We start from the raw sequence: 57,147 nt of genomic DNA on the forward strand, positions 1-57,147 counted from the left end.
GGCAAAGCCCACAATTTAACTATTGATAAGTAAACTGTTAACTTTTTTGTAACTTAATTACGGCGTGAATGTAAATATTCACTAAATGGGCAAAAATAAGTGGTCGGATGAGTAGTAAAATTACAAACAAAGCGATATTATTTTAGCCAGGTCACAGATTTTGAATTTTCCGGATGACGTTTCCGGCCAACTATAGGGGAGAAAATATGGATCTTTATAAAGAGTATCCGGCTCATATCGTGTTCTTGCGCCGCGCTTTCGCCGTAGTGGCTGGCGTGCTGGCTCTGCCGGTGATGCTGTTCTGGAAAGATCGTGCACGTTTTTACAGCTATCTGCATCGCGTCTGGGCGAAAACCAGCGAGAAGCCGGTGTGGATGGATCAGGCCGAGAAAGCGACCTGCGATTTCTACTGATACTAAGACTACACATAGCAATAAAAAAAACCGCCACATTACTGTTGGCGGTTTTTTTTGTCCCTCGGGATTCGCGGTCCGTTGGGTGATCTTGCAGCCCCTACCCGGGGTTTTAATCATACCTTCCTGTAAGCAGATGGCAATCCCTCGAAGCCTTTATAAATTCCTAATTTTATTCGAGTATCTTACCTTCGCAGCGGATGTTAATTATGATGCTGCGTCCCTTTCCGCCATCTCGCAAATGGGCATCGGTCCTGGGAAAGGTGTACTTACAGCCGTAAAGCAGCCCGCCTACCCGGGCTTGTGTCCACCGACTTATCACCGGTGGTGAACGGTGGAGCGGTTAGCAGCAGGGACCGCATAATGAAACGCTATTTTTGCATCGCGTTCATTGTCGCCAGCGTACTCGTTGTAAAGAGCGATGAACCTAATGGGTTTGTCGCGTTAACCACGATAGCGCAGGACAAGTAGCGCTAAGGCCGCTTCGGGCGGCCTTTTTTATTTCATCCCGTCTACACTTCATGGCAAAGTAGTTCAATGCATGCTTTTTCCTTTTACGGCATGCCCTTACGGACATAATGGATAATTGCCTGGAGTTTTATGCCCACCCATCTGGTTTGGTTTCGCGCGGACCTGCGCGTACATGACAACATCGCCCTTGCGGCAGCCTGCCGCGCCAAAGACGCTAACGTACTGGCCCTGTTTATGGCCACGCCCGAGCAGTGGCGGCAGCACGATATGGCCCCCCGGCAGGCGGCCTTGCTCCGGGCGTATCTGAACGATCTGCAGCACTCGCTCGCTGGAAAAGGCATACCGCTTCTCTATAAAGAGGTGAGTGATTTTGCCGCACAGCTTCAGACGGTGCAGGAGATATGTAAGCAGCACAACGTCACGCATCTTTTTTACAACTATCAGTACGAATTCAACGAGCAGCAGCGCGACCGTCAGCTGGAGAAGATGCTGGAAGGGGTGGTCTGCGAAGGGTTTGATGACAGCGTGATGCTGGCACCGGGCAGCGTGATGACCGGCAACCACGAGATGTATAAAGTTTTTACGCCGTTTAAAAATGCCTTTATCAAACGTCTGAAAGAGGCGCTGCCGGAGTGCGTTGCCGCGCCTGCCGTGCGAGGCGAAGCCATAAAGGATCTGCCTGAGCTGACGTTTGATTACCCTCAGCAGCCGTTTGATGAAACGCTGTTCCCCGCCGATGAGAAAGCGGCAATCGCTCAACAGCGCCAGTTCTGCAAGCAGGACGCGGGATATTACGACGCGCGTCGGGATTTTCCCGCCATCGAGGGCACCAGCCGCCTGTCGGCCTGTCTGGCGCTTGGCGCGATCTCACCGCGCCAGTGTTTGCATCGTCTGCTGGCGGAGCAGCCGCAGGCGCTGGAGGGGGGCGCAGGGGCCGTCTGGCTGAATGAACTTATCTGGCGCGAGTTTTATCGCCATCTGATGACCTTTCATCCGGGTTTGTGTAAGCATCGGCCCTTCATTGGCTGGACCGATAATGTAAAGTGGCAATCGAATGATAAGCAGCTTAAAGCCTGGCAAAGCGGGCAGACGGGTTACCCGATAGTCGATGCCGCCATGCGTCAGCTTAACGAGACGGGGTGGATGCATAACCGCCTGCGGATGATTACCGCCAGCTTTCTGGTGAAGGATCTGCTTATCGACTGGCGTATCGGAGAGCGCTATTTTATCTCTCAGCTGATCGATGGCGATCTCGCCGCGAATAACGGCGGCTGGCAGTGGGCAGCCTCTACCGGCACCGATGCCGCGCCCTATTTCCGGATTTTTAATCCGACCACGCAGGGGCAAAAATTTGATGCGGACGGCGAGTTTATCCGCCGCTGGGTTCCTGAACTTAACGGTATACCTGCTAAAGCGATCCACGAACCGTGGGCATGGGCGGATAAACAGCGTGTAAAGCTGAATTACCCTCGTCCGATTGTCGACCATAAACAGGCGCGTGTCGCCACGCTGGCGGCGTACGAAGCTGCCCGCAAAGCATAAGAGAGTGATGATGAAAAACAGCGAACTGGAAAGCCTGATTAACGAAAAACTGAACAGTACCTCTTTCAGCGATTACGGCCCGAACGGGCTCCAGGTTGAAGGTCGTGAGACGGTGCAAAAAATTATCACCGGCGTGACGGCAAGCCAGGCGCTGCTGGACGAGGCCGTTCGTCAGAACGCCGACGCGGTGATTGTTCATCACGGTTACTTCTGGAAAAACGAATCGCCGATTATTCGCGGGATGAAGCGCAATCGTCTGAAAACGCTGCTGGCTAATGACATCAACCTGTACGGCTATCATCTGCCGCTGGATGCGCACCCGGAGCTCGGCAACAACGTCCAGCTGGCGCAGCTACTGGGGATTACCGTGATGGGGGAAATTGAACCGCTGGTGCCGTGGGGCGAGCTGGCGATGCCGGTTCCGGGGCTGGAGCTGGCATCGTGGATTGAAGCGCGCCTGGGCCGTCGTCCGCTGTGGAGCGGTGATACCGGTCCGGATACGGTGAAGCGTGTCGCATGGTGTACCGGTGGCGGTCAGGGCTTTATCGACAGCGCCGCGCGTTTCGGCGTCGATGCTTTTATCACCGGCGAGGTTTCCGAGCAGACCATTCATTCGGCGCGTGAACAGGGGCTGCATTTTTATGCGGCTGGCCATCATGCCACCGAGCGCGGCGGCATTCGCGCCCTCAGCGAGTGGCTGACGGAAAATACCGGTCTGGATGTGACCTTTATTGATATCCCTAACCCAGCCTGACGAGAGGTAGTTAAGTGCAGCGAGCGCGTTGTTATCTTCTGGGTGAAACCGCCGTGGTTCTGGAGCTTGAACCACCGGTGACGCTTGCCACGCAAAAGCGTATCTGGCGGCTGACCCAGCGTCTGGCCGAACTACCGGAGGTGGTTGAAGCCATTCCGGGGATGAATAACATCACAGTGGTGCTGCGTAGCCCGCATACCCTGGCGCTGGATGCCATTGAGCGTTTGCAGCGCTGGTGGGAAGAGAGCGAGGCGCTGGAGCCGGAATCGCGCGCCATTGAGATCCCGGTCGTTTATGGCGGTACGGGTGGGCCGGATCTTGGCGTGGTGGCAGATCACTGCGGATTAACCAAAAAGCAGGTTGTTGAGCTGCACAGCTCGGTTGACTACGTGGTCTGGTTCCTGGGATTTCAGCCCGGGTTCCCGTATCTGGGCGGATTATCTCCCCGGCTGCATACGCCACGCCGTGCCGAGCCGCGCGTGAGCGTGCCGGCGGGAACGGTGGCTATCGGCGGCGAGCAGACCGGCGTTTATCCCCTGACATCGCCCGGCGGCTGGCAGCTTATTGGGCATACCGCTACACCGTTATTTGAACCCGGGCTGGAGACGCCAATACTCCTGCGTCCCGGCGATACCCTTCGCTTTATCCCGCAGAAGGAGGGGGTATGTTAACGCTTATTCGCGCCGGGCTTTACACCTCCGTACAGGATGCCGGGCGCTTTGGTCTTCGCCAGTCGGGCGTGAGCTACTGCGGTGCGCTTGACCGTCCTTCGCTGGAGATTGCCAACCTGCTTGTGGGCAACCCAGGCAGCACGGCGGCGCTAGAAATTACGCTGGGTCAGTGTGTGATTGAGTTTGGTCAGGAGACCTGGTTTGCCTTAACCGGCGCAGGGTGTGATGCGACGCTGGATGGCAAAGCGGTGTGGACCGGCTGGCGGCTGCGGGCGAAAGCCGGGCAGCGCCTGACGCTCAAACGTCCGCTGCACGGCGTGCGTAGCTATCTCGCGGTGGCTGGCGGCATCGACGTGCCGGAGATATTGGGTTCATCCAGTACCGATCAAAAAGCCGGGATCGGCGGTCACGAAGGACGTTTGTTGCGCGACGGCGATCGGCTGGCAATCAAAGCCTCCGCGCGCCATTTCTCGACCACGCAGGGCGTAAAACAGCTGCTGTGGGGAAACCAGATCCGCGCCTTACCGGGGCCGGAATATCATGAGTTCGACGAGGCTTCTAAAGAGTCCTTCTGGCGCGCGCCGTGGAAGATCAGCCCGCAGAGTAACCGCATGGGCTACCGCCTGCAGGGTCAGCCGCTGACCCGCACGACGGACCGGGAACTGCTCTCCCACGGTTTATTGCCGGGGGTTATTCAGGTGCCGGGGAACGGTCAGCCCATCGTGTTAATGAACGATGCGCAAACTACCGGCGGTTATCCGCGCATTGCCTGCATCATTGAAGCGGATCGCTACCATCTGGCGCAAATTCCCCTCGGTCAGCCGATTCACTTCGTGAAGTGTTCGCTGGAGGAGGCGCTAAAAGCGCGGCAGGATCAGCAGCGTTATCTCGAACAGCTGGCGTGGAGGCTTGATGGTAAAGATTGATTTGAACGCCGATCTGGGGGAGGGAAGCCGCGCTGATGCGGAACTGATGACCCTGGTCACCTCGGTCAATATCGCCTGCGGCTTTCACGCGGGCGATGCGCAAACCATGCTGGAGAGCGTGCGTAATGCCATTAAAAACGGCGTCGCGATAGGGGCTCACCCCAGCTTTCCCGATCGGGAAAACTTTGGCCGTACGGCGATGGATCTGCCCCCTGCGACGGTCTATGCGCAGGTGCTCTACCAGATCGGCGCGCTGGAGGCGATGGTGCGCGCCCAGAACGGCGTGATGCGCCACGTGAAGCCGCACGGCATGCTTTACAACCAGGCGGCGAAAGATGCGGATCTGGCGGAGGCGATTGCCCGCGCGGTGCGGGACTGTAATCCGCAGCTGATTCTGGTAGGCCTTGCGGGAAGCGAGCTGATTCGCGCCGGACAACGGCTGGGGCTGACCACGCGTCAGGAAGTGTTTGCCGATCGTGGATACCTGCCGGACGGCAGCCTGGTTCCGCGGACGCAGGCCGGGGCGCTGATTACCGATGAAGGCAAAGCGTTGGCGCAGACGCTGGAGATGGTGCGCGCCGGGCGAGTGATCGCCGTGGATGGAACACCGGCAAACGTTCAGGCCGATACGGTATGTTTACACGGCGACGGCGAGCATGCGCTCCAGTTCGCGCGCCGCTTGCGGGCAGCGTTCTCTGAAGAGGGCATCCTCGTCAGCGCCGAATAATGACGATAAGGACACAAAATGCCAGAAGGTCCGGAGATCCGCCGCGCGGCGGATAGCCTGGAGGCGGCGATAAAGGGCAAACCCCTGACGGATGTCTGGTTTGCTTTTCCTCAACTGAAACCGTTTGAATCACAGCTGGTGGGCCAGACGGTGACCCATATTGAAACGCGCGGCAAGGCCTTGCTCACGCACTTTTCCCATAACCTGACGTTATATAGCCATAACCAGCTTTACGGCGTCTGGCGGGTTGTGGAGGCGGACGAGCAGCCGCAAACCACCCGCGTGCTGCGCGTCAGGCTGCAAACGGCGGATAAGGCGATCCTGCTCTATAGCGCGTCGGATATCGAAATGTTAACGCCGGAGCAGCTGCTGACGCACCCGTTCCTGCAGCGGGTCGGGCCGGACGTGCTGGACATGCGCCTGACGGCAAGCGACGTGAAGGCCCGGCTGTTATCACCTAAATTCCGTAACCGACAGTTTTCCGGTCTGTTCCTCGACCAGGCCTTTCTGGCCGGGCTGGGTAACTACCTGCGGGTAGAGATCCTCTGGGAAGTCGGGCTGGCGCCGCAGCATAAAGCGTCTCAGCTGAGCGATGAACAGCTGGAGGCGTTATCCCACGCGCTGCTGGATATTCCGCGGCTGTCGTACAACACGCGCGGCGTGGTGGATGAGAACACGCATCATGGGGCGCTGTTCCGGTTCAAGGTGTTTCATCGGGCGGGGAAAAAGTGCGAGCGATGCGGCGGAATTATTGACAGAATTATGCTCTCTTCGAGACCCTTTTACTGGTGCCCGCACTGCCAGAAATAAAAGTAAAACGGTAACCCATGGGTTACCGTTTTTAAGGTTTTCACCCTCTCCCTGTGGGAGAGGGCCGGGGTGAGGGCACCAGGCCGCACCCAACTTCTGTTAGCGCTTAATATCAGACTTAAAATCACGCTGCTCGTAGCCGGTGTACAGCTGACGAGGACGGGCGATTTTCATGCCTTCGCTGTGCATTTCGTTCCAGTGCGCAATCCAGCCTACGGTACGGGCCATGGCGAAGATCACGGTGAACATGGAAGACGGAATGCCCATCGCTTTCAGAATAATGCCAGAGTAGAAATCGACGTTCGGGTAGAGTTTCTTCTCGATGAAGTACGGGTCGTTCAGCGCGATGTGTTCCAGCTCCATCGCCACTTCCAGCAGGTCATCTTTGGTACCCAGCTCTTTCAGCACTTCGTGGCAGGTCTCACGCATGACGGTAGCGCGCGGGTCGTAGTTTTTGTAAACACGGTGACCGAAGCCCATCAGGCGGAAGGAGTCATTCTTGTCTTTCGCACGACGCACGAACTCAGGAATGTGCTCAACGGTGCTGATCTCTTCCAGCATCTTCAGTGCCGCTTCGTTCGCGCCGCCGTGCGCCGGTCCCCACAGGGAGGCGATGCCCGCAGCGATACAGGCGAACGGGTTCGCGCCTGAAGAGCCCGCGGTACGGACGGTAGAGGTAGAGGCGTTCTGTTCGTGGTCAGCGTGCAGGATCAGAATACGGTCCATCGCGCGTTCCAGCACCGGGTTCACTTCGTACTCTTCGCACGGCGTGGAGAACATCATGCGCAGGAAGTTACCCGCGTAGGAGAGGTCGTTGCGCGGATACACAAACGGCTGGCCGATGGAGTATTTGTAGCACATCGCCGCCATGGTAGGCATTTTGGACAGCAGGCGGAACGCCGCGATATCACGGTGACGTGGGTTATTCACGTCAAGGGAGTCGTGGTAGAACGCCGCCAGCGCACCGGTAATCCCGCACATCACCGCCATCGGGTGAGAGTCACGGCGGAACGCATGGAACAGACGGGTAATCTGCTCATGGATCATGGTGTGACGGGTCACGGTGGTTTTGAATTCATCGTACTGCGCCTGCGTCGGTTTTTCGCCGTTCAGCAGGATGTAGCACACTTCCAGATAGTTGGATTCGGTGGCTAACTGATCGATGGGGAAGCCGCGATGGAGCAGGATACCTTCGTCACCGTCAATGTAGGTGATTTTGGATTCGCAAGATGCGGTAGAGGTAAATCCAGGGTCAAAGGTGAACACACCTTTAGAACCCAGCGTACGGATATCAATAACATCCTGACCGAGCGTGCCTTTTAGCACATCCAGTTCAATAGCAGTGTCACCATTTAGGGTGAGCGTTGCCTTTGTATCAGCCATTTACGGTCTCCTTAGCGCCTTATGCTTAAGACTGCGCTTTACCGGATTTGCTTTCAGCTGTTAATCACCGTTACCAGATTGTTATTTGGCTTACCGCTCAGCTCACGAGGACAAACCAGGGTACAGAGCTATGGCGCCTTGCAGGTAAACGAATGAAATATCAGTGAAACAACAGCAAATCAGCGTTTTTGCAGTCCGAATTATTCAAACCTGTATATCACTAATAACTGTCCTGATAACTTCGGTCAATACCATCACACTGTTACATAACTATTTGTCAGGTGAAAGAGAGACCTCATAACTTTTGCGCATTATATGCCTTTTCTGATGATGTTTGTAACAATATTGTTTAACATTTGTCAAATCAGATGATTAAAAATTAAAAAGATGTTGTTATCGTGACCCTGATCACTGTTCCAGAGAAAACCCGACAAACTGTATGTAGGTTAATTGTAATGATTTTGTGAACGGCCTATACTGCCGCCAGGTCTCCGGAACACCCTGCAATCCCGAGCCACCCAGCGTTGTAACGTGTCGTTTAAGCATCTGGAAGCAGTGTTATGCATGACGCGCAGTTATAGAAAAGGAACGCTGCTTGACCCGCATCGCAGTCCGGAGGAAGGAAACAATAAGAACAGCATGTGGGCGTTATTCATGATAAGAAATGTGAAAAAACAAAGACCTGTCAATCTGGATCTCAAAACGATCCGGTTCCCTGTAACAGCAATAGCGTCCATTCTGCACCGTGTTTCTGGTGTGATTACGTTTGTGGCGGTCGGTATTTTGCTGTGGTTACTGGGCACCAGCCTCTCTTCCCCTGAAGGATTCCTCCAGGCCTCCGCCATCATGAACAGCTTCTTCGTGAAATTCATCATGTGGGGCATTCTGACCGCGCTGGCGTACCACGTCGTCGTCGGTGTTCGCCATATGCTGATGGACTTTGGCTACCTGGAAGAGACTTTCGAAGCCGGGAAACGCTCCGCTAACATTTCATTTGTGATTACTGTCGTGCTTTCACTTCTCGCAGGAGTTCTCGTATGGTAAGCAACGCCTCCGCATTAGGACGCAACGGCGTACATGACTTCATTCTGGTCCGTGCTACCGCCATCGTTCTCACTCTTTACATCATCTATATGATCGGTTTCTTCGCGACCAGCGGCACGCTGACGTGGGAAATCTGGAGTGGGTTCTTCGGATCCGCCTTCACCAAAGTGTTCACCCTGCTGGCTCTGTTCTCCATCCTTATTCATGCCTGGATTGGCATGTGGCAGGTGTTGACCGATTACGTTAAACCGCTGGCGATTCGCCTTCCACTGCAGCTGGCCATTGTTGTTGCACTGGTGGTTTACGTTATTTATGGATTCGTTGTGGTGTGGGGTGTGTAATGAAACTGCCAGTCAGAGAATTTGATGCTGTTGTAATTGGTGCCGGTGGCGCAGGTATGCGTGCCGCACTGCAAATTTCCCAGAGCGGCCAGACCTGTGCGCTGCTCTCTAAAGTTTTCCCGACCCGTTCCCACACTGTGTCTGCGCAGGGCGGTATCACCGTTGCGCTGGGCAACTCCCATGAAGATAACTGGGAATGGCACATGTACGACACGGTAAAAGGTTCCGACTACATCGGCGACCAGGATGCCATCGAATATATGTGTAAAACCGGCCCGGAAGCGATTCTGGAGCTGGACCACATGGGTCTGCCGTTCTCCCGTCTGGAAAATGGCACCATCTATCAGCGTCCGTTTGGCGGCCAGTCGAAAAACTTCGGCGGCGAGCAGGCGGCACGTACCGCGGCGGCGGCTGACCGTACCGGTCACGCACTGCTGCACACCCTGTATCAGCAGAACCTGAAAAACCATACCACCATCTTCTCCGAGTGGTACGCGCTGGATCTGGTGAAAAACGCCGATGGCGCAATCGTCGGCTGTACCGCGCTGTGCATCGAAACCGGTGAAGTGGTTTACTTCAAAGCCCGCGCTACCGTGCTGGCTACCGGCGGCGCAGGCCGTATCTATCAGTCCACCACCAACGCCCACATCAATACCGGTGACGGCGTCGGTATGGCTATCCGCGCGGGCGTGCCGGTGCAGGATATGGAGATGTGGCAGTTCCACCCAACCGGTATCGCCGGTGCGGGCGTTCTGGTAACAGAAGGCTGCCGCGGTGAAGGTGGCTACCTGCTGAACAAGCACGGCGAGCGCTTCATGGAGCGTTATGCCCCGAATGCGAAAGACCTGGCGGGTCGTGACGTGGTGGCGCGTTCCATCATGATCGAAATCCGTGAAGGCCGCGGCTGTGACGGCCCATGGGGTCCACACGCGAAGCTGAAGCTCGACCATCTGGGTAAAGAAGTTCTGGAGTCCCGTCTGCCGGGCATCCTGGAACTGTCCCGCACCTTCGCACACGTCGACCCGGTGAAAGAGCCGATTCCGGTTATCCCAACCTGCCACTACATGATGGGCGGTATTCCGACCAAAGTGACCGGTCAGGCGCTGACCGTAAACGAGCAGGGCGAAGACGTGGTCATTCCTGGCCTGTTCGCGGTAGGCGAAATTGCCTGCGTATCCGTACACGGTGCAAACCGTCTGGGCGGCAACTCCCTGCTGGACCTGGTGGTGTTTGGTCGTGCAGTCGGTCTGCATCTGCAGGAATCCATTGCCGAGCAGGGCGCGCTGCGTGACGCGACCGACGACGAAATTGATGCCTCTCTTGAGCGCCTCAACCGCTGGAACGGTAACCGTAACGGCGAAGATCCGGTGGAAATCCGTAAAGCGCTGCAGGAATGCATGCAGCACAACTTCTCGGTATTCCGCGAAGGCGACGCGATGGCCAAAGGTCTTGAGCAGCTGAAAGCGATCCGCGAGCGTCTGAAAAATGCCCGTCTGGACGACACCTCCAGCGAATTCAACACCCAGCGCGTTGAGTGCCTGGAGCTGGATAACCTGATGGAAACCGCGTTCGCGACGGCGATGTCGGCAAACTTCCGTACCGAAAGCCGTGGCGCGCATAGCCGCTTCGACTTCCCGGATCGTGATGACGAAAACTGGCTGTGCCATTCCCTGTATCTGCCAGAGTCGGAATCCATGACGCGTCGTAGCGTCAACATGGAACCGAAACTGCGTCCGGCGTTCCCGCCGAAGATTCGTACTTACTAATGCGGAGACAGGATAATGAAACTCGAATTCTCAGTTTATCGTTATAACCCGGATGTTGATGACGCTCCGCGTATGCAGGACTACACCCTGGAAGCGGAAGAAGGTCGCGACATGATGCTGCTGGATGCGTTAATCCAGCTGAAAGAAAAAGATCCTACGCTGTCGTTCCGCCGCTCCTGCCGTGAAGGGGTTTGTGGCTCTGACGGTGTGAACATGAACGGCAAAAATGGCCTGGCCTGCATCACGCCAATTTCAGCGCTGCAGCGTCCTGGTCAGAAAATTGTTATCCGTCCTCTGCCAGGCCTGCCGGTCGTGCGTGATTTGGTGGTAGACATGGGGCAATTCTATGCACAATATGAGAAGATTAAGCCTTACTTATTGAATAATGGGCAAAATCCACCCGCTCGCGAGCACTTACAGTCTCCTGAGCAGCGTGAAAAACTCGATGGGTTGTACGAGTGTATTCTCTGCGCATGCTGTTCAACGTCCTGCCCGTCGTTCTGGTGGAACCCGGACAAGTTTATCGGCCCGGCCGGTCTGCTGGCTGCCTATCGCTTCCTGATCGATAGCCGCGACACCGAAACCGATAGCCGTCTGGAAGGGCTGAGTGACGCTTTCAGCGTATTCCGCTGCCATAGCATCATGAACTGCGTCAGTGTGTGTCCGAAGGGGCTGAACCCGACGCGCGCCATCGGCCATATTAAGTCGATGCTGCTGCAGCGCAGTGCGTAAGTAGCGAGAGGGGAGCGCTGTTCCCCTCACCCTAACCCTCTCCCTAAGGGAGAGGGGACAGATTGCAGGAAATCTTTAAAAACTGCCGACGGCATTCCCCCTCTCCCTTAGGGAGAGGGTAGGGGTGAGGGTAAAGACCCTTAGACAGTTTCTAAAGGTTCCTTCGCGGGCCACAAAGAGCTCGCAGGTGAACCCCGGCACGTACACGTGGTGTGCGTGGTAGTTTCTACGGCGAAAGTAAGCATAAAAATGCTTAAGGGATCACGATGCAGAACGGCGCAATGAAAGCCTGGCTGGACTCTTCTTTCCTTTCTGGTGCGAACCAGAGCTGGATTGAACAGCTCTATGAAGACTTCTTAACCGATCCTGACTCAGTGGACGCAAACTGGCGTTCCATGTTCCAGCAGTTGCCTGGCACAGGGGTCAAACCGGATCAATTCCATTCCAAAACACGTGATTATTTCCGTCGTCTGGCGAAGGATGCCTCACGTTACTCTTCTGCGATTTCCGACCCTGACACTAATGCGAAGCAGGTTAAAGTCCTGCAGCTTATCAACGCTTATCGCTTCCGCGGTCACCAGCATGCGAATCTCGATCCGCTGGGACTGTGGCAGCAAGACCGTGTGGCCGATCTCGATCCGGCGTATCACGATCTGACCGAGGCCGATTTCCAGGAAAGCTTTAACGTAGGTTCCTTTGCCATCGGCAAAGACACGATGAAGCTGGGCGATCTGATTGACGCGCTCAAGCAAACCTACTGCGGCTCCATCGGCGCGGAATACATGCACATTACCTCTACCGAAGAGAAACGCTGGATCCAGCAGCGCATCGAATCCGTAGCGGGCCACGCGACCTTCTCGGCTGACGAGAAAAAACGCTTCCTGAACGAACTGACCGCAGCGGAAGGGCTTGAGCGCTATCTGGGCGCGAAATTCCCGGGCGCAAAACGCTTCTCGCTGGAAGGCGGCGACGCGCTGGTGCCGATGCTCAAAGAGCTGATTCGTCACGCAGGAAAGAGCGGCACCCGTGAAGTGGTACTGGGCATGGCGCACCGTGGTCGTCTGAACGTGCTGGTCAACGTGCTGGGTAAAAAACCGCAGGACCTGTTCGACGAATTCGCGGGCAAACATAAAGAACACCTCGGCACCGGCGACGTGAAGTACCACATGGGCTTCTCGTCGGATATCGAAACCGAAGGCGGTCTGGTTCACCTGGCGCTGGCGTTTAACCCGTCACACCTGGAAATCGTTAGCCCGGTGGTTATCGGTTCCGTGCGTGCGCGTCTGGATCGTCTGGACGAGCCGAGCAGCAATAAAGTTCTGCCAATTACCATCCACGGCGATGCGGCGGTAACAGGGCAGGGCGTGGTTCAGGAAACCCTGAACATGTCGAAAGCGCGTGGTTATGAAGTGGGCGGTACCGTTCGCATCGTGATCAACAACCAGGTGGGCTTCACCACCTCTAACCCGCTGGACGCGCGTTCTACCCCGTACTGCACCGACATCGGTAAGATGGTGCAGGCGCCAATCTTCCACGTTAACGCGGATGACCCGGAAGCCGTTGCTTTCGTTACCCGTCTGGCGCTGGACTTCCGTAATACCTTTAAACGCGATGTGTTCATTGACCTCTTCTGCTACCGCCGTCACGGCCACAACGAAGCGGACGAGCCAAGTGCAACCCAGCCGTTGATGTATCAGAAAATCAAAAAACACCCGACCCCGCGCAAAATCTATGCTGACAAGCTGGAGAGCGACAAAGTGACGACGCTGGAAGATGCGACCGAAATGGTCAACCTCTACCGCGACGCGCTGGATGCGGGTGAATGCGTGGTGAAAGAACTGCGCCCGATGAACATGCACTCCTTTACCTGGTCGCCGTACCTCAACCACGAGTGGGATGAGAGCTACCCGAACAAGGTTGAGATGAAGCGCCTGCAGGAGCTGGCTAAACGCATCAGCACCGTACCGGACGCTATCGAGATGCAGTCTCGCGTGGCGAAAATTTACGCTGACCGTCAGTCCATGGCGGCAGGCGAGAAGCTGTTCGACTGGGGCGGCGCGGAAACGCTGGCTTACGCAACGCTGGTTGACGAAGGCATTCCTGTTCGTCTGTCCGGTGAAGATGCGGGCCGTGGGACCTTCTTCCACCGTCACGCGGTTGTTCACAACCAGTCCAACGGTTCAACCTACACCCCGCTGCAGCACGTGCACAACGGTCAGGGCCAGTTCAAGGTCTGGGACTCCGTGCTGTCTGAAGAAGCGGTTCTGGCCTTCGAATACGGTTATGCCACCGCTGAACCACGCACCCTGACCATCTGGGAAGCGCAGTTCGGTGACTTCGCCAACGGCGCGCAGGTGGTTATCGACCAGTTCATCTCCTCCGGCGAGCAGAAGTGGGGCCGCATGTGTGGCCTGGTGATGCTGCTGCCGCACGGTTATGAAGGTCAGGGTCCGGAGCACTCCTCCGCGCGTCTGGAACGTTATCTGCAGCTCTGCGCCGAGCAGAACATGCAGGTCTGCGTGCCGTCCACCCCGGCTCAGGTCTACCACATGCTGCGTCGTCAGGCGCTGCGCGGTATGCGCCGTCCGCTGGTGGTGATGTCGCCGAAATCCCTGCTGCGTCACCCGCTGGCGGTGTCGAGCCTGGAAGAACTGGCGAACGGAACCTTCCTGCCAGCCATCGGTGAAATTGACGAGCTGGATCCGCAGGGCGTGAAGCGCGTGGTGATGTGTTCTGGTAAGGTTTATTACGACCTGCTGGAACAGCGCCGCAAGAACGATCAGAAAGATGTCGCCATCGTGCGTATCGAACAGCTTTATCCGTTCCCGCATCAGGCGATGCAGGAAGTGCTGAAACAATATGCTCACGTACATGATTTTGTCTGGTGCCAGGAAGAGCCGCTCAACCAGGGCGCATGGTACTGCAGCCAGCATCATTTCCGTGAAGTGATTCCATTTGGGTCAGCCCTGCGTTATGCAGGTCGCCCGGCCTCCGCCTCTCCGGCGGTAGGGTATATGTCCGTTCACCAGAAGCAGCAACAAGATCTGGTCAATGACGCGCTGAACGTCGATTAATTAAAGGATACAAAATGAGTAGCGTAGATATTCTTGTTCCCGACCTGCCTGAATCCGTAGCAGATGCGACCGTCGCTACCTGGCACAAAAAACCAGGCGATGCCGTTAAGCGCGATGAAGTGCTGGTAGAAATCGAAACTGACAAAGTGGTACTGGAAGTACCGGCTTCGGCGGATGGCGTTCTGGACGCGGTGCTGGAAGATGAAGGTACCACCGTAACCTCTCGTCAGATCCTGGGTCGCCTGCGTGAAGGCAACAGCGCGGGCAAAGAGTCCAGCGCGAAATCTGAAGAGAAAGCCTCTACGCCGGCTCAGCGCCAGCAGGCTTCTCTGGAAGAACAGTCTAACGATGCCCTCAGCCCGGCGATCCGTCGCCTGCTGGCTGAACACAGCCTCGACCCGGCAGCCATCAAAGGCACCGGTGTGGGCGGTCGTCTGACCCGCGAAGACATCGACAAACACCTTGCGAAAGCGCCTGCTCAGGCAGAAGCGAAAGCCCCTGCGGCAGCACCAGCAGCGCAGCCTGCTCTGGGTGCCCGCAGCGAAAAACGCGTGCCAATGACTCGCCTGCGCAAGCGCGTGGCCGAGCGTCTGCTGGAAGCGAAAAACTCCACCGCGATGCTGACCACCTTCAACGAAGTGAACATGAAGCCAATCATGGACCTGCGCAAGCAGTACGGTGACGCGTTTGAAAAACGTCACGGTATCCGTCTGGGCTTTATGTCCTTCTACGTGAAGGCGGTAGTTGAAGCGCTGAAACGCTACCCGGAAGTGAACGCGTCTATCGATGGCGATGACGTGGTTTACCACAACTATTTCGACGTCAGCATGGCGGTTTCTACTCCACGCGGCCTGGTCACCCCGGTTCTGCGTGATGTGGATACCCTGGGTATGGCTGACATCGAGAAAAACATTAAAGAGCTGGCTGTTAAAGGCCGCGACGGCAAGCTGACCGTAGACGACCTGACCGGCGGTAACTTCACCATTACCAACGGCGGCGTATTCGGCTCGCTGATGTCTACCCCGATCATTAACCCGCCGCAGAGCGCGATCCTGGGTATGCATGCCATTAAAGATCGCCCGATGGCGGTAGACGGTAAAGTTGAGATCCTGCCGATGATGTACCTGGCGCTCTCATACGATCACCGCCTGATCGACGGCCGCGAGTCCGTGGGCTTCCTGGTCGCGATTAAAGAGCTGCTGGAAGATCCAACCCGTCTGCTGCTGGACGTCTAGTTTTGCAGTCTTGCCCGGCGGCGTATGGCTGCCGGGCCAATAAAAGCACGACCTAACGATTACCTGAAGGATGGATAGAACACATGAACTTACATGAATATCAGGCCAAACAGCTGTTTGCCCGGTATGGCTTACCGGCTCCGGTGGGTTATGCCTGTACTACCCCGCGTGAAGCAGAAGAAGCCGCATCTAAAATCGGTTCCGGCCCTTGGGTAGTTAAGTGTCAGGTTCACGCTGGTGGCCGTGGTAAAGCGGGCGGTGTGAAGGTTGTTAAGAGCAAAGAAGAGATTCGTGCGTTTGCTGAACATTGGCTCGGCAAGCGTCTGGTAACGTACCAGACAGATGCGAACGGCCAGCCGGTTAACCAGATCCTGGTTGAAGCGGCGACCGACATCGCGAAAGAACTGTACCTGGGCGCGGTTGTTGACCGTAGCTCCCGTCGCGTGGTGTTCATGGCGTCTACCGAAGGCGGCGTGGAAATCGAAAAGGTGGCGGAAGAAACCCCGCACCTGATCCACAAAGTGGCAATCGATCCGTTGGCAGGCCCAATGCCTTACCAGGGTCGCGAGCTGGCGTTCAAACTGGGCCTGGAAGGCAAGCTGGTTCAGCAGTTCACCAAGATCTTCATGGGTCTGGCGAACATCTTCCTGGAGCGCGACCTGGCGCTGATCGAGATCAACCCGCTGGTGATCACCACCCAGGGCGACCTGATCTGCCTCGACGGCAAGCTGGGCGCTGACGGCAACGCGCTGTTCCGCCAGTCCGATCTGCGCGAAATGCGCGACCAGTCTCAGGAAGATCCGCGTGAAGCGCAGGCTGCACAGTGGGAGCTGAACTACGTGGCGCTGGACGGCAACATCGGCTGCATGGTTAACGGTGCGGGCCTGGCAATGGGCACCATGGACATCGTTAAGCTGCACGGCGGTGAGCCAGCAAACTTCCTCGACGTAGGCGGTGGCGCAACCAAAGAGCGCGTAACCGAAGCGTTCAAAATCATCCTCTCTGACGACAACGTGAAGGCCGTTCTGGTTAACATCTTCGGCGGCATCGTTCGTTGCGACCTGATCGCCGACGGAATCATCGGTGCGGTAGAAGAAGTGGGTGTTAACGTTCCGGTGGTTGTGCGTCTGGAAGGTAACAACGCTGAACTCGGCGCGAAAAAACTGGCTGACAGCGGCCTGAATATTATTGCAGCGAAAAGTCTGACGGATGCAGCTCAGCAGGTTGTTGCCGCAGTGGAGGGGAAATAATGTCAGTTTTAATTAATAAAGATACCAAGGTTATCTGCCAGGGCTTCACCGGTAGCCAGGGGACTTTCCACTCCGAACAGGCGATTGCCTACGGCACGCAGATGGTTGGCGGCGTAACGCCAGGTAAAGGCGGCACCACGCATCTGGGCCTGCCGGTATTCAACACCGTGCGTGAAGCCGTTGAAGCGACGGGCGCAACCGCGACCGTGATCTACGTTCCGGCACCGTTCTGCAAAGACTCCATTCTGGAAGCGATCGACGCAGGCATCAAGCTGATCATCACCATCACTGAAGGCATCCCGACGCTGGATATGCTGACCGTGAAGGTGAAGCTGGATGAAGCAGGCGTGCGCATGATCGGCCCGAACTGCCCTGGCGTTATCACCCCGGGCGAATGCAAAATCGGCATCATGCCGGGCCACATTCACAAGCCGGGTAAAGTGGGCATCGTGTCCCGTTCCGGTACGCTGACCTATGAAGCCGTTAAGCAGACCACCGATTACGGCTTCGGCCAGTCCACCTGCGTGGGCATCGGCGGTGACCCGATCCCGGGCTCTAACTTCATCGACATCCTGAAGCTGTTCCAGGAAGATCCACAGACCGAAGCGATCGTGATGATCGGTGAGATCGGTGGTAGCGCGGAAGAAGAAGCCGCTGCTTACATCAAAGAACACGTGACCAAGCCAGTTGTCGGTTACATCGCGGGTGTGACCGCGCCGAAAGGCAAGCGTATGGGTCACGCAGGCGCGATCATTGCCGGTGGTAAAGGTACGGCTGATGAGAAATTCGCAGCGCTGGAAGCCGCAGGCGTGAAAACCGTTCGCAGCCTGGCGGATATCGGCGAAGCACTGAAATCCATCATTAAGTAAGTCCTCTCTGCTCCCCGAAAGGGGGGCGTTGAAGTATAAAAATGTCCGTTTCGACATGGTTGGCCGCTGTAAAGCGGCCTTTTTTATTGCCTGCCGGGCGTCATGCAATAGTCACTAAATGGTGTTAATTAGAGAGGGGGATAAAAGTAAAATAATTGTTATTTATTTACCTTAAAGAGAGCGGATGGAAAAAAACGAAAAACGCACTAAAATTTATGTCCTGAATAAATTAGGCATTCGGGCTTCTGAGTTAATAAAAATCACTTCTGTTTATATTCATCAATCGACTTGATAACCTTAATTGTATTTTATATACATATCTTTAACATGGTTTTTACTATGTTCACCGCATCAAAACACATTTAACACAACGGATTGTTTTTGATTTAAATCAATGTTTAATCCTTGGAAAAACCCATCAAAAGGCGGTAAATTGTCCCCGATCAAAATGGCCGAAAAGTGGTAATTTTGCTATAAATTGATCGCCGTCGAAAAACGTAAATGTGATTCAATAAAAACCTGTTTATTGTAAGGGTTTTGCAGCGTATTATATTTGCGGGATCAATTTGAGTTTTTTATTAACGTATTTGTAACCTCACGTCATCGTTTTTATCCTCCTTCAGGGTAATAACGACGACAAGGATGCGAATAATTTGTATTGGGGCATGCGTGTGGATCTCTCTCTGACGGGGTTCACTCTCGGAGTCTTCATGCGATGAGCAAGGAGTCATGATGTTAGATATAGTCGAACTGTCGCGCTTACAGTTTGCCTTGACCGCGATGTACCACTTCCTGTTTGTGCCACTGACGCTCGGTATGGCGTTCCTGCTGGCCATTATGGAAACGGTATACGTTCTCTCCGGCAAACAGATTTATAAAGATATGACCAAGTTCTGGGGCAAGTTGTTTGGTATCAACTTCGCGCTGGGCGTGGCAACCGGTTTGACCATGGAGTTCCAGTTCGGGACTAACTGGTCTTACTATTCCCACTATGTAGGGGATATCTTCGGTGCGCCGCTGGCCATTGAAGGTCTGATGGCATTCTTCCTCGAATCCACCTTTGTAGGTCTGTTCTTCTTCGGCTGGGACCGTCTGGGTAAAGTCCAGCATATGGCGGTGACCTGGCTGGTGGCATTAGGTTCGAACCTGTCCGCGCTGTGGATTCTGGTGGCGAACGGCTGGATGCAGAACCCTATCGCGTCTGATTTCAACTTCGAAACCATGCGTATGGAGATGGTCAGCTTTGCCGAGCTGGTCCTGAACCCGGTTGCGCAGGTTAAATTCGTTCACACCGTCGCCTCTGGCTACGTGTGCGGCGCGATGTTTGTACTGGGCATCAGTTCTTACTACATGCTGCGCGGTCGTGACTTCGCCTTTGCTAAGCGCTCCTTTGCTATCGCTGCAAGCTTCGGTATGGCTGCAATCCTCTCTGTTATCGTTCTGGGTGATGAATCCGGTTACGAAATGGGTGACGTGCAGAAAACCAAACTGGCCGCCATCGAAGCCGAATGGGAAACCCAACCGGCGCCTGCTGCCTTTACGCTGTTCGGTATTCCGGATCAGGACGCGCAGGAAAACCGCTTCGCCATTCAGATCCCTTATGCGCTGGGTATCATCGCCACCCGTTCTGTTGATAAGCAGGTGACCGGTCTGAAAGAGCTGATGGTTCAGCACGAAGAGCGTATCCGTAACGGTATGAAAGCCTACTCGCTGCTGGAACAGCTGCGTGCCGGTTCTACCGACCAGGCCGTTCGCGACCAGTTCAACAACGTGAAGAAAGATCTGGGTTACGGTTTGCTGCTGAAGCGTTATACCCCGAACGTTTCTGATGCGACAGAAGCGCAGATCCAGATGGCAACCAAAGACTCGATTCCACGCGTTGCGCCACTGTACTTCGCATTCCGTATCATGGTGGGCTGCGGCATCATCATGCTGCTGATCATTGCGGCGTCCTTCTGGTCCGTGATTCGTAACCGCATCGGCGAGAAAAAATGGCTGCTGCGCACCGCGCTGTACGGTATTCCACTGCCGTGGATCGCGATTGAATCCGGCTGGTTTGTTGCGGAGTACGGCCGTCAGCCATGGGCGATTGGTGAGGTACTGCCAACGGCGGTAGCGAACTCGTCCCTGACAGCGGGCGACCTGATCTTCTCCATGCTGCTGATTTGTGGTCTGTACACCCTGTTCCTGGTGGCTGAACTGTTCCTGATGTTCAAGTTCGCGCGCCTTGGCCCAAGCAGCCTGAAAACCGGTCGCTATCACTACGAGCAGTCCACTGCGACTACTCAGCCGGCACGCTAAGACAGGAGTCATCAAATGATCGATTATGAAGTATTGCGTTTTATCTGGTGGCTGCTGGTTGGCGTTCTGCTGATCGGTTTTGCCGTCACGGATGGTTTCGACATGGGGGTGGGGATGCTCACCCGTTTCCTCGGTCGTAATGACACCGAGCGTCGAATCATGATCAACTCCATCGCCCCTCACTGGGACGGTAACCAGGTGTGGCTGATCACCGCTGGCGGCGCGCTGTTCGCTGCCTGGCCGATGGTCTACGCGGCTGCGTTCTCCGGCTTCTACGTGGCGATGATTCTGGTGCTGGCCTCTTTATTCTTCCGTCCGGTTGGTTTCGACTACCGTTCCAAGATTGAAGACACCCGCTGGCGCAACATGTGGGACTGGGGCATCTTCATCGGTAGCTTCGTTCCACCGCTGGTGATCGGCGTGGCGTTCGGTAACCTGCTGCAGGGCGTACCGTTCCACCTGGACGAATACATGCGTCTTTACTACACCGGTAACTTCTTCCAGCTGCTGAATCCGTTTGGCCTGCTGGCCGGCGTGGTGAGCGTGGCGATGATCATCACTCAGGGCGCAACCTATCTGCAGATGCGTACGGTTGGTGAACTGCACCTGCGTTCTCGCGCGACGGCTCAGGTCGCTGCGCTGGTAACGCTGGTCTGCTTCGCACTGGCCGGTGTGTGGGTGGTGTACGGCATTGATGGTTATGTGGTGACCTCTGCAATTAACCACTCGGCACCGTCTAATCCGCTGACCAAAGAAGTGGCGCGTCAGGCTGGCGCATGGCTGGTGAACTTCAATAACACCCCTGCGCTGTGGGCGATCCCGGCTCTGGGCGTATTGCTGCCGCTGCTGACCGTGTTGACGTCTCGTCTGGAGAAAGGCGCGCTGGCGTTCGTGTTCTCTTCGCTGACCCTGGCGTGCATCATCCTGACGGCGGGTATTGCGATGTTCCCATTCGTCATGCCATCCAGCACCATGCTGAATGCTAGCCTGACCATGTGGGACGCAACGTCCAGCCAGCTGACGCTGAACCTGATGACGTATGTTGCTTGCGTGTTCGTACCGATTATCCTGCTCTACACCACCTGGTGTTACTGGAAAATGTTCGGTCGCATCACTAAAGAACATATCGAAAGCAACACCCACTCTATGTACTAAGTAAGGAGCTGAATATGTGGTATTTCGCATGGATTTTAGGGACGCTTCTTGCCTGTGCATTTGGTGTCATCACTGCCCTGGCGCTTGAGCACGTCGAAGCGACCAAAGCGGGTGAAGAAAAACACTGATGAATATTATCGCGACGCTTTACGCGGTAATGGACAAGCGCCCGTTACGGGCGCTTTCTTTAGTGATGGCATTACTGCTGGCAGGTTGTATCTTCTGGGACCCTTCGCGCTTTGCAGCGAAAACCAGCGAGCTTGAAATCTGGCACGGCTTTCTCATTATGTGGGCGGTCTGTGCAGGTGTGATCCACGGCGTCGGCTTTCGTCCGAAAGCCATTCACTGGCAGGGAATTTTTTGCCCGCTGATTGCCGATCTGGTGCTTCTCGCCGGTTTGATTTTCTTCTTCTTCTGAATAAGAAATGTCCGTTAACGTTATGGGCTTACCCGAGCCCATAAAAATTTACTCTCCGTTTACTTTCTCCCATTCCCAACCCTCTTTCCCGCGCGTATAGTAGCGAAGTTTAAAAGCATTAACTTTTGTTGCATTACCGGGATGTAAAGTGAATACAACGCTGTTTCGATGGCCGGTTCGTGTCTATTACGAAGATACCGATGCCGGTGGTGTGGTTTACCACGCCAGCTACGTTGCTTTTTATGAACGGGCACGCACAGAGATGCTGCGCCATCATCACTTTAGTCAACAGGTGCTGTTGGCTGAGCGAGTTGCCTTCGTGGTACGCAAGATGACGCTTGAGTATTTTGCGCCTGCCAGACTCGACGATATGCTCGAAGTCCAAACTGAAATTACATCAATGCGCGGGACCTCACTGGTTTTCACGCAGCGGATAGTCAACGCAGAGAATACCGTACTGAACTCAGCTGAAGTGCTGATTGTTTGTGTTGATCCAACCATAATGAAGCCTCGTGCGCTTCCTAAGTCTATTGTCGCGGAGTTTAAGCAGTGACTGACATGAATATCCTTGATTTGTTCCTGAAGGCAAGCCTTCTGGTTAAACTTATCATGTTGATTTTGATTGGTTTTTCAATCGCATCCTGGGCCATCATCATCCAGAGAACGCGTATCCTCAATGCCGCTGGCCGTGAAGCTGAAGCGTTTGAAGATAAGTTCTGGTCGGGTATTGAGCTTTCTCGTCTTTATCAGGAAAGCCAGGGACGCCGTGAAAACCTTACAGGCTCCGAGCAAATTTTTTATAGCGGTTTCAAAGAGTTTGCTCGTCTGCATCGTGCAAACAATCATGCGCCGGAAGCGGTTGTAGAAGGTGCCTCGCGTGCGATGCGTATCTCTATGAACCGTGAGCTGGAAAATCTCGAAACGCATATTCCATTCCTCGGCACTGTCGGTTCCATCAGCCCGTATATCGGCCTGTTTGGTACCGTGTGGGGGATCATGCACGCCTTTATCGCGCTGGGCGCGGTGAAGCAGGCGACGTTGCAGATGGTTGCACCGGGTATCGCTGAAGCACTGATTGCGACCGCTATCGGTCTGTTTGCGGCAATTCCTGCGGTTATGGCTTATAACCGTCTGAACCAGCGCGTGAACAAACTGGAACTGAACTACGACAACTTTATGGAAGAGTTCACTGCGATTCTGCACCGTCAGGCGTTTACCAGCACCGAGAGCAACAAGGGGTAAACCATGGCCAGATCGCGTGGACGAGGTCGTCGCGAGCTCAAGTCCGAAATCAATATCGTTCCACTGCTGGACGTCCTGCTGGTACTGCTGCTGATCTTCATGGCTACAGCGCCAATCATTACTCAGAGCGTGGAAGTGGATCTGCCGGATGCGACAGTATCACAGGCGGTGAGCACCAATGACGATCCTCCGGTTATCATTGAGGTTTCCGGCGTAGGGCAATACAGCGTCGTGGTAGAGAAAGATCGTATGGATCAGCTGCCGCCTGAGCAGGTTATTGCTGAAGCGCAGCGTCGTCTGGAGTCAAATCCGAAAACGGTCTTCTTAATCGGTGGCGCGAAAGACGTACCCTACGATGAAATTATTAAAGCGCTGAACTTGCTACATAGTGCGGGTGTTAAGTCAGTTGGCTTAATGACCCAACCTATTTGATCATCCGCGTAGTTTTTGGGAACCGATAGTGTCAAAGGCAACCGAACAGAACGACAAGCTTAAGCGAGCGATAATCGTCTCCGCAGTGCTGCACGTGATTCTCTTTGCAGCGCTGATCTGGAGTTCGTTCGACGAGCATATTGATGCATCAGCCGGTGGCGGTGGAGGGTCTTCCATTGACGCCGTGATGGTGGATCCCGGTGCGGTAGTACAGAACTATAATCGCGAACAGCAGCAGAAGGCGAGTGCCAAACGGGCTGAAGAGCAGCGTGAAAAACAGTCGCAACAGCAGGCGGAAGAACTGCGTGAAAAGCAGGCCGCAGAGCAGGAGCGTCTGAAGCAGCTTGAGAAAGAGCGTTTGCAGGCGCAGGAAGCTGCGAAAGAGCAGGCGGAACAGCAGAAGCAAGCCGAAGAGGCCGCGAAGAAAGCACAGGAACAGCAAAAGCAGGCGGAAGAGGCGGCAGCAAAAGCCGCAGCGGACGCGAAAGCACAGGCTGATGCCCAGGCAAAATTAGCGGCAGAAGCGGCGAAGAAAGCCGCTGCTGATGCTCAGAAGAAAGCTGAAGCGGAAGCGGCGAAGAAAGCCGCTGCCGATGCTCAGAAGAAAGCTGAAGCGGAAGCGGCGAAGAAAGCCGCTGCTGATGCTCAGAAGAAAGCCGAAGCGGAAGCCGCGAAAAAAGCCGCTCAGGAAGCAGAGAAGAAAGCTGCTGCCGAGGCCGCGAAGAAAGCGGCTGCTGCTGAGAAAGCGGCTGCAGAAAAAGCTGCCGCTGCTGAGAAAGCCGCTGCCGATAAAAAAGCTGCAGCTGAGAAGGCTGCCGCCGATAAGAAAGCTGCAGCTGAGAAGGCCGCTGCCGATAAGAAAGCTGCTGCTGATAAAGCGGCAGCCAAAAAGGCCGCTGCTGCTGAAAAAGCTGCTGCTGCCGCAGGGGTTGACGATCTGCTGGGCGATTTGAGCTCCGGTAAGAATGCACCGAAAACGGGCGGTGGGGCGAAAGGAAACAACGCAGCGCCGACGGGAAGTGGTAACACTAAGAGTAACGGTGCGACAGGGGCTGAAATCAACGGTTATGCCGCGCAGATTAAATCCGCTATTGAAAGCCGATTCTATGATGCGTCTTCCTATACCGGTAAAACGTGTACGTTGCGTATAAAACTGGCTCCGGACGGCATGCTGCTGGATATTAAGTCTGAAGGTGGCGACCCGGCTTTATGTACTGCGGCCCTGGCTGCAGCGCGTCAGGCGAAGATGCCTAAACCGCCGTCTCAGGCAGTTTACGAAGTCTTCAAAAATGCGCCGCTGGACTTCAAACCTTAAGTTACATTTTCCCCGTGCAAACGGGGAAAAATAGACCAGGTTTAGTCACAGGGTTCTGGTAGTTTTGTCTATTTGAGTTTGTTAACATTCTGCTAAATTATCGTGGGTAAGGTTACCCGGATAAGGGAGATATGATGAAGCAGGCATTACGTGTAGCATTTAGTTTTTTAATGCTGTGGGCAGCAGTACTGCACGCAGAAGTACGTATCGAGATCACCCAGGGGGTGGACTCGGCACGCCCAATCGGTGTTGTTCCGTTCCAGTGGGCCGGTCCTGGCGCTGCACCTGAAGATGCCGGTGGCATCGTGGCGGCTGACCTGCGTAACAGCGGTAAATTCAACCCGTTAGATCGTTCTCGTCTGCCGCAGCAGCCGGGCAGCGCGCAGGAAGTACAGCCTGCAGCATGGTCTGCACTGGGTATTGATGCCGTGGTTGTGGGTCAGGTTACGCCTAACCCGGACGGCTCTTACAACGTGGCCTGGCAGCTGGTGGATACCGGCGGTGCACCGGGTACCGTTCTGGCACAGAACTCTTACAAGGTTACGAAGCAGTACCTGCGCTACGCGGCACACGCTGCCAGCGATGCGGTATTTGAAAAACTGACCGGCATTAAAGGGGCGTTCCGTACCCGTATTGCTTATGTGGTGCAGACCAACGGTGGTCAGTTCCCGTATGAGCTGCGCGTATCTGACTACGACGGCTACAACCAGTTCCTGGTGAAACGTTCTTCACAGCCGCTGATGTCTCCAGCCTGGTCTCCGGACGGTTCTAAACTGGCCTATGTAACCTTCGAAAGTGGCCGTTCAGCGCTGGTTATCCAGACGCTGGCAAACGGTGCTGTTCGTCAGGTGGCGTCTTTCCCACGTCACAACGGTGCGCCTTCCTTCTCTCCGGACGGGTCTAAACTGGCGTTTGCGCTGTCAAAAACCGGTAGCCTGAACCTGTACGTGATGGACATTGGCTCTGGCCAGATCCGTCAGGTGACCGACGGTCGCAGCAACAACACTGAACCTTCATGGTTCCCGGATAGTCAAAACCTGGCGTTTACTTCTGACCAGGCTGGCCGTCCACAAATCTATAAAGTCAACATCAACGGCGGTGCTCCGCAGCGTATTACCTGGGAAGGTTCGCAGAACCAGAACTCAGACGTGAGCAGCGACGGTAAATTTATGGTAATGGTGAGCTCCAACGGTGGGCAGCAGCACATTGCCAAACAGGATCTGGTAGCGGGTGGCGTTCAAGTTCTGTCGTCAACGTTCCTGGATGAAACGCCAAGTCTGGCACCTAACGGCACGATGGTAATCTACAGCTCTTCTCAGGGGATGGGATCTGTGCTGAATCTGGTTTCTACAGATGGGCGTTTCAAAGCGCGTATTCCGGCAACTGATGGACAGGTAAAATCACCTGCCTGGTCGCCGTATCTGTAAATAATAATTAATTGATTACTAAAGGAATCATAGAAATGCAACTGAACAAAGTGCTGAAGGGGCTGATGATCGCTCTGCCTGTAATGGCAATCGCAGCGTGTTCTTCTAACAAGAACGCCAGCAATGACCAGAGCGGCGAAGGCATGATGGGTGCCGGCACCGGTATGGACGCGAACGGCAATGGCAACATGTCTTCTGAAGAGCAGGCGCGTCTTCAGATGCAGCAGCTGCAGCAGAACAACATCGTTTACTTCGATCTGGATAAATACGACATCCGTTCTGACTTCGCTGCGATGCTGGATGCTCACGCTAACTTCCTGCGTAGCAACCCATCTTACAAAGTCACCGTAGAAGGTCACGCGGACGAACGTGGTACTCCAGAGTACAACATCTCCCTGGGTGAACGTCGTGCTAACGCTGTTAAAATGTACCTGCAGGGTAAAGGCGTTTCTGCTGACCAGATCTCCATCGTTTCTTACGGTAAAGAAAAACCTGCAGTACTGGGTCACGACGAAGCGGCTTACTCCAAAAACCGTCGTGCCGTACTGGTTTACTAAGAGAATTGCATGAGCAGTAACTTCAGACATCATCTGTTGAGTCTGTCGTTACTGGTTGGAATAGCGGCCCCCTGGGCCGCTTTTGCTCAGGCACCAATCAGTAGTGTCGGCTCAGGCTCGGTAGAAGACCGGGTCACTCAACTCGAGCGTATTTCTAACGCTCACAGCCAGCTTTTAACCCAACTCCAGCAACAACTTTCTGATAACCAAAACGATATTGACTCTCTCCGCGGCCAGATTCAGGAAAGCCAGTATCAGTTGAACCAGGTTGTGGAACGTCAGAAGCAGATTTTGCTGCAGATAGATAGCCTGAGCAGCGGTGGTGCAGCAGCACAAGCACAGCCAGCCGCGGGCGATCAGACCGGTGCGGCGACATCAGCTCCGGCTGCGGATGCTTCTGCTGCAACAGGTGCGCCTGTACAGAGCGGTGACGCGAATACGGACTACAACGCGGCCATTGCCCTGGTGCAGGATCAATCTCGTCAGGATGACGCGCTTGCTGCGTTTCAGAACTTTGTTAAGAAATACCCTGATTCCACTTATCAGCCAAATGCGAATTACTGGCTCGGTCAGCTGAATTACAACAAGGGTAAAAAGGACGATGCGGCGTTTTATTTTGCCTCAGTGGTGAAAAATTACCCGAAATCGCCAAAAGCGCCTGATGCGATGTATAAAGTGGGCGTCATCATGCAGGACAAAGGCGACACTGCGAAAGCCAAAGCGGTTTATCAGCAGGTGGTCTCTAAATTCCCGGGTACCGAAGGTGCTAAGCAGGCGCAAAAACGTCTGAATTCGATGGGATGATTATCGCATGACCAGAAATCGCGTTATTTCTGGTCGTGCAGCATGATTCGTAAGCAGTTAAGTGATCTTCATCGAAATTTTTGTTGCGCTGAATTCTTAAATCAGTAATATATGCCGCCGTTGCCACGGGATATCAAACAACGTGAAAACAGCGTAAAAGTGGGTCGTTAGCTCAGTTGGTAGAGCAGTTGACTTTTAATCAATTGGTCGCAGGTTCGAATCCTGCACGACCCACCACTTAACGCACACCAGCAGTACAGAGTGGGTGATTAGCTCAGTTGGTAGAGCATCTCCTTTACACGGAGGGGGTCGGCGGTTCGAGCCCGTCATCACCCACCACTCGGGTCGTTAGCTCAGTTGGTAGAGCAGTTGACTTTTAATCAATTGGTCGCAGGTTCGAATCCTGCACGACCCACCAATTTTATTGGTTCCGAGTGATAATTCAGGCAACACCCAAAAGGGTCGTTAGCTCAGTTGGTAGAGCAGTTGACTTTTAATCAATTGGTCGCAGGTTCGAATCCTGCACGACCCACCAGCCTGAATAAATTTGAAGTACATCCCGCAAGGGGTCGTTAGCTCAGTTGGTAGAGCAGTTGACTTTTAATCAATTGGTCGCAGGTTCGAATCCTGCACGACCCACCAGTGTAGAAAGGCGCCCTAAAGGCGCCTTTTTGCTATCTGCCGTCTGTGCAGGTCGGGCAAGGCGAAGCCGCTGACCGACAAATGCTATCCGCACCTATTTCCGGTGACTTTTCCTCTCATATTCGCTATCTTGTTTAGTATACAAAACACAATTGCCACGCGTTTTGCTATGTCATGCAAAAGAAAGGCAATATTGTTAAGCCCGTAAAACGAGAAGCCATAATGAGTGTGATGTTTGATCCTGAAGCCGCAATCTATCCGTTTCCGCCAAAGCCTGTCCCGCTGAGCCAGGACGAAAAGCAATTCTACCGTGAGAAGATCAAACGTCTTCTCAAAGAACGAGATGCGGTGATGGTGGCTCATTACTACACCGACCCGGAAATTCAGCAACTGGCGGAAGAGACCGGGGGCTGTATTTCTGACTCACTGGAGATGGCACGCTTCGGTGCAAAACATCCTGCTTCCACGCTGCTGGTTGCTGGCGTGCGTTTTATGGGCGAAACGGCAAAGATCCTGAGCCCTGAAAAAACCATTCTGATGCCGACGCTTAATGCGGAGTGTTCACTGGATCTCGGCTGCCCGATTGACGAATTCACGGCCTTCTGTGACGCCTACCCTGACCGGACCGTGGTGGTTTACGCCAACACCTCTGCGGCGGTAAAAGCGCGGGCAGACTGGGTTGTCACCTCCAGCATCGCCGTTGAGCTGATTGAACATCTGGATAGCCTTGGCGAGAAAATTATCTGGGCGCCTGACCGCCATCTTGGAAATTATGTCCAGAAGCAGACGGGGGCTGACGTTCTCTGCTGGCAGGGTGCCTGCATTGTGCACGACGAATTCAAAACCCAGGCGCTGGCGCGCATGAAGGCACTTTATCCTGACGCCGCGATTCTTGTTCACCCTGAATCACCGCAGTCGATTGTCGACATGGCGGACGCCGTGGGCTCAACCAGCCAGCTTATCAACGCGGCCAGAACGCTGCCTAACAGGCAGCTCATCGTGGCGACCGATCGCGGTATCTTCTACAAGATGCAGCAGGCCGTGCCGGAGAAAGAGCTCCTTGAAGCGCCAACGGCGGGCGAGGGCGCAACGTGTCGCAGCTGTGCGCATTGTCCGTGGATGGCGATGAATGGCCTGAAGGCCATTGCCGAAGGGCTCGAGACGGGCGGTGCAGCACATGAAATCCATGTGGATGCCGCCCTGCGTGAAGGTGCGTTAATTCCGCTTAACCGCATGCTGGATTTTGCAGCTACACTACGTACTTAATTCAAAACGCCCCGGGGAAAAGATGGATTTTTTTAGCACGCAGAACATTCTGGTTCATATACCGATTGGTGCAGGTGGCTATGACCTGTCATGGATTGAGGCCATTGGCACGCTGGCGGGATTACTCTGTATCTGGCTGGCAAGCCTGGAGAAGATCAGCAACTACGCGTTCGGGCTGATTAACGTTACGCTGTTTGCGATTATCTTCTTCCAGATCCAGCTGTACGCCAGCCTGCTTTTGCAGCTGTTCTTCTTCGCCGCCAATATTTACGGCTGGTACGCGTGGTCGCGTCAGAACAGCCAGCAGGAGGCAGAACTGCAGATCCGCTGGCTTCCATTGCCGAAAGCCATCGCCTGGTTTGTCGCCTGCGTGGTCGCCATTGGCTTAATGACCGTCTATATCAACCCGGTGTTTGCGTTCCTGACCCGCGTTGCCGTTTCGGTCATGTCCGGTTTCGGCCTGAACGTGACGATGCCCGAGCTCCAGCCGGATGCCTTCCCGTTCTGGGATTCCTGCATGATGGTGCTGTCGATTGCGGCGATGATCCTGATGACCCGTAAATACGTTGAGAACTGGCTGCTGTGGGTCATCATCAACGTGATCAGCGTGGCGATCTTCGCCCTGCAGGGCGTCTATGCGATGTCGCTGGAATATCTGCTGCTGACCTTCATTGCGCTGAACGGCAGCCGGATGTGGATTAAGAGCGCGCGTGAGCGAGGCTCTCACGCGCTTTCCAGCTAGTGGTGATGCTGATGTGAATGTCCGGACTGCGCCTCGTTAAGGTGGCAGTCCGGCCCGTTACAGGGCTGATACTCCATCTGGATGGTGGCGTGGCCAATTTCGTAGTGATGTTCAAGAAAATGCTGGATGCGTTCAAGCAGCGCATCGTGGTCGTGAGGCGGGATCACCTGGACGTGCAGCGTCATGACCGGTTTTTCCCCCACCAGCCAGACGTGCACGTGATGAACATTGCGGACTTCCGGGACTGAACGGCGCAGGTTGCGCTTCAGCTCGTCAATATCCATCGATGCCGGTGCCCCTTCAAGCAGTTCATTCACGCTCTCCTTCAGTAGCCGCCAGGCGCTGCGCAAGACCAGACACGACACCAGCACGGACAGAATCGGATCGACAGGCGTCCAGCCGGTGTAGAGGATCACCAGCGCGGCGACAATCGCCCCGACTGAGCCGAGCAAATCACCCAGAACATGCAGAGCCGCAGCGCGCACGTTGAGGTTCTTTTCCCCGCTGCCGCGGTGCAAAATCCAGAAGGCGAGGATATTCGCCAGCAGCCCCGCCACGGCAATCACCATCATTGTCGCCCCGGCGATCGGCTGCGGGTGTCTGAAGCGCTGTACGGCCTCCCAGACGATAAGAACGGTAATGACCACCAGCGCAATAGCGTTAACAAACGCGGCGAGGGTTGTCAGCCTCAGCCAGCCGAAGGTATGGCGCGCATTGGGAGGACGACGCGCAAACTGCACCGCCAGCAGGGCGAAGAGCAGCGCTGCGGCATCGGTCAGCATGTGTCCGGCATCAGCCAGTAGCGCCAGAGAGCCGGAAATCAGGCCGCCAATGACCTCGATAACCATAAACGTTGCCGTGACGCCAAAGGCCAGCATCAGTCGTTTAGCGTTGTCGTTGCCGGGAGAGGGTGAGTGGGAATGGGAGTGCGCCATGTCTGCTTTCCTGATGTGTTATTGTTTTTAGTGTAGCGTTTTTAATAGGTTACTCCAAAAAGAAAGGAGAGCCAGAGCTCTCCTTTTTCTTACCGAACCCTACATTACTGGGTGGTGCCATCGGTTTTGGTATTCGCGTCGTTCCCTACTTTGTCATTAGGGTCAGGGCATTTGCCGTCCTTGCACATTGAGTTCTTATGAACCTCGTCCGAACTCATATTGTCATGATTCATGGTGCCGGAACCGCTGCCGTTGGGATGCAGCATGGTGCCTCCGTTGTTAGTGTTGCCGGTATTGATCTGGCTGTTGTCGACATTATTCGGGGCGATATTCTGTTTCGCATCAGGTGCGGGCTGGCCTGCTGCCGCAGCGGCATTCGCATCACCGTTGCTGTCTGATGTGCCCGTTTCCGCGGCCAGGACGCTGCCGCTTGCCAGAGTAAGTGTGGCGGTCAGGAAGAGGGTTGCCAGTTTTGTCATTTTCATCATGGTGCTCCTGTTCTTGTCGTTACGCTGGATAACATTCTCCAACAGTGCATCTTTTTCTGAGGCGAAAGATTCCGCCTTACGGACTTACGTCAGTAGGGAATCGCGTTTAAGCGTGTAAAATTGGTTGTTACAGTTAAAAAGCTTAGGTTAGATCTCGTTTTTCGCTATTTTGTGGCGATTTTTAGGCGAATTCCAGGAATTATCTGCGTGAAGTGTAAAACCGTGTTTACACTTCCTGGTCGACAAGATAGATTGAAAGGATTGCTTTCATTACTAAAGATATGGCAGAGCTGGAAAGAAAATGAATTATCAGAACGACGATTTACGCATTAAAGAGATCAATGAGTTATTACCTCCTGTAGCGCTCCTTGAGAAATTCCCCGCCACTGAAAATGCCGCAAACACGGTTTCTCATGCTCGTAAAGCGATCCATAAGATCCTGAAAGGTAATGACGATCGTCTTCTGGTGGTGATTGGTCCGTGCTCCATTCACGATCCTGCAGCTGCGAAAGAGTACGCTGCCCGTCTGCTCACCCTCCGTGAAGAGCTGAAGGACGAGCTGGAAATCGTGATGCGCGTCTATTTTGAAAAACCGCGCACCACCGTGGGCTGGAAAGGACTGATTAACGATCCGCATATGGATAACAGCTTCCAGATCAACGACGGCCTGCGCATTGCGCGCAAGCTGCTGCTGGAGATCAACGACAGCGGCCTGCCTGCGGCCGGTGAATTCCTGGACATGATAACGCCGCAATACCTGGCAGACCTGATGAGCTGGGGCGCAATTGGTGCCCGCACAACCGAATCTCAGGTGCACCGCGAGCTGGCGTCCGGTCTCTCTTGCCCGGTGGGTTTCAAAAACGGCACTGACGGCACCATTAAGGTGGCTATTGACGCCATCAACGCAGCGGGTGCGCCGCACTGCTTCCTGTCCGTGACCAAATGGGGCCATTCCGCCATCGTTAACACCAGCGGTAACGGTGACTGCCATATCATTCTGCGCGGCGGCAAAGAGCCGAACTACAGCGCGAAACACGTGGCGGAAGTGAAGGTCGGGCTGGAAAAAGCCGGGCTGCCACCGCAGGTGATGATCGATTTCAGCCATGCTAACTCCAGCAAGCAGTTTAAAAAGCAGATGGAAGTGGGTGCAGACGTCTGCCAGCAGGTTGCCGGCGGTGAGAAGGCGGTGATTGGGGTAATGATCGAAAGCCATCTGGTTGAAGGTAACCAGAACCTGGAAGGCAGCGAGCCGCTGGTGTATGGCAAAAGCGTCACCGATGCCTGCATTGGCTGGGACGATACCGATACCATCCTGCGTCAGCTGGCGAATGCGGTAAAAGCGCGCCGCGGCTGAATTCTCAGGCACAAATAAAAAAGCGCGGAAGGCTCCGCGCTTTTTTTATGCCTTGCGAAAATTACTTCGCTTTACCCTGGTTCGCGACAGCCGCTGCTTTCGCCGCGATCTCTTCTGCGTTACCCAGATAGTAGTGTTTGATTGGCTTGAAGTTTTCGTCGAACTCATACACCAGCGGTACGCCAGTTGGGATGTTCAGTTCGAGGATTTCGTCTTCACCCATGTTGTCCAGGTATTTCACCAGCGCACGCAGGGAGTTACCGTGAGCCGCGACGATCACGCGCTCGCCGCTTTTCAGGCGTGGCAGAATGGTTTCGTTCCAGTAAGGCACAACGCGGTCGATGGTCAGCGCCAGGCTTTCGGTGGTTGGCAGCTCAGCGTCGGTCAGCTTCGCGTAACGCGGGTCGTGGCCCGGGTAACGCTCGTCATCTTTGGTCAGTTCTGGTGGGGTGATTGCGAAGCCGCGACGCCACTGTTTAACCTGTTCGTCGCCATATTTCTCAGCGGTTTCCGCTTTGTTCAGGCCCTGCAGCGCACCGTAGTGACGTTCGTTCAGTTTCCAGGACTTCTCAACCGGCAGCCAGGCCTGATCCAGTTCGTCCAGCACGTTCCACAGGGTGTGGATGGCACGTTTCAGCACAGAGGTGTAAGCAAAATCAAAGCTGAAGCCTTCTTCCTTCAGCAGTTTACCCGCTGCTTTTGCTTCGCTTACGCCTTTCTCAGACAGATCAACGTCGTACCAACCGGTAAAGCGGTTTTCGTTGTTCCACTGGCTTTCGCCGTGACGCACCAGGACCAGCTTAGTTATAGCCATCTCTTACTCCTCAAGCATTTTTAGAATGATAACAATTCTCATTATATTGCCGTGGCTGTGCCACCAGCAACGCTTAACCCTAACCATAGCGAAAATAGTCTCTGAGTGTAAGATGCTTGTGAATCCAGGGTTATGATTTTGTCTGCGATCGGCGCTATTTTCAGCAAGGCGCGCAGAAAAAAGCCCTCCGGAGGGAGGGCTGGATATTAATGTGGAATAAAATGATATTCCGTCACGCTCACGTACTCTTTACCCGGACGCAGCACGCAGTCTGGCTGCGGCCATTCCGGATGGTTCGGGCTGTCCGGCAGGAACTCGCTCTCCAGCGCCAGGCCTTGCCAGTCGCTGTACTCATCGTGTTCGCGCGCCGTCGTGCCGCCGAGGTAGTTGCCTGAGTAAAACTGCAGGGCAGGGGCTGTGGTATAAACCGTCATCTGCAGTTTCTCATCCGCAGACCAGACCTGTGCGGCAGGCTGTTTCACATCGCCTTTGGCCTGCAGCAGGAAAGCGTGGTCGTAGCCTTTTACCTTACGCTGATCGTCATCGCTCATGAAATCCTGGGCGATGGACTTCGCGCTGCGGAAGTCAAAGCTGGTGCCGCTCACGTCTTTGAGGCCCTGATACGGAATGCCCATCTCGTCAACTGGAAGATACGCATCCGCCAGGATCTGCAGCTTGTGCTCACGCACGTCGCACTGGTTACCGTCCAGATTAAAGTACGCGTGATTGGTCAGATTGACCGGACACGGCTTGTCGACCGTCGCACGGTATTCAATGGCGATACGGTTGTCGTCGGTCAGCGTAAAGCGCGCGGACGCGACAAGGTTCCCCGGGAAGCCCTGATCGCCATCAGGCGAATCCAGCGAGAACAGCACTTCGCCGTCGTTTTGACGAACAATCTTCCAGCGGCGTTTATCGAATCCGTCCGGACCGCCGTGCAGCTGGTTCTCACCCTGGCTTGGAAGCAGGATGTACGGCACGCCGTCGAGTTCAAAACGGCTCTTCGCGATGCGGTTAGCATAGCGCCCGACGGACGCGCCCAGATAGGCGGACTGATTGACGTACTGCTCAGGCGAGGCGCAGCCGAGCAGAGTCTCGCGCACGCTGCCGTCCGGCATCGGTACGCGGGCAGAAAGAAGGGTTGCCCCCCAGTCCATCACCGTAACGACCATCCCCGCGCTGTTGCGCAGGGTTAACAGGCGATACGGCAGACCATCCGGTGCAAGGGTAGGTGTTTCGTTTAGCACTGTCCGGCTCCTTGTGATGCTTTACAAACATAGAAGGTTTCTTTGATACCCGTTTTTGCTTCGTACTGCTTCGCCACGGCATCCTGTACGGCAGGGACCAGCTCTTCTGGCACCAGCGCAACGATGCAGCCGCCAAAACCGCCGCCCGTCATGCGCACGCCGCCTTTGTCGCCGATGGTGGCTTTAACGATGTCCACCAGGGTGTCGATCTGCGGAACGGTGATTTCAAAATCATCGCGCATGGAGGCGTGAGATTCCGCCATCAGCTCACCCATGCGTTTCAGGTCACCTTTCGCCAGCGCGGACGCGGCTTCAACGGTACGGGCATTTTCCGTCAGCACGTGACGAACGCGTTTGGCGACAACCGGATCCAGCTCGTGCGCCACTTTGTTAAATTCATTGAGCGTCACGTCGCGCAGGGCAGGCTGCTGGAAGAAGCGGGCGCCGGTTTCGCACTGCTGGCGGCGGGTGTTGTATTCGCTGCCCACCAGCGTGCGCTTAAAGTTGCTGTTGACGATCACCACAGCCGCGCCTTTCGGCAGGGGAACGGCTTTGGTGCCCAGCGAGCGGCAGTCAATTAACAGGGCATGCTCTTTTTTGCCCAGTGCGGAGATCAGCTGGTCCATAATGCCGCAGTTGCAGCCCACGAACTGGTTTTCTGCTTCCTGACCGTTCAGGGCGATTTGCGCGCCGTCCAGCGGCAGATGATAAAGCTGCTGGAACACGGTGCCCACGGCGACTTCCAGGGACGCAGAGGAGCTTAAGCCCGCACCCTGCGGCACGTTGCCGCTGATAACTAAATCTGCGCCGCCAAAGTTCTTGTTACGCTTCTGAAGGTGTTTCACCACGCCGCGCACGTAGTTAGACCACTGCTGGCTGTCGTGCGTCACAATCGGGGCATCGAGGGAAAACTCGTCCGTCTCATTACCGTAATCCGCCGCAATCACGCGAACTTTACGGTCGTCGCGCTTCGCACAGCTGATGACGGTCTGGTAATCGATGGCGCACGGCAGCACGAATCCGTCGTTATAGTCGGTGTGTTCACCGATCAGGTTAACGCGGCCTGGCGCCTGAATAACGTGGGTGGCAGGGTAGCCAAATTTCTCAGCAAACAGGGATTGTGTTTTATCTTTCAGACTCATTTTTTTAGACTCCTGATTCGCGATAGTGGACGTCGCTAACGGCACGCAGACGTTCTGCCGCCTGTTCCGCCGTCAGGTCACGCTGGGTTTCCGCCAGCATTTCATAGCCCACCATAAATTTACGTACCGTCGCAGAGCGCAGCAGCGGCGGATAGAAATGGGCGTGCAGCTGCCAGTGTTGATTCTCTTCGCCGTTAAACGGGGCGCCGTGCCAGCCCATAGAGTACGGGAAGGAGCACTGGAACAGGTTGTCGTAACGGCTGGTGAGCTTTTTCAGCGCCAGGGCAAGGTCGTCGCGCTGCGCGTCGCTAAGATCTGTGATGCGCTGCACGTGCGCTTTCGGCAGCAGCAGCGTTTCAAACGGCCAGGCGGCCCAGTAAGGGACGACGGCCAGCCAGTGTTCGGTTTCCACCACGGTGCGGCTGCCGTCGGCCAGCTCGCGCTGGGTGTAGTCCACCAGCATCGGCGAACCGTTTTCAGCAAAATACGCTTTCTGCAGACGGTCTTCACGCTCGGCTTCGTTAGGCAGGAAGCTGTTCGCCCAGATCTGGCCGTGCGGGTGTGGGTTAGAGCAGCCCATGGCCGCGCCTTTGTTTTCGAACACCTGCACCCACGGATAGCTCTGCCCCAGCTCTGCGGTTTGCGCCTGCCAGGTGCTGACGACCTCTTTCAGCGCGTCCACGCTCAGCTCGGGCAGCGTTTTGCTGTGATCCGGCGAGAAGCAGATCACGCGGCTGGTTCCGCGCGCGCTTTCGCAGCGCATCAGCGGATCGTGGCTTTCCGGCGCGTCCGGCGTGTCGGTCATCAGCGCGGCAAAATCGTTGGTGAACACGAAGGTGCCTTTGTAGTCCGGGTTTTTATCCCCGGTGACGCGCGTGTTGCCCGGACAGAGGAAGCAGTCCGGGTCGTGCTGTGGCAGCGTCTGTTTTGCAGGCGTCTCCTGCGCGCCCTGCCAGGGGCGCTTGGCGCGATGCGGAGAAACCAAAATCCATTGCCCGCTTAACGGGTTAAAACGACGATGCGGATGATCGACGGGATTAAATTGCGTCATGACGGATCCTTAGTCCGGATAGCCTTGCGGGTGGCGTGACTGCCAGTGCCAGGTATCCTGTGCCATTTCATCAAGCGTGCGCGTCACACGCCAGTTAAGCTCTTTGTCGGCTTTGGTAGCATCGGCCCAGTAAGCAGGCAGGTCGCCATCACGACGCGGAGCGAAGTGATAGTTCACCGGCTTGCCGCAGGCTTTGCTGAAGGCGTTAACCACGTCCAGCACGCTGCTGCCGACCCCGGCGCCGAGGTTGTAAATATGCACGCCCGGTTTGTTGGCTAGCTGCTGCATGGCCGCAACGTGACCGTCGGCCAGATCCATCACGTGGATGTAGTCGCGCACGCCGGTACCGTCTTCGGTCGGATAGTCATTGCCAAAAATCGCCAGCGAGTCGCGGCGACCCACGGCAACCTGGGCGATATACGGCATCAGGTTATTCGGGATGCCCTGCGGATCTTCACCCATGTCGCCGGACGGATGCGCGCCGACCGGGTTGAAGTAGCGCAGCAGCGCGATGCTCCACTCCGGCTGTGCTTTTTGCAGGTCGGTCAGGATCTGCTCCACCATCAGCTTGCTTTTGCCGTACGGGCTTTGCGGTGTACCGGTCGGGAAGCTTTCAACGTAAGGGATTTTGGGCTGATCGCCGTAGACGGTGGCGGAGGAGCTAAAGATGAAGTTTTTGACGTTCGCAGCGCGCATGGCGGAGATGAGACGCAGAGTACCGTTGACGTTATTGTCGTAATACTCGAGCGGCTTCGCAACGGATTCACCGACCGCTTTCAGACCCGCGAAGTGGATCACTGCTTCGATGGCATGGTCGTGAAGGATCTCGGTCATCAGCGCTTCGTTGCGGATGTCGCCTTCCACGAAAGTCGGTTGTTTACCGCCAAGGCGTTCAATCACCGGCAGCACGCTGCGCTTACTGTTGCACAGGTTGTCGAGGATGATGACGTCGTGACCGTTTTGCAGCAGTTGCACGCAGGTATGACTACCTATGTAACCGCTACCACCTGTTACCAGAACTCGCATATTTCGCTCCATTGGGCTTATGGTATGTAATAACCATAGCATAACAGAGACGCGAAAAGTGTGACATGGGATAAAATAGTGGAATCGTTTACACTCGTTTTCACACCCGCTTTTTTAATGACTGAGTGCATTCTAGATCAAAGAGATAGCGATGTATTGATGCAAGTTATCTGAAAAAGAGGAGGGCAGAGCCCTCCACGGTTAATCGACGTTGCTGAGAAGATAGCGATAACCCTCACCGTCCGGCACAAACTCCAGACGATGCGTGATGCAGGCGGGGGCATCTTCGGCATGATGTGAAACGAACAGCAGCTGCGTTTCACCTTCGCTAATCAGCACGTCCACAAAGCGGCGGATAAGCTGGCGATTCAGCGGATCGAGTCCCTGCAGCGGTTCGTCGAGGATCAGAAGCGTAGGGTGTTTCACCAGCGCGCGAACGATCAGGGCCAGACGCTGCTGCCCCCACGACAGACTATGAAACGGCGCGTCAGCGACCCGGTTGTCCATGCCCAGAATATCCAGCCACTGCTGGGCGAGCTTGTGCTGTTTGTCAGACACCGCCTGATAAATACCGATGGAATCAAAATACCCGGAAAGGATCGCGTTGCGTACCGTGGTACTGACCCGGTAATCCAGATGCAGGCTGCTGCTGACGTAGCCGATATGTTTTTTAATATCCCAGATGGTTTCGCCGCTGCCGCGACGCCGACCAAACAGCGTCAGATCGTTGCTATAGCCCTGCGGGTGATCGCCGGTGATAAGGCTCAGCAGCGTGGATTTTCCCGCGCCGTTAGGGCCGACAATCTGCCAGTGTTCGCCGGGATTGACCGTCCAGCTAAGACGGTTGAGGATCGGGCGATCGTCATAAGAGACAATCCCATCTCGCAGCACGATGCGCGGCTGGTGGGGATCGAGCGCATGGCGGGCCGAAGGGGCGTCAGGTTCCGGAAGCGTAATTCCGTCGAGTTGTTCACTGTGTGCGAGCTGGGCAATGAGCGCCTGCTTGAGCAGCGCTGTTTTTTCGCCGGTCTCGGTCAGGTTACAGTCGGCCAGTACGCCCGCGTGCTGAATAAAGTCCGGAATTTCATCGAAGCGGTTAAGCACCAAAACCAGGGTATATCCCTGCTGATTAAGCGACTCCAGCAGGGCCGCCAGCTGCGCACGGGACTGCACGTCAAGGCCGTCAAAGGGTTCGTCGAGGATAAGCAGCTCGGGCTCGCTCATCAGCGCCTGGCAAAGCAGCGTTTTTCGCGTCTCGCCGGTTGAAAGGTATTTAAAGCGCCGGTTGAGCAGGGCGGTGATGCCGAACCGTTCTGCCAGGCGCTGACAGCGGGCGGGATCTTTCACCTCATCCTGAATAATTTCCGCCGTCGTACGGCCGGTATCTTCTTCGCCAGGGCTGAGTAAATCAGTGTTATTGCGCTGCCACTCGTCGCTTACCAGCTTTTGCAATTGTTCAAATGACAGGCGCGTCAGGCGCGTAAAGTCGCCCTGGTAATCGCCCTTGAGGAGGGGGAGCTCGCCGGCCAGCGCGCGGGCCAGCGCGGATTTACCGCTGCCGTTAGTGCCGACAAACGCCCAGCTTTCACCCGCGCGTATCGTCAAATCAGCAATCGTCAGCGTTCGGGTATCGCTAAGACGAAACGTGCCTTGCGAAATATGCAATGATGACATGGTTTATCCCTGTTTTTGCAGCAACAGATATCAGGGATACGCACTGTCGGCGCGATTGTCAATGCGCTCAGCACAATGTGGCGATAATCACCCGGTCTGCGTTGAACCAGGCGGTAACGACAGTACCTTCTTCTAAACCGTCCGCTTCGCTAAGCGGTATCGTCGCGCAAAGCGGTTGCCCGTCTGCGAGGGTCATCAGCACTTCGCACTGCGCCTGGCCGCGTTCGATATGGCTAATAGCGCCCTGGAGCTGGTTATCGGCCGCCTTTGCGGCGTCGGGATCGCGCGTGATATTGACCCACGGCGCTTTCAGCAGCACCAGCACCTCTTTACCTTCATCGAGCTCAAGGCGCTCTGCGCTCTGCGCCGTTATTGCGGCCTTCAGACGGGTGGTGCCATCGGCAAGCAGGATCTCAATATGCTGCTGTACCTGGAGATTGTCGCGCGCCGTCACCGTTCCAAACCACTGGTTGCGGGCGCTGGTTTGTAACGAGAAGCGGGAAATGGCGGCCAGCAAGCTGTCCAGCGGAACGTTATCGTCGTCGCTCAACACATCGAACGCCTTTTGCTGGATCTGGGCCAGCAGATCGTAAAGCTGAATAAGGCGCTGGCCATAGCGCGTCACGATCGCACCGCCGCCGCCTTTGCCGCCTGTGGCTCTGTCCACCAGCGGGTGTTCGCTCAGGGTGTTCATTTCGTTGATGGCGTCCCAGGCACTTTTGTAGCTGATACCCGCGTTTTTCGCCCCCTGGCTAATCGAGCCCGTTTGTTCTATTTGTTTAAGCAGGGCGATACGTCGCGGATCGGCGAAAAGCTTTTGCTGAAGTCGTAGAGTGAGAAGAATTTCGGCCTGCATAACAGTGTCCTGGCAAAAAGAGTATTGTGACCCAAATGGCGCAGGGCGCAAAGGGTACCGCACAAAAGGGGATGTTTTTCTCACTTGAAAGGGTAGAATGAGCCGTTCACAATATCTGGAGAAAACCATGTTAGAGTTGTTGAAAAGTCTGGTATTCGCCGTGATCATGGTACCAGTAGTGATGGCCATCATCCTCGGTGCCATCTACGGCCTGGGTGAAGTGTTCAACGTCTTTTCGAACATTGGTCACAAAGACCAGGCTAAAAAGCAGCATTGATTCCCCACAAAACGCCCGGCCAGTCCGGGCGTTTTGCTCTCAAGATTTTCCCGTCTACGCCGATATTATTTAACGCATCACACCGGTTTACCCCTTCAGCGTTACGATTAAACGCTGGGATCTCCCTGACGTAATCGTTATATTAAGATGTATATAACGCTACTCACAGGAGTTACAGATGGCACGTTCATGGATACGCCTTTTCGCAGGGGCAACGCTGACGCTTTCACTTACCGGACACGCGCTGGCGGACGAGGGTAAAATCACCGTCTTTGCCGCGGCGTCGCTGACCAACGCGCTGCAGGACATCGCGGCGGCGTATAAAAAAGAGAAAAACGTCGAGGTGGTCTCCTCTTTTGCCTCTTCCTCGACGCTGGCGCGCCAGATAGAAGCGGGCGCACCGGCGGATCTGTTCATCTCGGCTGACCAGAAGTGGATGGACTACGCGACGGAGAAGAAATCGATTGATGCCACAACCCGCGAAACGCTGCTGGGGAATAGCCTGGTTGTCGTGGCGCCAAAAGCCAGCGCGCAGGCGGACTTCACCATCAACAAAGAGACCCACTGGACGAGCCTGCTGAACGGTGGCCGTCTGGCCGTGGGCGACCCGGAGCACGTTCCGGCCGGGATTTATGCCAAAGAAGCGCTGCAAAAGCTGGGTGCATGGGAGACATTGTCACCGAAGCTGGCCCCGGCGGAAGACGTGCGCGGCGCGCTGGCGCTGGTAGAACGCAACGAAGCCCCGCTGGGCATTGTGTATGGCTCTGATGCCGTTGCCAGTAAAGGTGTAAAAGTGGTCGCAACGTTCCCGGAAGACTCCCACAAGAAAGTGGAATATCCTGTTGCGATTGTTGATGGACATAAAAATGTGGCCGTGACGGCCTTCCGCGATTACCTGAAAGGGCCGGAGGCGTCCGCAATCTTTAAACGTTATGGATTTACGACTCACTGATGATATTGACCGATCCTGAATGGCAGGCTGTTCTGCTGAGCCTAAAAGTCTCTTCCCTGGCGGTTGCGCTGAGCTTGCCCTTTGGGATCTTCTTTGCCTGGCTACTGGTTCGCTGTCAATTTCCCGGCAAAACGCTGCTCGACAGCGTGCTGCATCTTCCGCTCGTTTTGCCGCCCGTGGTGGTCGGTTACCTGCTGCTGATTTCGATGGGGCGACGCGGTTTTATCGGCGAGAAGCTCTATGACTGGTTTGGGCTGACGTTTGCGTTTAGCTGGCGCGGTGCGGTACTGGCGGCGGCGGTGATGTCATTCCCGCTGATGGTGAGGGCGATACGCCTCGCGCTGGAAGGCGTGGACATGAAGCTCGAACAGGCGGCCCGCACGCTGGGCGCAGGGCGCTGGCGCGTCTTTTTCACCATCACGCTTCCGCTCACGCTGCCGGGCATTATTGTCGGGACGGTGCTGGCCTTCGCCCGCTCGCTGGGCGAGTTTGGCGCGACGATCACCTTTGTGTCGAACATCCCCGGCGAGACGCGAACCATCCCGTCGGCAATGTATACTCTGATTCAAACGCCGGGCGGTGAAGGCGCGGCGGCGCGGCTGTGTATTATTTCAATTGTGCTGGCGCTGGTATCGCTGATGGTGTCTGAATGGCTGGCGCGGCTCAGCCGCGAGCGGATGGGGAAATAAGCATGCTGGAACTCCATTTCACCCAGACGCTGGGAAACCATACCCTGACGCTTAACGAGACGCTGCCGGCAAGCGGAATCACCGCCATCTTTGGCGTGTCGGGAGCGGGAAAAACGTCGCTGATTAATGCCATCAGCGGCCTGACCCGCCCGCAGTCTGGCCGTATTGTCCTGAATGACCGCGTCCTGAATGACGTGGAGAACAAAATTTACCTCTCGCCGGATAAACGCCGCATCGGCTATGTTTTCCAGGACGCGCGCCTGTTCCCGCACTACAGCGTGCGCGGCAACCTGCGTTACGGCATGGCGAAAAGCATGGCCGGGCAGTTTGACAAACTGGTGACGCTTTTAGGCATTGAGCCTCTGCTCGACAGGCTGCCATCCTCGCTCTCCGGCGGAGAAAAACAGCGTGTGGCCATTGGTCGCGCGTTGCTGACCGCCCCCGAGCTGCTGCTGCTCGACGAACCGCTGGCCTCGCTCGATATTCCGCGTAAACGCGAGCTTCTGCCTTATCTGCAGCGCCTGACGCGCGAAATTAATATTCCGATGCTCTACGTCAGCCATTCGCTGGATGAGATCCTCCATCTGGCCGACAAGGTGCTGGTGCTGGAAGAGGGCAGCGTGAAGGCCTTCGGCAACCTGGAAGAGGTGTGGGGCAGCAGCGTAATGCACCCCTGGTTACCCCGGGAACAGCAGAGCAGCATTCTTAAAGTGAGCGTTCTGGAACATCATCCGCACTACGCGATGACCGCCCTGGCGCTGGGCGATCAGCATCTTTGGGTCAATAAGATCGACAAACCGTTACAGTCCGCGCTGCGAATTCGCATCCAGGCGTCGGATGTCTCGCTGGTACTGCAGCCGCCGCTGCAAACCAGTATTCGAAATATTCTGCGCGCCAAAGTCGCGGAGTGTTTTGATGATAACGGGCAGGTGGAAGTGAAGCTTGAAGTCGGCAGCAGGACGCTCTGGGCGCGCATCAGCCCGTGGGCAAGGGATGAGTTAGGGATCAAACCCGGCCTGTGGCTTTACGCGCAAATTAAGAGCGTCTCGATTACCGCCTGATTACAGCAGGTGGGTATAAATGTACTGCGCAATGCTGTCGGTGGTGTTGTCGCCAATCACCACGTTGGCGCGGGCTTTTACCGCGTCGTCGGCATTGCCCATCGCCACGCCGGTACCGGCGGCTTCCAGCATGCTGATGTCGTTGTAGTTGTCGCCGAAGGCGATCACGTCACGCATCGACCCGCCCTGTGATTCCACATACTGCGTCAGGCGCTTGCCTTTGCTGTTGCCTTTGCGGGCAATATCCACCTGGTCATGCCAGGACCATTCGCACTCCAGACCCAGCGTGTGTTCCACGTGTTTTGCGAAGGTATTCAGTTTGGTGGTGTCTTCATCGGTCAGGGCAAATTTCCAGATAGCCTCAACGTCCTGGGCTGCCTGACGCAGGGAGGAAACCTGGGTAAAGACCGGACGCTGCGCTTCAGGCAGGGACAACGCCCAGTTGCTGGTGCGCACCACATGGCCAGTAGGGCGCTCGTACACCATCGCGTTATCCACGTACATCAGGCCGTGAACGGCATGTTCATCCAGCAGATCGATCAGCTGCAGCGCCTGGGGAACCGGCAGCGGGTCGGATTCTAAAACCTTTTTTGCCTGATAATCATACAAATAAGTGCCATTACAACAAATTGCAGGTGTATCTAACGCCAGTGCCTGATAAAAAGGGTGAATGGCAACGTGATGTCGACCCGTTACGATAAGGAGTTGATATCCCACTTCCTGCGCGCGTTTTAGCGCCTCAAGGGAGGAGGGGAGAAGGGTTTTTTGCGGCGTCAGTAAGGTACCGTCTAAATCCAGAGCAATCACACGCGAGGTCATCTGTTTTCCCGGGTTAATATTGAATTTACGTTTTGATGGGATGGTACACCGAGAGGCGAACGCTTCAAAACTCCTGTCGACAATTCAGCATTCACCGTCAAAAGTTAACTACTTTCATGCGCAGTGAGGAGTGAATATTCATGAAACAAACCGTTTATACCGCCAGTCCTGAAAGCCAGCAGATCCACGTCTGGCGTTTAAATACCGAAGGGACACTCACGCTGGTTCAGGTTGTTGATGTGCCAGGCCAGGTGCAACCGATGGTCATCAGCCCGGATAAACGTTTCTTGTACGTGGGTGTGCGCCCGGAGTTCCGCGTGCTGGCCTATCGCATTTCTCCGGACGATGGTGCGCTGACGTACACTGCCGAAGCCCCGTTGCCGGGCAGCCCAACCCATATCTCGACCGATCGTAAAGGCAACTTTGTCTTCAGCGGCTCTTATAACGCGGGCTGCGTCAGCGTAACGCGTCTGGAAGATGGTATTCCGGTCGAAACCGTGGATGTGGTGGAAGGGCTTGAAGGCTGCCACTCGGCGAATATTTCTCCGGATAACCGCACGCTGTGGGTGCCTGCGCTGAAGCAGGATCGTATCTGCCTGTTCACCCTGAGCGACGATGGTCATCTGGTGGCGCAGAACCCTGCCGAAGTGACTACCGTTGAAGGTGCCGGCCCGCGCCATATGGTCTTCCATCCGAACCAGCAGTACGCCTACGTGGTGAATGAGCTGAACAGCTCTGTGGACGTATGGGAGCTTAAAGATCCAAACGGTCAGATCGAGTGCGTGCAGACGCTGGACATGATGCCGTCTGATTTCTCCGATACCCGCTGGGCGGCGGATATCCACATTACGCCAAATGGTCGCCATCTGTACGCCTGCGACCGTACCTCCAGCCTGATTACCGTCTTTAGCGTCTCTGAAGACGGCAGCGTGCTGGCGATTGAAGGGTTCCAGCCAACGGAAACCCAGCCGCGCGGCTTTAATATCGATCACAGCGGTAAATACCTGATTGCGGCGGGGCAGAAATCCCACCACATCGCGCTGTATGAAATTAAAGGCGAGCAGGGGCTACTGGAAGAGAAAGGACGTTACGCAGTAGGCCAGGGGCCAATGTGGGTGGTGGTAAACGCTCACTAAGCGGTTAAAAACAAAAAAACCTCGCGAATGCGAGGTTTTTTTATCTCTGTAGGCCGGGTAAGGCGAAGCCGCCACCCGGCAAAACAGCTTACTGCTTCGGCTCAGCAACCACTTTGCTACCCAGACCGCGGTTGTTGTATTCCCACATGCGGTTAAAGTTAGCGTCGTTCAGGTTGCGCTGCACGTTCCCTTTATCATCCACCGCACCGGTATTGCCGGAGAATGGACGTTTGGAGATCGCGGCATCAGCCCACGGCTTCGCCATGTTGAAGCCTTCATTGATCACGCTGTCGCGGATCACGACCTGACCGTTGGTCGCAGAGTCCACGTCGAGGGAGCGTCCCAGCTGCGCCACGCCGTCACCGGCAGCGTTAAAGCGGCTGTTCACGGCCAGGAAGCCGTAGAAGAGGTTAGACTGGGTTGCCGGAGCAAACACGTAACCTTCCTGCTGAGTGCGTGAGTTCACCACGCGGAAATCGGTATTATCAAACACCACCGCGCCGCGACCGGACACCAGATCCACGTCACCTTCAACGTAGCTGTTGGTCACCAGAGTACGGGTCAGGCGGTTATTCTGCAGGGTGTTCTGCACGCCGCTGTTGGTCACGAAGAAGGTGTTCTGACGGCCCAGAATGTTGACGTTATTAATCTGCACCTTATCGCCATCGCTACGCAGCGCAACGGCCTGGTGACTACCAGCATCAACGCTGTCGCCCAGGGTATTCTGAATGGTCAGGTTCTGCAGCTGCAGACCGTTATTCTGAGACCAGAATACCGCCGAGCACATCACGCCAATGGTGGCAGAACGCTTGCTCTGGCAGTTATCAAACATATACCACGCCGGTTTGCCCGGCATATATTTACCGGCCGGATTCACCAGGTGACGCCAGGTGTTGCTGTCGATTTCGGAATCAATCGCCAGGCCAATTTTTACGTCGATCGCTTTTTCGCCCAGACCGTAAAGCGTAATGCTGCCAGGGGCCGCCGGAACATACACGGTGCCTTCATATTCACCCGGCAGGATCGCGATGTACTGGCGAGACGCGCTGTGTTTAGTGATGGCAGCATCAACCGCAGCCTGAATAGAGGTATGCGTTACGCCCTGCGCACCCGCCGGGCCAACCACGAAGTCAGGCTGTTTAGGCAGGTTGATAGAAGACGGTGTCCACGGCGCAGCGTTAGGATCCATTGCCGAGAAGTAGTGCGCACGATCGAAGTTCTTCGCTTCATCAGCGGACAAAATCGGGCGGGAGGCGGTACCGGGCGCAACCTGCTCAGAAGGGCGCTGATCCGGTGGTGTTGAACTGCATGCGGATAAGGTCACGCCAAAGGCGAGTGCTAACGCCAGACGGGAAATCCTGGAAATGTTCAAGGTAGAGCTCCTGGGTATGCAAGTCTTAAACGGGATAGACGAAATAGCCTGCTTTTTTATACTAAGTTGAGCGAAACGGGAAGATAAAAAGGGTAAAAGTTGCATTTTTAGCCCCGGAGCGGCAGGTAGGTGATCACAAATAAATAACATTTTCCGTCAAGGCGGTTGACAGTGGACGGTGGATGCAAATAAATGTCTATACAACCTAAGACAAGTGGAATGCCCCATGCAGCAGATTCATCCCGACGATGTAATATGGCGAAATGCGCGACTGGCTACGATGGCGCCGGACGTACCTGCGCCTTATGGACTGAAAGAGCAACACGCCCTGGTCGTGCGCGGCCACACTATTCTGGCCGCGATCCCTGAATCTGACATTCCTTCCGGACACCGACACTGTGTCGATCTTCAGGGGCGTCTGGTCACGCCTGGCCTGATTGACTGCCATACCCACCTGGTATTTGGCGGCGACCGCGCGGCGGAGTGGGAGCAGCGTCTGAACGGCGTCTCTTATCAAACCATCAGCGCCCAGGGGGGCGGGATTAACGCTACCGTGACGGCGACGCGCAGCAGCTCAGCCGAAACCTTGCTGAAACTGGCGCAGCAGCGGCTCCTGCGTCTTATGAATGAAGGCGTGACGACCGTTGAAATCAAATCGGGATACGGGTTCAACGCCGAGGCCGAAGAGAAGATGCTGCAGGTTGCCCGCCAGTTGGGCCTCAATAATCCGATCGATATCAGCCCAACGCTGCTGGCGGCCCATGCGGTTCCGCCGGAATACCGGCAGGATCCGGATGCCTACCTCACGCTGGTCTGTGAGCAGATACTGCCCACGCTGTGGCAAAAAGAGTTATATGAAGCAGTCGACGTGTTTTGTGAAAACGTCGGCTTTACCCCGTCGCAAACCGAGCGACTCTTCAAGGCCGCCGCCGAGCTGGGTATCCCGGTGAAAGGGCATGTCGAGCAGCTGTCGAATCAGGGCGGCGCGGCGCTGGTCAGCCAGTATAAGGGCCTTTCCGCCGATCATATTGAGTATCTCGACGACGCAGGCGTTCAGGCGATGGCGGAAAGCGGCACGGTTGCCGTCCTGTTGCCGGGTGCGTTCTATTTTCTGCAGGAGCGCCAGCGTCCGCCGGTTGAACAGCTCAGAAAACAGGGCGTGCCGATGGCCGTCGCCACCGACTATAACCCCGGCACCAGCCCGTTTGCGAGCCTGCACCTGGCGATGAACATGGCCTGCGTCCAGTTTGGCCTGACTCCGGAAGAAGCCTGGGCTGGCGTCACGCGCCATGCCGCGCAGGCGCTGGGCCGTGGCGCAACCCACGGGCAGCTGCGGGCAGGGTTTGTCGCCGATTTTATCGTCTGGGATGCACATCATCCGGTTGAGATGGTCTACGAGCCGGGACGCAATCCGCTGTATCAACGTATTTTCCGTGGGGAGGCAGTATGAGGTTATGGCGGCCCGTAGCCGAAACCGTCTGGCAGGGGCGCGATGACAGCGCCGAGGCCAGCAGTGCAAAGCGCATTTTCCAGACGATAAAGCAGCAGGGCCAGTTCACGCCGCTTTCATCCGGCATCGCGCTGATAGGTTTTGAATGTGATGAAGGGGTAAAACGCAATCAGGGCAGGCCCGGCGCCGTGCAGGCACCGGATATGCTGCGAAAGGCGCTGGCAAATATGGCAAGCCATCAGGGACATGATCGGCTGGCGGATATGGGCTCGGTGTACGTTGAAGGCGGCGAGCTGGAAGCGGCACAGCAGGCGTTAAGCGATGCCGTCACGGCCTGCCAGCAGTCCGGGATGCGCACGCTGGTCTTTGGCGGCGGGCACGAAACCGCGTGGGCGCACGGTCGCGGCGTGCTGGAGGCCTTCCCGAACGAGCGGGTTGTCATTATCAACCTTGATGCCCATCTCGATCTGCGCAAGGCCGACCGGGCCACATCCGGCACCCCGTTTCGCCAGCTGGCGCGCTACTGCGATGAGCGCGGGCGGGAATTTCACTACGCCTGCCTTGGCGTGAGCCGGGCGGCGAACACGCTGGCGCTGTGGGATGAGGCCGAACGCCTGAACGTCACGCTGGTGGAAGATCTCCATTTCAGGCGCGATGCGCTATCCGCCCTGGAAAGGGTGCTGGCGCAGGCCGATCGTATCTATCTGACGATCGATCTGGACGTCCTCCCCGCCAGCGAAATGCCTGCCGTGTCCGCACCGGCTGCGTTAGGCATACCGGCGCTGGATCTTCTCCCGGTTATCGAACAAATCTGCCGTAGCGGTAAGCTACAGGCCGCCGATCTGGTAGAGTTTAACCCGCAGTACGATCGGGACGGACAGGGCGCTAAGCTCGCCGCCCGCCTGGCCTGGCAAATTGCTCACTGGTGGGCATAACACTATTCAAGGAGTCACGATGTTTTCACGCTCACCTCTGCCGCAGTCGAGCCCTCCCGCGCCTTTCTACGAAAAGGTGAAGCAGGCAATTAGCGAAAAAATCGCTACCGGCGTCTGGCGCCCGCACGATCGCATTCCTTCGGAGGCCGAGCTTGTGGCGCAGTTTGGTTTTAGCCGGATGACCGTCAACCGGGCGCTGCGCGAGCTGACCGACGAAGGGCTTCTGGTGCGCCTGCAGGGCGTGGGGACGTTTGTGGCGGAACCGAAAGGACAGTCGGCCCTGTTTGAAATCCGCAGCATTGCGGACGAGATAGCCGCGCGTAATCATCAGCACCGCTGCGAGGTGCTGGTGCTCGAAGAGACTCAGGCCAGCGCCGAGCAGGCCACGGAGCTTAACGTCAAGGAAGGAAGCCGCATCTTCCACTCCGTGATGGTGCATTTCGAAAACGACATTCCGGTGCAGATTGAAGATCGCTGCGTGAACGCTGAGCGGATACCGGACTATCTGAACCAGGATTATACCCAGACCACGCCGCATGCCTATCTCTCGCTCGTCGCACCGCTGACGGAAGGGGAGCACATTGTGGAGGCCGTGCGCGCCACGCCGCAGGAGTGCGAAAGGCTACGCATTAAAGAGCACGATCCGTGCCTGCTGATCCGCCGTCGAACCTGGTCCTCGTCGCACATTGTGTCGCATGCCCGGCTGCTTTTCCCGGGGAATCGCTACCGGCTGCAGGGCCACTTCATGTCATAAGTTTTATAAGCGTGATCGCTAACGCAATATAACAAAATTGTATCTTTTTTGTTAAATCTGACCTTGTGTGTGCTTGTCTATACAAGTATATCTAAATGCATCATCTGTCCCCTATGAGGAGCACACAATGTCGTCAGGTAAATACCGCCAGCAGGACGTCCGCGCCGCGCGCGGCACCATGCTTACCGCCAAAAGCTGGCTCACCGAAGCCCCGCTGCGCATGTTGATGAACAACCTCGACCCTGAGGTGGCGGAAAACCCCCACGAGCTGGTGGTCTACGGCGGCATTGGCCGCGCCGCGCGCAACTGGGAATGCTATGACGCAATTGTAAAATCCCTGACCGAACTCGAACACGACGAAACCCTGCTGGTACAGTCCGGCAAGCCGGTTGGCGTGTTCAAAACGCACAAAAACGCACCGCGCGTGCTGATCGCTAACTCTAACCTCGTGCCGCACTGGGCGACGTGGGAACACTTCAACGAACTGGACGCGAAAGGGCTGGCGATGTATGGCCAGATGACCGCGGGTAGCTGGATCTACATCGGCAGCCAGGGGATCGTGCAGGGCACCTACGAAACCTTCGTGGAAGCCGGTCGCCAGCACTATAACGGCTCGCTGAAAGGCCGCTGGGTATTGACCGCAGGTCTCGGCGGCATGGGCGGCGCGCAGCCGCTGGCCGCCACGCTTGCCGGCGCGTGCTCGCTCAACATTGAGTGCCAGCAGAGCCGCATTGATTTCCGTCTGCGCACCCGCTACGTCGATGAGCAGGCAACCGATCTGGACGATGCGCTGGCGCGCATCAAAAAATACACCTCCGAAGGCAAAGCGGTGTCGATTGCCCTGTGCGGCAACGCGGCGGACATTCTCCCGCAGCTCGTCGCCCGCGGCGTGCGTCCGGATCTGGTCACCGACCAGACCAGCGCCCATGACCCGCTGCACGGTTACCTGCCAAAAGGCTGGACGTGGGAAGAATATCAGCAAAAAGCGGAAACCGACCCGGAAGGCACGGTACTTGCTGCGAAACGATCCATGGCCGAGCACGTCTCCGCCATGCTGGCCTTCAGCCAGATGGGCATTCCGACCTTTGACTACGGCAACAACATCCGCCAGATGGCGAAAGAGATGGGCGTGAATAACGCCTTTGACTTCCCGGGCTTCGTTCCTGCCTATATCCGCCCGCTGTTCTGCCGCGGCATCGGTCCGTTCCGCTGGGTTGCCCTGTCCGGTGACCCGGAGGATATCTACAAAACCGACGCCAAAGTGAAGGAGATCGTCGCCGATGACGAACACCTGCATCACTGGCTGGACATGGCCCGCGAGCGCATTAACTTCCAGGGCCTGCCGGCGCGTATCTGCTGGGTAGGGCTGGAGTGGCGTCAAAAACTCGGCCTCGCCTTCAACGAAATGGTGCGCAGCGGTGAAGTCTCCGCGCCGATCGTCATCGGTCGCGATCACCTGGACTCCGGCTCCGTCGCCAGCCCGAACCGCGAAACCGAAGCCATGCGCGACGGCTCGGATGCGGTCTCCGACTGGCCGCTGCTGAACGCTCTGCTGAATACCGCCAGCGGCGCGACCTGGGTGTCGCTGCACCACGGCGGCGGCGTGGGGATGGGCTTCTCCCAGCATTCCGGGATGGTCATCGTCTGCGACGGAACCGATGAAGCCGCCGCGCGTATCGCTCGCGTGCTGCACAACGACCCGGCCACCGGCGTGATGCGTCACGCGGATGCGGGTTACGAAATTGCCATTGACTGTGCCAAAGAGCAGGGCCTTAACCTGCCGATGATCCCTGCCACACAAGGAAAGCATTAATGAACGCATTAACACTCACTCCCGGCTCGCTGACGCTCAAGCAGCTGCGTAACGTCTGGCGTAAACCGGTCACCCTTTCGCTGGATGCAAGTGCCCACGCCGCCATTAACGACAGCGTCGCCTGCGTCGAAGCCATCGTTGCCGAAGGGCGCACCGCCTACGGGATTAACACCGGATTTGGCCTGCTGGCGCAGACCCGCATCGCGACACACGATCTGGAAAACTTACAGCGTTCGCTGGTGCTGTCACATGCGGCGGGCGTGGGTCAGCCGCTGGATGATGAGATTGTCCGTCTGATGATGGTGCTCAAAATCAACAGCCTGGCCCGCGGCTTCTCCGGCATTCGCCTGAGCGTGATTCAGGCGCTGATGGCGCTGGTCAATGCGGAAGTCTATCCGTGGATCCCGGCAAAAGGCTCTGTTGGCGCATCCGGCGATCTTGCGCCGCTGGCGCACATGTCGCTGCTGCTGCTCGGCGAAGGCAAAGCGCGCTGGCAGGGCGAGTGGCTTCCTGCGAAGGAGGCGCTGAAAAAAGCCGGATTAACGCCAATTACGCTGGCGGCGAAAGAGGGGCTGGCGCTGCTGAACGGCACGCAGGCATCGACCGCTTTCGCGCTGCGCGGCCTCTTTGAAGCGGAAGATCTGTTTGCCTCGGCGGTGGTGTGCGGTGCGCTGACCACCGAAGCCGTGCTGGGCTCGCGTCGTCCGTTCGATGCCCGCATCCACGAGGTGCGCGGTCAGCGCGGGCAGATTGATGCCGCCGCGATGTACCGTCACGTGCTTACCGACACCAGCGAGATCGCGGATTCACACCACAACTGTGAAAAGGTGCAGGATCCGTATTCCCTGCGCTGCCAGCCGCAGGTGATGGGCGCGTGCCTGACGCAGCTGCGCCAGGCGGCAGAAGTGCTGCTGGTGGAGGCCAACGCGGTGTCCGATAACCCGCTGGTGTTCGCCCAGGAAAACGAGGTGGTTTCCGGGGGCAACTTCCACGCCGAGCCGGTGGCAATGGCGGCGGATAATATCGCCCTGGCGATTGCCGAAGTCGGCGCGTTGTCCGAGCGCCGCATCGCGCTGATGATGGATAAACATATGTCCCAGCTGCCGCCGTTCCTGGTGCGTAACGGCGGGGTCAACTCGGGCTTTATGATTGCCCAAGTGACCGCGGCGGCGCTGGCGAGCGAGAACAAAGCCCTGTCGCACCCGCACAGCGTGGACAGCCTGCCAACGTCAGCGAACCAGGAAGATCACGTTTCGATGGCGCCGGCTGCCGGGCGTCGCCTCTGGGAAATGGCCTCCAACACCCGCGGCGTGCTGGCGGTGGAATGGCTGGCGGCATGTCAGGGTGTCGATCTGCGTGAAGGGCTAAAATCCAGCCCGCTGCTGGAGCAGGCGCGTCATGTGCTGCGCGAGCACGTATCGCACTACGATGACGACCGCTTCTTTGCGCCGGATATTGATAAGGCGATGCAGCTTCTGGAAGAGGGAAGCCTTGTAGGACTGCTACCTTCAGTGCTGTGATTTTTGCCCTAACCCTCTCCCACAGGGAGAGGGAATTGCCCGGTTTTCTCCCTCTCCCTGTGGGAGAGAGCCGGGGTGAGGGCATCAGCCCGCACTATTATGAATACATCGCCGTAATCGACGCGCTCCCCAGCGAATGGAAATGCACGTTAAACCCGACCATCGCGCCGCTCGCCCCTTCATCGACCTCAATCTTCTCCACATCCAGCGCGTGCACCGTGAAGATATAGCGGTGGGTTTCCCCTTTTGGCGGCGCCGCGCCGCCGTAGCCCGCTTTACCAAAGTCAGTGCGCGTCTGAATGGCGCCTTCAGGCAGGGCAACCAGGTCTGAACCGGAACCCTGCGGCAGGACGCGCGTGTCGGCAGGCAGGTTCGCCACAATCCAGTGCCACCAGCCGGAGCCGGTCGGCGCATCCGGGTCGTAGCAGGTCACGACAAAGCTTTTGGTTCCGGCCGGAACCTCGTCCCACGCCAGGTGCGGGGAGATGTTGTCTCCCTGATACCCCATGCCGTTGAATACGTGGCGTTCCGGCAGTTTTTCACCGTCGCGCAGATCTTTACTGATGATTTTCATACGGTTTACCCTCGTTGATCGCTCGTTCAGCAAGTGTAATGCATAGGGTTACATCGTGAAATGCGCGGGAATGTTAACGGCTGTTACAACCGCGTCAGTTAATTTACGCAGCTGCTCCGGCGTAATGCTGTACGGCGGCATCAGGTAGATAAGCTTGCCGAAGGGCCGTACCCAAACGCCCTGGTTCACGAAGAAGCGCTGCAGCGCCGCCATATTCACCGGATGGGTGGTTTCAATCACGCCGATGGCACCCAGCACGCGCACGTCTGCCACAAAATTCGCGCCCGTGGCGGCGCTCAGTTCATCTTTCAGCTGCGCCTCAATCGCCGCAACCTGCGTCTGCCACTCGCCGCTCTCCAGAATGGCAAGGCTTTCGCTTGCGACGGCGCAGGCCAGCGGGTTGCCCATAAACGTCGGGCCGTGCATAAAGCAGCCCGCCTCGCCGTCGCTGATGGTGTCGGCCACCTGGCGGGTCGTGAGCGTGGCGGAGAGCGTCATGGTGCCGCCGGTCAGCGCTTTACCCAGACACAGAATATCCGGCGCAATGCCCGCATGCTCGCAGGCAAACAGCCTGCCGGTGCGGCCAAAGCCGGTGGCGATCTCATCGGCAATCAGCAGAATGCCCTCGCGGTCGCACATCTTGCGAATACGCCTCAGCCATTCCGGGTGGTACATCCGCATTCCGCCTGCGCCCTGCACAATCGGCTCCAGGATCACGGCGGCGATTTCTTGGCGATGCGCCGCCATCAGCCGCGCGAAACCGACCATGTCCATCTCGTTCCACTCGCCGTCGAAACGGCTCTGCGGGGCCGGGGCGAACAGGTTTTCCGGCAGATAGCCCTTCCACAGGCTGTGCATGGAGTTGTCCGGATCGCACACCGACATCGCCCCGAAGGTATCCCCGTGATAGCCGTTGCGGAAGGTGAGGAACCGCTGGCGCGTTTCGCCCTTCGCGTGCCAGTACTGCAGCGCCATTTTCATCGCCACTTCCACCGCCACGGAGCCGGAATCGGCCAGGAACACGCACTCCAGCGATTCAGGCGTCATCGCCACCAGGCGACGGCATAAATCCACCGCGGGCTGATGGGTGATCCCGCCAAACATCACGTGCGACATCTGGTCAATCTGGGCCTTCATCGTCGCATTCAGGCGCGGGTGGTTGTACCCGTGAATGGCCGCCCACCATGAAGACATCCCGTCAACGAGCCGCTCGCCGCTGGCGAGGTGCAGCTCGCAGCCGTGGGCCGAGGCCACCGGATAAACGGGAAGAGGGCGGGTAGTGGAGGTGTAAGGGTGCCAGATATGCTGCTTGTCGAAGGCGAGATCGTCCTGGGTCATAATCGACTTGTAAACCATTTTGAAAAGTTTTAGGTTTACGAGTATAAACCGAACCCAAAATTAACAAAACCCTTTGGAGAAGCCCGATGGCTCACCACGCACGCTGGACGATGTCGCAAGTCACTGAATTATTCAACAAACCTTTCCTTGAGCTGATGTTCGAAGCCCAACAGGTGCATCGTCAGCACTTCGATCCGCGCCATGTTCAGGTCAGCACGCTGCTGTCGATCAAAACCGGTGCCTGTCCTGAAGACTGCAAATATTGCCCGCAGAGCGCGCGCTACAAAACCGGCCTGGAATCCGAACGGCTGATGGAGGTGGAGCAGGTGCTCGACTCGGCGCGCAAGGCGAAAAACGCCGGTTCAACCCGCTTCTGCATGGGCGCGGCGTGGAAGAACCCGCACGATCGCGACATGCCGTATCTGGAGCAGATGGTGAAGGGCGTGAAGGAGATGGGCCTCGAAGCCTGTATGACGCTCGGCACGCTGAACGAGGAGCAGGCGCAGCGCCTCTCCGCCGCAGGGCTGGACTACTACAACCATAACCTCGACACCTCGCCGGAGTTTTACGGCAACATCATCACCACGCGGACCTATCAGGAGCGTCTGGACACGCTGGATAAAGTGCGTGACGCGGGGATCAAGGTCTGCTCCGGCGGTATTGTCGGCTTAGGTGAGACGGTCAAAGACCGCGCGGGCCTGCTGCTGCAGCTGGCAAACCTGCCGACCCCGCCGGAAAGCGTGCCGATCAACATGCTGGTGAAGGTTAAGGGAACGCCGCTGGCGGATAACGACGACGTGGATGCGTTTGATTTTATTCGCACTATCGCCGTGGCGCGCATCATGATGCCGACCTCTTTCGTGCGCCTCTCTGCCGGTCGCGAGCAGATGAACGAGCAGACCCAGGCGATGTGCTTTATGGCCGGAGCCAACTCCATCTTCTACGGCTGCAAGCTGCTGACCACGCCGAACCCGGAAGAGGACAAAGACGTTCAGCTGTTCCGCAAGCTGGGGCTTAACCCGCATCAGACCGAGGTGCTGAAGGGCGATAACGAGCAACAGCAGCAGCTGGAGCAGCAGATTTTCAACGCCGACACTGACCAGTTCTACAACGCGGCAGCCGTATGACCTGGCAGGCACGCATCAATACCGCGCTGGACGAACGCCGGGCGGCAGAGGCGTTTCGCGTTCGCAGGGTGGTGGAAAACGGCGCGGGCCGTTTTCTTACCCGCGAGGGGCGGCAGTTTTGTAATTTCTCCAGCAACGATTATCTCGGGCTGAGCCAGCATCCGGCCATCATCCGCGCCTGGCAGCAGGGTGCGGAGCGGTTTGGCGTGGGCAGCGGCGGCTCGGGACACGTCAGCGGCTACACCACGGCGCATCAGGCGCTGGAAGAGGCGCTTGCCGACTGGCTCGGCTACCCGCGCGCGCTGCTGTTCATCTCCGGCTTTGCCGCCAACCAGGCGGTCATTACCGCCCTGATGGGAAAAGAGGACCGTATTGTCGCCGACCGCCTGAGCCACGCCTCGCTGCTGGAGGCGGCAAGTTTAAGCCCGGCGCAG

Annotated in this window: 55 protein-coding genes and 5 tRNA genes (1 of these 60 cut by a window edge); 46 read left to right on the plus strand and 14 right to left on the minus strand. The window is 56.4% G+C overall.

Features of this window, described 5'->3' with window-relative positions; genetic code table 11:
- Positions 1-206: 206 nt before the first annotated feature.
- The 7 genes from LBF07_RS17545 (at position 207) to nei (ending at position 6,314) form a co-directional block, all read left to right on the plus strand.
- Entirely contained in the window at positions 207-413 is a 207-nt protein-coding gene (locus LBF07_RS17545) for a YbfA family protein (RefSeq protein WP_023310781.1), read from the plus strand.
- Between the two features lie 600 nt (positions 414-1,013).
- Complete coding sequence (phrB, locus tag LBF07_RS17550; RefSeq protein WP_094934381.1) at positions 1,014-2,426, plus strand: deoxyribodipyrimidine photo-lyase; 1,413 nt, start codon at positions 1,014-1,016, stop codon at positions 2,424-2,426.
- Between the two features lie 10 nt (positions 2,427-2,436).
- On the plus strand, positions 2,437-3,180 hold the full coding sequence (locus LBF07_RS17555; protein WP_094934380.1) for a type 2 GTP cyclohydrolase I: 744 nt from the start codon (positions 2,437-2,439) through the stop codon (positions 3,178-3,180).
- A 14-nt stretch (positions 3,181-3,194) separates the two neighbouring features.
- Positions 3,195-3,851 (plus strand): 5-oxoprolinase subunit PxpB, encoded by a 657-nt coding sequence (gene pxpB, locus LBF07_RS17560; RefSeq protein ID WP_094934379.1) that lies wholly within the window; start codon positions 3,195-3,197, stop codon positions 3,849-3,851.
- Entirely contained in the window at positions 3,845-4,777 is a 933-nt protein-coding gene (gene pxpC, locus LBF07_RS17565; protein ID WP_094934378.1) for a 5-oxoprolinase subunit PxpC, read from the plus strand. Before pxpB ends, pxpC begins: the two co-directional genes overlap by 7 nt.
- Positions 4,764-5,504: a 5-oxoprolinase subunit PxpA gene (gene pxpA / locus LBF07_RS17570; RefSeq protein ID WP_094934377.1), complete on the plus strand. Its 741-nt coding sequence runs from the start codon at positions 4,764-4,766 to the stop codon at positions 5,502-5,504. Before pxpC ends, pxpA begins: the two co-directional genes overlap by 14 nt.
- A gap of 18 nt (positions 5,505-5,522) precedes the next feature.
- Positions 5,523-6,314 (plus strand): endonuclease VIII, encoded by a 792-nt coding sequence (gene nei / locus LBF07_RS17575; RefSeq protein WP_094934376.1) that lies wholly within the window; start codon positions 5,523-5,525, stop codon positions 6,312-6,314.
- 99 nt (positions 6,315-6,413) lie between these two features.
- Here nei and LBF07_RS17580 read toward each other — a convergent pair whose 3' ends face one another.
- Positions 6,414-7,697, minus strand: a complete 1,284-nt coding sequence (locus LBF07_RS17580) for a citrate synthase (protein WP_023334930.1) — start codon at positions 7,695-7,697, stop codon at positions 6,414-6,416.
- Between the two features lie 639 nt (positions 7,698-8,336).
- Here LBF07_RS17580 and sdhC point away from each other — a divergent pair.
- The 26 genes from sdhC to pnuC all read left to right on the plus strand — a co-directional run bounded on the left by sdhC (position 8,337) and on the right by pnuC (position 30,309).
- Entirely contained in the window at positions 8,337-8,741 is a 405-nt protein-coding gene (gene sdhC, locus LBF07_RS17585) for a succinate dehydrogenase cytochrome b556 subunit (protein ID WP_020684965.1), read from the plus strand.
- Positions 8,735-9,082 (plus strand): succinate dehydrogenase membrane anchor subunit, encoded by a 348-nt coding sequence (gene sdhD, locus LBF07_RS17590; RefSeq protein ID WP_008501088.1) that lies wholly within the window; start codon positions 8,735-8,737, stop codon positions 9,080-9,082. Before sdhC ends, sdhD begins: the two co-directional genes overlap by 7 nt.
- Entirely contained in the window at positions 9,082-10,848 is a 1,767-nt protein-coding gene (gene sdhA, locus LBF07_RS17595) for a succinate dehydrogenase flavoprotein subunit (protein WP_023310789.1), read from the plus strand. Before sdhD ends, sdhA begins: the two co-directional genes overlap by 1 nt.
- 15 nt (positions 10,849-10,863) lie before the next feature.
- Positions 10,864-11,580, plus strand: a complete 717-nt coding sequence (gene sdhB / locus LBF07_RS17600) for a succinate dehydrogenase iron-sulfur subunit SdhB (protein WP_008501090.1) — start codon at positions 10,864-10,866, stop codon at positions 11,578-11,580.
- Positions 11,581-11,846: 266 nt separating this feature from the next.
- A complete protein-coding gene (sucA, locus tag LBF07_RS17605) occupies positions 11,847-14,654 on the plus strand; it encodes a 2-oxoglutarate dehydrogenase E1 component (RefSeq protein ID WP_033144953.1) in 2,808 nt (935 codons plus the stop codon).
- A 14-nt stretch (positions 14,655-14,668) separates the two neighbouring features.
- A complete protein-coding gene (gene odhB / locus LBF07_RS17610) occupies positions 14,669-15,889 on the plus strand; it encodes a 2-oxoglutarate dehydrogenase complex dihydrolipoyllysine-residue succinyltransferase (RefSeq protein WP_008501093.1) in 1,221 nt (406 codons plus the stop codon).
- A gap of 83 nt (positions 15,890-15,972) precedes the next feature.
- Positions 15,973-17,139 carry an ADP-forming succinate--CoA ligase subunit beta gene (sucC, locus tag LBF07_RS17615; protein WP_023310791.1) on the plus strand — a complete coding sequence of 389 codons (1,167 nt, stop codon included), beginning with the start codon at positions 15,973-15,975 and terminating at the stop codon, positions 17,137-17,139.
- Positions 17,139-18,008, plus strand: coding sequence for a succinate--CoA ligase subunit alpha (gene sucD / locus LBF07_RS17620; protein ID WP_008501094.1), 870 nt, complete (start codon positions 17,139-17,141; stop codon positions 18,006-18,008). The genes sucC and sucD overlap by 1 nt, the downstream gene beginning before the upstream one ends.
- Before the next feature lie 732 nt (positions 18,009-18,740).
- Positions 18,741-20,309 (plus strand): cytochrome ubiquinol oxidase subunit I, encoded by a 1,569-nt coding sequence (gene cydA, locus LBF07_RS17625; protein ID WP_023310795.1) that lies wholly within the window; start codon positions 18,741-18,743, stop codon positions 20,307-20,309.
- 15 nt (positions 20,310-20,324) lie between these two features.
- Complete coding sequence (cydB, locus tag LBF07_RS17630) at positions 20,325-21,464, plus strand: cytochrome d ubiquinol oxidase subunit II (RefSeq protein ID WP_047061368.1); 1,140 nt, start codon at positions 20,325-20,327, stop codon at positions 21,462-21,464.
- A 14-nt stretch (positions 21,465-21,478) separates the two neighbouring features.
- Positions 21,479-21,592, plus strand: a complete 114-nt coding sequence (cydX, locus tag LBF07_RS17635; RefSeq protein ID WP_003858598.1) for a cytochrome bd-I oxidase subunit CydX — start codon at positions 21,479-21,481, stop codon at positions 21,590-21,592.
- Positions 21,592-21,882, plus strand: coding sequence for a cyd operon protein YbgE (ybgE, locus tag LBF07_RS17640; protein WP_014831116.1), 291 nt, complete (start codon positions 21,592-21,594; stop codon positions 21,880-21,882). The genes cydX and ybgE overlap by 1 nt, the downstream gene beginning before the upstream one ends.
- 148 nt (positions 21,883-22,030) lie before the next feature.
- Positions 22,031-22,435 (plus strand): tol-pal system-associated acyl-CoA thioesterase, encoded by a 405-nt coding sequence (gene ybgC / locus LBF07_RS17645; RefSeq protein ID WP_003858593.1) that lies wholly within the window; start codon positions 22,031-22,033, stop codon positions 22,433-22,435.
- Positions 22,432-23,124 carry a Tol-Pal system protein TolQ gene (gene tolQ / locus LBF07_RS17650; protein WP_008501101.1) on the plus strand — a complete coding sequence of 231 codons (693 nt, stop codon included), beginning with the start codon at positions 22,432-22,434 and terminating at the stop codon, positions 23,122-23,124. The genes ybgC and tolQ overlap by 4 nt, the downstream gene beginning before the upstream one ends.
- A 3-nt stretch (positions 23,125-23,127) precedes the next feature.
- Positions 23,128-23,556: a colicin uptake protein TolR gene (gene tolR / locus LBF07_RS17655; protein WP_094934375.1), complete on the plus strand. Its 429-nt coding sequence runs from the start codon at positions 23,128-23,130 to the stop codon at positions 23,554-23,556.
- Between the two features lie 28 nt (positions 23,557-23,584).
- Positions 23,585-24,871: a cell envelope integrity protein TolA gene (gene tolA / locus LBF07_RS17660; protein ID WP_029740419.1), complete on the plus strand. Its 1,287-nt coding sequence runs from the start codon at positions 23,585-23,587 to the stop codon at positions 24,869-24,871.
- A gap of 134 nt (positions 24,872-25,005) precedes the next feature.
- Positions 25,006-26,298 carry a Tol-Pal system beta propeller repeat protein TolB gene (gene tolB / locus LBF07_RS17665; RefSeq protein WP_008501103.1) on the plus strand — a complete coding sequence of 431 codons (1,293 nt, stop codon included), beginning with the start codon at positions 25,006-25,008 and terminating at the stop codon, positions 26,296-26,298.
- A gap of 35 nt (positions 26,299-26,333) precedes the next feature.
- The gene (pal, locus tag LBF07_RS17670; RefSeq protein WP_003858578.1) at positions 26,334-26,855 is read left to right on the plus strand and encodes a peptidoglycan-associated lipoprotein Pal; all 522 of its coding nucleotides are present in this window, start codon (positions 26,334-26,336) and stop codon (positions 26,853-26,855) included.
- 9 nt (positions 26,856-26,864) lie between these two features.
- Positions 26,865-27,659 carry a cell division protein CpoB gene (cpoB, locus tag LBF07_RS17675; RefSeq protein WP_048976319.1) on the plus strand — a complete coding sequence of 265 codons (795 nt, stop codon included), beginning with the start codon at positions 26,865-26,867 and terminating at the stop codon, positions 27,657-27,659.
- Positions 27,660-27,820: 161 nt separating this feature from the next.
- Positions 27,821-27,896, plus strand: a tRNA-Lys gene (locus tag LBF07_RS17680).
- A 26-nt stretch (positions 27,897-27,922) separates the two neighbouring features.
- Positions 27,923-27,998 (plus strand) — tRNA-Val (locus LBF07_RS17685).
- Between the two features lie 3 nt (positions 27,999-28,001).
- Positions 28,002-28,077 (plus strand) — tRNA-Lys (locus tag LBF07_RS17690).
- A gap of 41 nt (positions 28,078-28,118) precedes the next feature.
- Positions 28,119-28,194: transfer RNA gene (locus LBF07_RS17695), tRNA-Lys, on the plus strand.
- Positions 28,195-28,225: 31 nt separating this feature from the next.
- Positions 28,226-28,301, plus strand: a tRNA-Lys gene (locus tag LBF07_RS17700).
- 222 nt (positions 28,302-28,523) lie between these two features.
- Positions 28,524-29,567, plus strand: coding sequence for a quinolinate synthase NadA (gene nadA, locus LBF07_RS17705; protein ID WP_069303829.1), 1,044 nt, complete (start codon positions 28,524-28,526; stop codon positions 29,565-29,567).
- Positions 29,568-29,589: 22 nt separating this feature from the next.
- Positions 29,590-30,309, plus strand: a complete 720-nt coding sequence (gene pnuC, locus LBF07_RS17710) for a nicotinamide riboside transporter PnuC (protein ID WP_094934374.1) — start codon at positions 29,590-29,592, stop codon at positions 30,307-30,309.
- Here the strand turns inward: pnuC and zitB are convergent.
- Entirely contained in the window at positions 30,306-31,244 is a 939-nt protein-coding gene (gene zitB, locus LBF07_RS17715) for a CDF family zinc transporter ZitB (RefSeq protein WP_058841708.1), read from the minus strand. The genes pnuC and zitB overlap by 4 nt on opposite strands.
- A 104-nt stretch (positions 31,245-31,348) precedes the next feature.
- Positions 31,349-31,729 carry a protein YbgS gene (locus LBF07_RS17720; RefSeq protein WP_087822191.1) on the minus strand — a complete coding sequence of 127 codons (381 nt, stop codon included), beginning with the start codon at positions 31,727-31,729 and terminating at the stop codon, positions 31,349-31,351.
- Between the two features lie 304 nt (positions 31,730-32,033).
- On the opposite strand from LBF07_RS17720, the gene aroG reads away from it, so the two are divergent.
- Positions 32,034-33,086, plus strand: a complete 1,053-nt coding sequence (aroG, locus tag LBF07_RS17725; protein ID WP_058841707.1) for a 3-deoxy-7-phosphoheptulonate synthase AroG — start codon at positions 32,034-32,036, stop codon at positions 33,084-33,086.
- 61 nt (positions 33,087-33,147) lie between these two features.
- Here the strand turns inward: aroG and gpmA are convergent, their stop codons facing one another.
- From gpmA to modE, 7 genes are all read right to left on the minus strand, one after another.
- Positions 33,148-33,900 (minus strand): 2,3-diphosphoglycerate-dependent phosphoglycerate mutase, encoded by a 753-nt coding sequence (gpmA, locus tag LBF07_RS17730; RefSeq protein ID WP_033144959.1) that lies wholly within the window; start codon positions 33,898-33,900, stop codon positions 33,148-33,150.
- 206 nt (positions 33,901-34,106) lie between these two features.
- Positions 34,107-35,147, minus strand: a complete 1,041-nt coding sequence (gene galM, locus LBF07_RS17735; RefSeq protein WP_094934373.1) for a galactose-1-epimerase — start codon at positions 35,145-35,147, stop codon at positions 34,107-34,109.
- Entirely contained in the window at positions 35,141-36,289 is a 1,149-nt protein-coding gene (gene galK, locus LBF07_RS17740) for a galactokinase (protein ID WP_029739550.1), read from the minus strand. Before galK ends, galM begins: the two co-directional genes overlap by 7 nt.
- A 4-nt stretch (positions 36,290-36,293) precedes the next feature.
- Positions 36,294-37,340: a galactose-1-phosphate uridylyltransferase gene (gene galT / locus LBF07_RS17745; protein ID WP_063440600.1), complete on the minus strand. Its 1,047-nt coding sequence runs from the start codon at positions 37,338-37,340 to the stop codon at positions 36,294-36,296.
- A 9-nt stretch (positions 37,341-37,349) separates the two neighbouring features.
- A complete protein-coding gene (gene galE / locus LBF07_RS17750; RefSeq protein WP_023334950.1) occupies positions 37,350-38,366 on the minus strand; it encodes a UDP-glucose 4-epimerase GalE in 1,017 nt (338 codons plus the stop codon).
- Positions 38,367-38,567: 201 nt separating this feature from the next.
- On the minus strand, positions 38,568-40,040 hold the full coding sequence (gene modF / locus LBF07_RS17755; protein ID WP_048976077.1) for a molybdate ABC transporter ATP-binding protein ModF: 1,473 nt from the start codon (positions 40,038-40,040) through the stop codon (positions 38,568-38,570).
- A 67-nt stretch (positions 40,041-40,107) separates the two neighbouring features.
- Complete coding sequence (gene modE / locus LBF07_RS17760; RefSeq protein ID WP_094934372.1) at positions 40,108-40,896, minus strand: molybdenum-dependent transcriptional regulator; 789 nt, start codon at positions 40,894-40,896, stop codon at positions 40,108-40,110.
- 127 nt (positions 40,897-41,023) lie between these two features.
- Between modE and LBF07_RS17765 the strand changes: the two genes are divergently transcribed.
- The 4 genes from LBF07_RS17765 to modC all read left to right on the plus strand — a co-directional run bounded on the left by LBF07_RS17765 (position 41,024) and on the right by modC (position 43,875).
- Positions 41,024-41,173, plus strand: a complete 150-nt coding sequence (locus LBF07_RS17765; protein WP_023310811.1) for an AcrZ family multidrug efflux pump-associated protein — start codon at positions 41,024-41,026, stop codon at positions 41,171-41,173.
- Between the two features lie 178 nt (positions 41,174-41,351).
- Positions 41,352-42,125 carry a molybdate ABC transporter substrate-binding protein gene (gene modA, locus LBF07_RS17770; RefSeq protein WP_094934371.1) on the plus strand — a complete coding sequence of 258 codons (774 nt, stop codon included), beginning with the start codon at positions 41,352-41,354 and terminating at the stop codon, positions 42,123-42,125.
- Positions 42,125-42,814: a molybdate ABC transporter permease subunit gene (gene modB / locus LBF07_RS17775; protein ID WP_033144966.1), complete on the plus strand. Its 690-nt coding sequence runs from the start codon at positions 42,125-42,127 to the stop codon at positions 42,812-42,814. The genes modA and modB overlap by 1 nt, the downstream gene beginning before the upstream one ends.
- Positions 42,815-42,816: 2 nt before the next feature.
- Positions 42,817-43,875 (plus strand): molybdenum ABC transporter ATP-binding protein ModC, encoded by a 1,059-nt coding sequence (gene modC, locus LBF07_RS17780; RefSeq protein ID WP_029742082.1) that lies wholly within the window; start codon positions 42,817-42,819, stop codon positions 43,873-43,875.
- Here the strand turns inward: modC and LBF07_RS17785 are convergent, their stop codons facing one another.
- Positions 43,876-44,694, minus strand: coding sequence for a pyridoxal phosphatase (locus LBF07_RS17785; protein WP_033144968.1), 819 nt, complete (start codon positions 44,692-44,694; stop codon positions 43,876-43,878).
- 140 nt (positions 44,695-44,834) lie between these two features.
- Here LBF07_RS17785 and pgl point away from each other — a divergent pair, with 140 nt between their 5' ends.
- Positions 44,835-45,830, plus strand: a complete 996-nt coding sequence (pgl, locus tag LBF07_RS17790; protein WP_023292974.1) for a 6-phosphogluconolactonase — start codon at positions 44,835-44,837, stop codon at positions 45,828-45,830.
- A gap of 88 nt (positions 45,831-45,918) precedes the next feature.
- On the opposite strand, the gene LBF07_RS17795 is transcribed toward pgl, so the two are convergent.
- Complete coding sequence (locus LBF07_RS17795; protein ID WP_033144970.1) at positions 45,919-47,202, minus strand: putative acyl-CoA thioester hydrolase; 1,284 nt, start codon at positions 47,200-47,202, stop codon at positions 45,919-45,921.
- Positions 47,203-47,428: 226 nt separating this feature from the next.
- Between LBF07_RS17795 and hutI the strand changes: the two genes are divergently transcribed.
- From hutI to hutH, 5 genes are all read left to right on the plus strand, one after another.
- Positions 47,429-48,652 (plus strand): imidazolonepropionase, encoded by a 1,224-nt coding sequence (gene hutI, locus LBF07_RS17800; protein WP_094934370.1) that lies wholly within the window; start codon positions 47,429-47,431, stop codon positions 48,650-48,652.
- A complete protein-coding gene (gene hutG, locus LBF07_RS17805) occupies positions 48,649-49,587 on the plus strand; it encodes a formimidoylglutamase (protein WP_094934369.1) in 939 nt (312 codons plus the stop codon). Before hutI ends, hutG begins: the two co-directional genes overlap by 4 nt.
- 19 nt (positions 49,588-49,606) lie before the next feature.
- Complete coding sequence (locus tag LBF07_RS17810) at positions 49,607-50,341, plus strand: histidine utilization repressor (RefSeq protein ID WP_023310841.1); 735 nt, start codon at positions 49,607-49,609, stop codon at positions 50,339-50,341.
- 127 nt (positions 50,342-50,468) lie between these two features.
- Positions 50,469-52,154: a urocanate hydratase gene (gene hutU / locus LBF07_RS17815; protein WP_094934368.1), complete on the plus strand. Its 1,686-nt coding sequence runs from the start codon at positions 50,469-50,471 to the stop codon at positions 52,152-52,154.
- Positions 52,154-53,674, plus strand: a complete 1,521-nt coding sequence (gene hutH / locus LBF07_RS17820) for a histidine ammonia-lyase (protein ID WP_094934367.1) — start codon at positions 52,154-52,156, stop codon at positions 53,672-53,674. Before hutU ends, hutH begins: the two co-directional genes overlap by 1 nt.
- A gap of 97 nt (positions 53,675-53,771) precedes the next feature.
- Here the strand turns inward: hutH and LBF07_RS17825 are convergent, their stop codons facing one another.
- Together LBF07_RS17825 and bioA are read right to left on the minus strand one after the other, a co-directional pair.
- A complete protein-coding gene (locus tag LBF07_RS17825) occupies positions 53,772-54,248 on the minus strand; it encodes a kinase inhibitor (protein WP_008501131.1) in 477 nt (158 codons plus the stop codon).
- Positions 54,249-54,296: 48 nt separating this feature from the next.
- Positions 54,297-55,604: an adenosylmethionine--8-amino-7-oxononanoate transaminase gene (gene bioA, locus LBF07_RS17830; RefSeq protein WP_094934366.1), complete on the minus strand. Its 1,308-nt coding sequence runs from the start codon at positions 55,602-55,604 to the stop codon at positions 54,297-54,299.
- A 68-nt stretch (positions 55,605-55,672) separates the two neighbouring features.
- Here bioA and bioB point away from each other — a divergent pair, with 68 nt between their 5' ends.
- Together bioB and bioF are read left to right on the plus strand one after the other, a co-directional pair.
- The gene (bioB, locus tag LBF07_RS17835; RefSeq protein WP_023310845.1) at positions 55,673-56,713 is read left to right on the plus strand and encodes a biotin synthase BioB; all 1,041 of its coding nucleotides are present in this window, start codon (positions 55,673-55,675) and stop codon (positions 56,711-56,713) included.
- Positions 56,710-57,147, plus strand: the beginning of a protein-coding gene (gene bioF / locus LBF07_RS17840; protein WP_094934365.1) for an 8-amino-7-oxononanoate synthase. 720 nt of this gene lie beyond the right edge of the window; the window shows 438 of its 1,158 coding nt (coding positions 1-438); it begins with the start codon at positions 56,710-56,712; its stop codon lies beyond the right edge, outside the window. Before bioB ends, bioF begins: the two co-directional genes overlap by 4 nt.

It is taken from the genome of Enterobacter cloacae complex sp. ECL352 (assembly GCF_020149545.1).
Taxonomy (GTDB): domain Bacteria; phylum Pseudomonadota; class Gammaproteobacteria; order Enterobacterales; family Enterobacteriaceae; genus Enterobacter; species Enterobacter asburiae_B.

Bases quoted from the DNA above. Each gene is read 5' to 3' on its own strand.
- LBF07_RS17545 (WP_023310781.1), top strand. From the start codon at position 207: ATGGATCTTTATAAAGAGTATCCGGCTCATATCGTGTTCTTGCGCCGC.
- phrB (WP_094934381.1), top strand. From the start codon at position 1,014: ATGCCCACCCATCTGGTTTGGTTTCGCGCGGACCTGCGCGTACATGAC.
- LBF07_RS17555 (WP_094934380.1), top strand. From the start codon at position 2,437: ATGAAAAACAGCGAACTGGAAAGCCTGATTAACGAAAAACTGAACAGT.
- pxpC (WP_094934378.1), top strand. From the start codon at position 3,845: ATGTTAACGCTTATTCGCGCCGGGCTTTACACCTCCGTACAGGATGCC.
- pxpA (WP_094934377.1), top strand. From the start codon at position 4,764: ATGGTAAAGATTGATTTGAACGCCGATCTGGGGGAGGGAAGCCGCGCT.
- nei (WP_094934376.1), top strand. From the start codon at position 5,523: ATGCCAGAAGGTCCGGAGATCCGCCGCGCGGCGGATAGCCTGGAGGCG.
- LBF07_RS17580 (WP_023334930.1), bottom strand. From the start codon at position 7,697: ATGGCTGATACAAAGGCAACGCTCACCCTAAATGGTGACACTGCTATT.
- sdhC (WP_020684965.1), top strand. From the start codon at position 8,337: ATGTGGGCGTTATTCATGATAAGAAATGTGAAAAAACAAAGACCTGTC.
- sdhD (WP_008501088.1), top strand. From the start codon at position 8,735: ATGGTAAGCAACGCCTCCGCATTAGGACGCAACGGCGTACATGACTTC.
- sdhA (WP_023310789.1), top strand. From the start codon at position 9,082: ATGAAACTGCCAGTCAGAGAATTTGATGCTGTTGTAATTGGTGCCGGT.
- sdhB (WP_008501090.1), top strand. From the start codon at position 10,864: ATGAAACTCGAATTCTCAGTTTATCGTTATAACCCGGATGTTGATGAC.
- sucA (WP_033144953.1), top strand. From the start codon at position 11,847: ATGCAGAACGGCGCAATGAAAGCCTGGCTGGACTCTTCTTTCCTTTCT.
- odhB (WP_008501093.1), top strand. From the start codon at position 14,669: ATGAGTAGCGTAGATATTCTTGTTCCCGACCTGCCTGAATCCGTAGCA.
- sucC (WP_023310791.1), top strand. From the start codon at position 15,973: ATGAACTTACATGAATATCAGGCCAAACAGCTGTTTGCCCGGTATGGC.
- sucD (WP_008501094.1), top strand. From the start codon at position 17,139: ATGTCAGTTTTAATTAATAAAGATACCAAGGTTATCTGCCAGGGCTTC.
- cydA (WP_023310795.1), top strand. From the start codon at position 18,741: ATGTTAGATATAGTCGAACTGTCGCGCTTACAGTTTGCCTTGACCGCG.
- cydB (WP_047061368.1), top strand. From the start codon at position 20,325: ATGATCGATTATGAAGTATTGCGTTTTATCTGGTGGCTGCTGGTTGGC.
- cydX (WP_003858598.1), top strand. From the start codon at position 21,479: ATGTGGTATTTCGCATGGATTTTAGGGACGCTTCTTGCCTGTGCATTT.
- ybgE (WP_014831116.1), top strand. From the start codon at position 21,592: ATGAATATTATCGCGACGCTTTACGCGGTAATGGACAAGCGCCCGTTA.
- tolR (WP_094934375.1), top strand. From the start codon at position 23,128: ATGGCCAGATCGCGTGGACGAGGTCGTCGCGAGCTCAAGTCCGAAATC.
- tolB (WP_008501103.1), top strand. From the start codon at position 25,006: ATGAAGCAGGCATTACGTGTAGCATTTAGTTTTTTAATGCTGTGGGCA.
- pal (WP_003858578.1), top strand. From the start codon at position 26,334: ATGCAACTGAACAAAGTGCTGAAGGGGCTGATGATCGCTCTGCCTGTA.
- cpoB (WP_048976319.1), top strand. From the start codon at position 26,865: ATGAGCAGTAACTTCAGACATCATCTGTTGAGTCTGTCGTTACTGGTT.
- nadA (WP_069303829.1), top strand. From the start codon at position 28,524: ATGAGTGTGATGTTTGATCCTGAAGCCGCAATCTATCCGTTTCCGCCA.
- pnuC (WP_094934374.1), top strand. From the start codon at position 29,590: ATGGATTTTTTTAGCACGCAGAACATTCTGGTTCATATACCGATTGGT.
- zitB (WP_058841708.1), bottom strand. From the start codon at position 31,244: ATGGCGCACTCCCATTCCCACTCACCCTCTCCCGGCAACGACAACGCT.
- LBF07_RS17720 (WP_087822191.1), bottom strand. From the start codon at position 31,729: ATGAAAATGACAAAACTGGCAACCCTCTTCCTGACCGCCACACTTACT.
- aroG (WP_058841707.1), top strand. From the start codon at position 32,034: ATGAATTATCAGAACGACGATTTACGCATTAAAGAGATCAATGAGTTA.
- gpmA (WP_033144959.1), bottom strand. From the start codon at position 33,900: ATGGCTATAACTAAGCTGGTCCTGGTGCGTCACGGCGAAAGCCAGTGG.
- galK (WP_029739550.1), bottom strand. From the start codon at position 36,289: ATGAGTCTGAAAGATAAAACACAATCCCTGTTTGCTGAGAAATTTGGC.
- galT (WP_063440600.1), bottom strand. From the start codon at position 37,340: ATGACGCAATTTAATCCCGTCGATCATCCGCATCGTCGTTTTAACCCG.
- galE (WP_023334950.1), bottom strand. From the start codon at position 38,366: ATGCGAGTTCTGGTAACAGGTGGTAGCGGTTACATAGGTAGTCATACC.
- modF (WP_048976077.1), bottom strand. From the start codon at position 40,040: ATGTCATCATTGCATATTTCGCAAGGCACGTTTCGTCTTAGCGATACC.
- modE (WP_094934372.1), bottom strand. From the start codon at position 40,896: ATGCAGGCCGAAATTCTTCTCACTCTACGACTTCAGCAAAAGCTTTTC.
- LBF07_RS17765 (WP_023310811.1), top strand. From the start codon at position 41,024: ATGTTAGAGTTGTTGAAAAGTCTGGTATTCGCCGTGATCATGGTACCA.
- modA (WP_094934371.1), top strand. From the start codon at position 41,352: ATGGCACGTTCATGGATACGCCTTTTCGCAGGGGCAACGCTGACGCTT.
- modB (WP_033144966.1), top strand. From the start codon at position 42,125: ATGATATTGACCGATCCTGAATGGCAGGCTGTTCTGCTGAGCCTAAAA.
- modC (WP_029742082.1), top strand. From the start codon at position 42,817: ATGCTGGAACTCCATTTCACCCAGACGCTGGGAAACCATACCCTGACG.
- LBF07_RS17785 (WP_033144968.1), bottom strand. From the start codon at position 44,694: ATGACCTCGCGTGTGATTGCTCTGGATTTAGACGGTACCTTACTGACG.
- pgl (WP_023292974.1), top strand. From the start codon at position 44,835: ATGAAACAAACCGTTTATACCGCCAGTCCTGAAAGCCAGCAGATCCAC.
- hutI (WP_094934370.1), top strand. From the start codon at position 47,429: ATGCAGCAGATTCATCCCGACGATGTAATATGGCGAAATGCGCGACTG.
- hutG (WP_094934369.1), top strand. From the start codon at position 48,649: ATGAGGTTATGGCGGCCCGTAGCCGAAACCGTCTGGCAGGGGCGCGAT.
- LBF07_RS17810 (WP_023310841.1), top strand. From the start codon at position 49,607: ATGTTTTCACGCTCACCTCTGCCGCAGTCGAGCCCTCCCGCGCCTTTC.
- hutU (WP_094934368.1), top strand. From the start codon at position 50,469: ATGTCGTCAGGTAAATACCGCCAGCAGGACGTCCGCGCCGCGCGCGGC.
- hutH (WP_094934367.1), top strand. From the start codon at position 52,154: ATGAACGCATTAACACTCACTCCCGGCTCGCTGACGCTCAAGCAGCTG.
- LBF07_RS17825 (WP_008501131.1), bottom strand. From the start codon at position 54,248: ATGAAAATCATCAGTAAAGATCTGCGCGACGGTGAAAAACTGCCGGAA.
- bioA (WP_094934366.1), bottom strand. From the start codon at position 55,604: ATGGTTTACAAGTCGATTATGACCCAGGACGATCTCGCCTTCGACAAG.
- bioB (WP_023310845.1), top strand. From the start codon at position 55,673: ATGGCTCACCACGCACGCTGGACGATGTCGCAAGTCACTGAATTATTC.